Source organism: Micromonospora chaiyaphumensis, assembly GCF_900091435.1.
In the GTDB taxonomy this organism is placed as follows: domain Bacteria; phylum Actinomycetota; class Actinomycetes; order Mycobacteriales; family Micromonosporaceae; genus Micromonospora; species Micromonospora chaiyaphumensis.
Genome location: NZ_FMCS01000001.1, coordinates 885,607 through 940,718, shown reverse-complemented (window position 1 = coordinate 940,718; position 55,112 = coordinate 885,607). Strand labels below are relative to the sequence as shown.

The following is a 55,112-nucleotide window of genomic DNA, read 5'->3' as shown; positions in this document are numbered from 1 at the left end:
GCGGGTGAGGACGCCGTCGTGCCAGCGCAGCTGGGGGTGCAGTTCGGCGAAGAGCCGGTCGAGACCACCCTCGGCGAGCCGGCGGCTCTGGAAGGCCACGTCGGCGTCGAGCAGGGCGCGGACGTTCGGCCACGCCGGCTGGATCACCTCGCGCCACACGTCCCGGACGATCCCGGTGAGCAGGCGCAGCGCGTCGGCCGGGTCGGCCAGCAGCCGTCGCCCCACGGTCGTGCGCGCCGCGCCCGGCGTGTCGCGCAGCGAGCGGGCGATCTCCTCGGCCACCCGGTCGAGCGGGGTCGCTTCGACGCGCGCCAGTTCCTCCTCGAACCGGGGGCGGGCCGTGGTGGGCGGCGGGGAGAGGAAATCCGGGCTGTAACCGCGCCGGGGTTGCAGCAGCGTGACGGGGCGCAGGTCCAGGGCGTCGAGGCGGTGCTTCATCGCCCGGAGGAAACCCTGGTGGTAGCCGGGGCTGTCCTCGGGCGTGGTCAGGCGGATGGCCTCGATCGTCTCGAGCACCGGCGACACCGCGAACCGGCAGCGCATCAGATCGGCCGGGCCGAACCGCAGGGTGATCGCCATCTTCCGCCTTCGGTTGGAGATTCGGCCCCCGCCGAATCACTGGCGGCACCCTACCCGCTCCGGCCACCATCGCCGGCATGACGACAACGCCGGACTGGGAACGGCGCAGCGCCGAGCTGTGGGCCACCATCGACGACTACGAGCCCGAGGAATTCCGCAAGCGCATCGACGCGCTCGCCGCCGAACTGCCCGACGGCGATCCGGTGGCCGCGTTCGAACGCGCCTGCGCCTTCGACTCCACCGGCCACTCCGACCGGGCCGTGCCGCTGTACCGCGCCGCGCTGGCCGGCGGCATCTCCGGCATCCGCCGCCGGCGCTCGGTGATCCAGCTGGCCAGCTCGGTGCGCAACGTGGGCCGGGCCGAGGAGTCGGTCGAGCTGCTGACGGCCGAGCGGCAGCAGCCCTCCGACGAACTGGACGACGCCGTCAGCGCCGCGCTGGCGCTGGCGCTGACCAGCGTGGGCCGGGAACGGGAGGCCGTCGCCGTCGCGGTCGCCGCCCTGGCCCCGCACCTGCCCCGCTACCAGCGGTCCATGGCCAACTACGCCCGACTGCTGGTCGAGCCCGAGGAGACGGAACGCTAGGAAATCCCGTCCAGCGGCCCGGTCGTGCCCGGCGAGGCTTTCTCGGCGGGCAGGGCCGGGCCGCGTGAGCGCGGCGGGGAAGGGTAAGGAGCCAGATCGTGACCGCTCCTTCAAAAGCCGCCCCGGCCCGAACGGCCCCGGCATCGTCGGCGCCCGCGTCGGAACACCGCGTGCTCGCGCGTTACCTGGTGGCCGCGGTCACCGCCCGGCTGGCGGACGAGGGCGCGCGGGTGGCGGTCGTGCTGGTCGCCCTGGAACGGACCGGACGGGCCGGTCTCGGTGGCCTGCTGATCGCGGCGTTGATGATCCCGCACGTGGTCGCGGCCCCGGTGGCCGGCGCCGCCGCGGACGGCGTACGGCACCGTAAGCCGCTCTACGCACTGGCCTTCGCGACGTACGCCCTGGCCCTGGCCGGCGCCGCGCAGCTGATCGGCCGGTTCACGGCGGCGGCAGCGGCGCTGCTGATCGTCGCGGGTTGCGTCGCTCCGCTGCTGCTGGGCGGCCTCAGCAGCCTGCTGTCCGAGCTCGCACCGGGCACCCTGCCCCGTGCCTTCGTCCTGGACTCCACCACCTACGGCGTCGCGGGGATCGCCGGACCCGCGGTGGCGGCCGTCGTCGCGGGCGCCGTCGGCGCGTCCTGGTCGCTCGTCGTGCTCGGGCTCTGCGTCCTGGCGGGCGCCCTCGCCTTCCTGACCCTTCCCCTTCCCGCCCGGGCGCGGGACCGCCGCCGGTCCCGGACGACCGCGCCGCTCGGCGGGGTGACCGTCCTGGTGCGGCGGCGCGGGCTCGGCGCGGTGACCGTCGCCTCCGGGCTCAGCCAGCTCGGGCTGGGCGCCCTGCCCGTCGCGGCCGCGTCGGTGGCCCTCCACACGCACCGGCCGGCCCTCACCGGCCTCGTCATGTCCGCCACCGCGGGCGGCGGTCTGACCGGGGCGCTGCTCTGCCTCCGGCTACGGGTGCTCCACCGGCACCCCGAGCGGGTCCTGCTGATCTGCACCGGCGCCATGGCGGCACCGCTGCTGCTGACCGCGGCGCTGCCCGGCAAATGGCCGCTCCTGCTGTTGTTCGCGCTGGCCGGCCTCATCGGCAGCCCCGTCATCGTCGCGCTCTTCGCCGTCCGGGACCGCGAGGCCCCGCCGGCGGTCCGGACCCAGGTGTTCACCCTCGGCGCGGGAATCAAGGTGACCGCGGCCGCCGCCGGCGCCGCCGTCGCCGGCCTGGCGACCTCCCACGGCCCCGCACCGCTGCTCGCCGCCATCGCCGCCTGCCAGCTCGCCGGGGCGGGCGCCGGCGCTCTCCTGCTGCCGGCCGGACGGCGACCGGGTGCCGTCGGCGACGGCTGACCGCAGCCACCGGCCGCCGTCCACATGGACGGCGGCCGGTGCGATCGGCGTCATCGCCTCGGCAGCAGTTGGATGACCGCGGCCAGCGCCAGTTCCAGCGCGATGAGCGCGACGAGTCCGGCCCGGAACCCGCCGGTCAGGTCGGCGGCCTGGTAGAAGACGATGCCGATCAGGGCCACGCCGACCGCGTTGCCGGTCTGGTTGACCGTCGACAGCACGCCGGCGGCGGCGCCGGTGTGCCGCGGGCTGACCCGGGACAGCACGGTGGTGGTGAGCGGCGCGAGCGCGATGCCCATGCCGATGCCGTCCACGGCGAGCCCCGGCACCAGCCAGCCGGTCCCGTGCCCGGCCGCCGCCCACATGCCGTACAGGCCCACCACCATGATCAGTGCGCCGACGGTGACCACCTGCCGGCCGAGCCGGGCGGCGATCCGGTGGGCGTACGTCGAGGTGGCCAGGTAGCCGGCGCCGATCGCGGTGAACACGACCCCCGACTCCAGCGCCGACAGGCCCCGCTCCACCTGCAGGTAGAGGGCCAGGATGAGGAAGAAGGACGCCTGCCCCATCCAGAACACCTGGGTCGCCACCAGCCCCACCGAGAAGGCCCGCTCGCGGAACAGCGCCAGGTGCACCATGGGCTGGGCGCTGCGCCGCTGGGTCGCCACGAACAGCGCGAACAGCGGCGCCGAGGCGGCCAGGCTCAGCCACGTCCACAGCGGCCAGCCCTGCTCGCGCCCCTCCACCAGCGGCAGCACCAGGGCCACCAGCGCCGCGCTGACCAGCACGGCGCCGGGCAGGTCGAGCCGGGTCGCCGGCTGGCGGGACTCGGGCACCCGGCGGAGCAGGGCCAGCGCGACCACCCCGACCGGCAGGTTGATGAGGAAGCACAGCCGCCAGTCCAGGCCCCACAGGTCGGCCCGGATGAGCAGGCCGCCGATCAACTGGCCGAAGACGGCGCCCAGGCCCATCGTGAGGCCGTACCGGGCGAACGCCTTCGGCTGCTCGGCCGGCGCGACGCTCGTCCGCACGATGGCCAGCACCTGCGGCATGAGCAGCGCCGCCGCGAGCCCCTGCAGCACCCGGGCGCCGACCAGGACGCCCGCGGTGGGCGCCAGCCCGCAGAGCACCGAGGCGGTGGTGAACAGCGCGAGGCCGAGCCCGAAGATCCGCCGGCGGCCGTACCGGTCACCCAGCCGGCCGCCGGTGACCAGGCCGGCGGCCACCGCGAGGACGTAACCGGCGACCACCCACTCCAGCGCGGCCGGACCGGCGTGCAGGTCGCGCTGCATCACCGGCAGTGCCACGTTGACGATGAACGCGTCGATCGCCGTCATGAACGTGGCGGTCAGCAGCACCGGCAGGAAGCTGACGGACGGGGCGGCCGGGGTGGTGACCGCCGCCGGCCGCACGGCCAGGACGGTCATGCCGGCACCCGGTCCAGGAAGCCGTGCACGGTGGCGATCCGGCCGTCGGTGACGACCGCGACGTCGAAGCCGACGACGATCGGCTCGGCCCCGCGCGGGCCGAGGTGCCAGGTGAACCGGGCCAGGTCGTGGTGCGCGTCGACCGGGCCCGCGAGGCGGAACTCCAGCCCGCCGAACTGCTGCTGCACGCCGGCGATCAGCGCGTCGATCTGGTCGCGGCCCGCGACGGCCGCCAGCGGGTCGGTGTACGTCCCGTCGGCGGTCCAGACCTCGTCGATGAGGGCCCGGCGGGCGGCGGGGTCGGTGGTGTTCCAGGCGGCGAGGTACTTCTCGATCAGTTCCATGGCCACGACGCTAGGGATGATCGAGCGCACCGGAATCGGTAGCGCTTAGGTATCGCGTACCTGTGTAGGGTGCGGGAATGTTGCACGGCCGCGCCGCAGAGCAGGACCGGATCACGGCCCTGGTGGCGCGGGCCCGGGCGGGGGAGAGCGCCGCGCTGGTGCTGCGCGGCGGCCCGGGCATCGGCAAGACCGCGCTGCTGGACTGGGCCGCCGGGCTGACGTCGCCGGCCGGCGGGCCGCCGCGGGTGCTGCGGGCCAGCGCGGCCGAGTTCGAGGCCGAGCTGCCGTTCGCCGGGCTGAGCCAGCTCGTGCGGCCCGCGCTCGACCGCCTCGACCGGCTGCCCGGCCCGCAGCGGCAGGTGCTCGCCGCCGCGTTCGGGCTCGGTGGCGGCGCTCCCGCCGACCGGCTGCTGGTGGGGCTCGCGGTGCTGTCGCTCCTGGCGGACCTCGCCGAGGACGGCCCCCTGCTCTGCCTCGTCGACGACGCGCACTGGCTGGACACGGTCTCCGCCGAGGCGCTGCTCTTCGCCGCCCGCCGGCTGCACGCCGAGGGCGTGGTGATGATCTTCGCGGCCCGGGACGGGAGCTTCCCCGCCCCGGGCCTGCCGGAGCTGACCGTGGGCGCGCTCGCGCCGGCCGACGCCGTCCGGCTGCTCGACCCGCGGCTGGCTCCCGAGGTACGGATGCGGGTGCTGGCCGAGGCGCAGGGCAACCCGCTCGCGCTGATCGAGCTGCCCGGAGTCCTCGACGCCGGCGAGGCCGGCGGCCCGCTGCCACTGACCGACCGGTTGCTGGCGGCGTTCCACGGTCAGGTCGACCGGCTGCCCGCCGGCACCCGGGCGCTGCTGCGCGTCGCCGCCGTCGAGGACACCGGCGACCTGGACGTGCTGCTGCGCGCCGCCGCGCCCCTCGGCGGCGGTCCGGCCGACCTGCGCCCGGCGGAGGAGGCCCGGCTCGTCGAGGTCACCGGACGGCGGCTGCGGTTCCGCCACCCGCTGGTCCGCGCCGCGGTGCACGCGGCCGCACCGTACCCGGAGCGGCTCGCCGTCCACCGGGCGCTCGCGGACGTGCTCACGACGCCCGAGACCGCCGACCGGCGGGCCTGGCACCTCGCCGCGGCCACCGCCGGGCCGGACGAGGCGGTGGCCGCCGCGCTGGAACGCACCGCCGAGCAGGCGCGCGGCCGCAGCGGCTACGGCGCGGCGCTCGCCGCGTACGAGCGCGCCGCCGAGCTGAGCGGGGACGCGGCCGCGACGGCACGCCGGCTGCTGCTCGCGGCGGAGAGCGGCCTCCAGTCGGGGCACCTCGGCGACGCGGTCCGGCTCGCCGAGCGGGCGGCCGGCCTGGTGGACGAGCCGACCTTCCACGCCCGCGTCGCCTGGGTCGAGGGGCACGCCTGGTTCTGGCAGGGCGGCCACCAGACCGCGTACGACCTCATGACCCGGGGCGCGACGCTCGACCCGGACCAGCGGGACGCCCTGCTGGTGGCGGCGTTCCACCCGGCCTGGTACCTCGGTGAGCCGCACCTGGGCGACTGCCTCGACCAGCTCGCCACGCTCGACCATCCGGTGGCCCGGTACCAGGTGGCCGCCGTCCGGGGCCGCCCGCTGCCGCTGGCCGCGACCGCCGCCGAGGTGGGCGGCGAACCCCGCGACCGGCTGCAGCTCTGCGGCCTCGGCTTCGTCGCGGGGCAGGACACCGAGACGTACGAGCTGGCGAGCGCCCTGGTCGCCCGCTGCCGGGCCGACGGCATCCTCGGGCTGCTGCCCACCCTGCTGTTCTTCCTCGCCGAGGCGGAGTTCTTCCACGGCCGGCACCGGGACGCCACTATCAGCCTGGACGAGGCGGTCCGCGTGGCCCGCGACGGCGGCCAGCCGCTCTGGGTCAGCCAGTTGCGTGCCGTCCAGGCGGTGCTGGCCGCGGTGGCCGGCGACGAGACGCGCTGCCAGGACCTGGTGGCCTCGGCGCTGGACGGCGCCGCGGCGGGCGCCGAGGCCGGCGGTCGGGCGTGGACGCTGTGGGCGCTGGGCCTGCTCGACCTGGGCCAGGGCCGGGCCGAGTCCGCCGTGACCCGCCTCGCCGCGCTGCAGGAGAACCCGTACGCCCACCAGGTGTGCGCGTACCGGAGCGTGCCCGACCTGGTCGAGGCGGCCGTCCGGGCCGGCGTGCCCGAGCGGGCCGAGGCGGCGTACGCCCGCTTCCGGGCCTGGGCGGAGCGGGTGGACCAGCCGTGGGCGACGTCCCTTGCGCACCGGTGCCGGGCGCTGCTCACCGGCGACGAGCAGGATCACCTGCTCGCCCTGAAGGCCGGTGGCCGCCCGTTCGAGCAGGCGCGCACCGAGCTGCTGTACGGGGAGTGGCTGCGCCGCGCCCGGCGCAGGACCGAGGCGCGCAGCCTGCTGCACCGCGCCCTCCAGACGTTCGACCAGCTGGAAGCGGCGCCGTGGGCGGCGCGGGCCCGCGGCGAGCTGGAGGCGACCGGGCTGCGCGCACCGCAGCCCGCCGCGTCGGCCGCCGCCGACCTCACCCCGCAGGAGCTGCAGATCGCCCGGCTCGCCGGCACCGGGCTCTCCAACCGGGACATCGCCGCGCAGCTCTTCCTCAGCCCCAAGACGGTCGCCTACCACCTGTACAAGGCCTACCCGAAGCTCGGCGTCACCGGCCGCGCCGAACTGGGCGCCCTCGACCTCTGAGCGGCGGCGGTCAGCCGGCGGCGGAGACCAGGTCGCGGGTCACGGCGGCGATGTCCCGGGCGCCGGAGAGCGCCATGGTGAGGTCGAGTTCGGCCACCACGTTGCGGATGACGTCCTCCACGCCGCGCTGTCCCGCGAGCGCCAGCCCGTACAGGTGCGGCCGGCCCAGCAGCGCGGCGTCGGCCCCCGGGGCGAGCGCCACGAAGACGTCCCGCCCCGGTGCGGATGCCGCTGCCGAGCAGCAGCGTCGGCTCCGGGCCGATGGCGTCGCGGATCGCGACCAGGGCGTCGAGGGAGGCGATCGCGTTGTCGACCTGCCGGCCGCCGTGGTTGGAACACCACGATCGCGTCCACACCGAGGTCGAGCTTCGTGGCCGGCCGGGCCACCCGGTCGGCGACGATCGCGCCGAAGCGCGGATCCGAGGTGTACTGGGCGATGCCGACGCCGCGGGTGAACGGCAGGGACCCGAGATTGAGGTCCTGCGGCCGCCAGCCGAGCACGGTGGTGCCCAGGGTGACCACGAGGCCGCCCGCCCCGATCGATTCGGCGCCTCCAGCGACGTACGCCCAGGCGATCCGGCTGCTGGCCCGGCGTGCCCGCCGCTCCAGCTCGGCGAAGTCGGCCACCGGGTCAATGGCATCACTGTGGTTGCAGATGGCATCACGGTGATGCCATACTGGCGTCATGGAACTTCGCCCCTACGTCGACGCCATCCGGCACCAGCTCGCGGTCGCCGCCGCCGCGGGCGGGGACGACGCCCGGGAGGTCGCCGAGCGACTCACCGCACCGCTGGAGTCCGCGATCCGGCTCGCCCTGCTGGACGCGCTGTCCGAGGCGGCCACCGAGATCACTCGCGACCTCGCGCCCGGTTCGGTCGACCTGCGCCTGCGGAACCGGGAGCCCAGCTTCGTCGTGACGCCACCGCCGACCGAGGAGTGGGCCGACGAGGCGGCGCCGGCGCCTCCGCCGGCTCCGCTGCCGCCGCCACCCGCCGACGGTGAGGACGAGGCGACCGTGCGGATCAGCCTGCGGCTGCCCGAGCACCTCAAGACGCGCGTCGAGCAGGCGGCCGGCCGCGCCGGCGTCTCGATCAACACCTGGCTCATCCGGGCCGCGGCCGCCGCCGTTGACGCCGACAGCCGGCACCACCGGGCCGACACCCCGCGCCTTGCCGGTCCCGCCACCGGCGGTCAGCGCTTCACCGGCTGGGCGCGCTGACCGCGCCGGCCCCACCGACCACCCGAAAGGGGAGCACCATGCCATCCTTCGACACCCCCGCACCGATCTCGGCGTCGGTCGACCTCGTCGCCGGCGAGGTACGGATGACCGCCGGCCCGCGCACCGACACCGTCGTGCAGGTGCGGCCCGCCGACGAATCCGACGAGCGCGACGTCCGCGCCGCCGCGCAGACCCGGGTGGAGTACGCCTCCGGCCGCCTCGTGGTCCGCGGGCCCCGGCAACCCGGCTTCGGCGTCTTCGGCCGTACCGGCTCCGTCGAGGTGACCATCGACCTGCCGGCGGCCTCCGGGGTGGACGCCAAGCTGGGCGTCGGGGCCGTCAGCTGCTCCGGCCCGCTGGCCGACTGCCGGCTCAAGACCGGGGCCGGCGACCTCCAGGTCGAGGACGCCGACAAGCTCAGCCTCCACACCGGCTTCGGTGCGGCCATCGCCGAGACCGTGGCGGGCGACGCCGAGGTCACCACCGGCTCCGGCAAGCTCAGCGTCCGCGCCGTCGGCGGGCACGCCGTCCTCAAGAACAGCAACGGTGACACGTGGATCGGCGAGACCGGCGGCGACCTGCGGGTCCGCTCGGCGAACGGCAGCGTGGTCGCCGAGCACGCCGCGGCCTCGGTCACGGCGAACACCGCCAACGGCGACATCCGCGTGGGTGAGCTGGTCCGCGGCTCGGCGACGTTGCGCACGGCGGCCGGGCGGATCGAGGTCGGCATCCGGCGCGGCACCGCCGCCCTGCTCGACCTGCACACCAGCTTCGGCAAGGTCCGCAACGAGCTGGACGCCGCCACCGGCCCGGCCGACACCGACGAGAAGGCCGAGGTACGCGCCCGCACGGCGTTCGGCGACATCGTGATCCACCGCTCCTGACGCACGCCCTCGTTCCCCGGTCCGGCCCGGACGGCCGGACCGGCGATGGTTCGCGCCCTCATGTTCCGCAGCGCTCTCGACCAGTGGAGGAAGCAATGGCGGTAACCACCGCGACCCGGCCGGCCATCTCGGTGTCCGGCCTGCGCAAGACCTTCGGGGACACGGTCGTCCTCGACGGCATCGATCTCATGGTGACCGAGGGCACCGTCTTCTCGCTGCTCGGGCCGAACGGCGCGGGCAAGACCACCATGGTGCGGATCCTGTCCACCCTCCTGCCCGCCGACGCCGGATCGATCCGCGTCGCCGGCCACGACCTGGCCGCCGAGCCCGACGGGGTGCGGGCGGCGATCGGCGTGACCGGTCAGTTCTCGGCGGTGGACAACCTCCTCACCGGCGAGGAGAACCTCCGGCTGATGGCCGACCTGCACCACCTGGGTCGCGCCGAGGGCCGGCGCCGCATCGCCGGGCTGACCGACCGCTTCGACCTCGGTGAGCTGGCCCGCAAGCCCGTCTCGGTCTACTCGGGCGGGATGCGCCGCCGTCTCGATCTTGCCATGACCCTGGTCGGCGAGCCACGGCTGATCTTCCTCGACGAGCCCACCACCGGCCTCGATCCCCGCAGCCGGCACGCCATGTGGCAGATCATCCGCGGTCTCGTCGCCGAGGGCGTCACCGTGTTCCTGACCACCCAGTACCTCGACGAGGCCGATCAGCTCGCCGACCGCATCGCCGTGCTCGACCACGGCCGCATCGTCGTCGAGGGCACCCCCGACGAGCTGAAGCGGAGCATCCCCGGCGGGCACATCCGGCTGCGGTTCCCCGACCTCACCGCGCTGCACGCGGCCGCCCGCCTCGTCGCCACCGGCCAGCCCGACGACGACGCCCTCATTCTGCAGGTCCCCAGCGACGGCGACGTCCGCTCACTGCGGACCCTGCTCGACCGGCTCGACGACGCCCACGTCGAGGTCGACCACCTCTCGATCCACACGCCCGACCTGGACGACGTCTTCTTCGCCTTCACCGGCACGCCCGCATCCACTGCCGCAGACCACGCCACGACCGGGGGACACCGATGACCAGCCTCGCCTACGCCGTGACCGACTCGGCGACCATGCTCCGCCGGCAGATCCGCCACATCCAGCGGTACCCGTCGCTGACCGCGATGCTGATCGGCATGCCCGTCGTCCTCCTGCTGCTGTTCGTCTACGTCTTCGGCGAGACGCTCGGCGCCGGCCTCCCCGGGGGAGGCGGGGACCGCGGCGCCTACCTCAACTACCTGCTGCCGGGCATCCTGCTGTTCAGCGTGACCGGCGCCGCCCAGGGAACCGCCATCTCCGTGGCGATGGACATGACCGAGGGCATCGTCGACCGCTTCCGCACCATGGCCATCTCCCGGGCCGCCGTGCTGACCGGGCACGTCCTCGGCAGTCTCGTGCAGACCCTGCTCTGCATCGCCGTGGTGCTCGGCATCGCCCTGGCCATCGGCTTCCGCCCCACCGCCACCCCGATCGAGTGGCTCGCCACCGCCGGCGTGCTCGCCGCGATCGCGTTCGCGCTCATCTGGCTGTCGGTCGCGCTCGGCCTCGTCAGCGACAGCGTCGAGACCGCCAGCAACCTGCCCATGTTCCTGACCCTCCTGCCGTTCCTGGGCAGCGCCTTCGTGCCCACCGACACCATGCCGGTCGGCCTGCGCTGGTTCGCCGACTACCAGCCGTTCACGCCGGTGATCGAGACGATGCGCGGGCTGCTGCTCGGCACGGGCATCGGCAGCAGCGCGATCCTGGCGCTGTCCTGGTGCGCGGTGATCTCGCTGCTGTCCTACCTGTGGGCCCGGCGCTCGTTCCGCAGGCGGGCCGCCCGCTGACCGGGCCGGGGCCGGCGTTTCACTCTCCGTGAAGGGGGCACTGCACCGTCATGGCGACGCGGCGTGGACCGTACCTGGACGACACCCTCGGGTTGGCGCTGGGCGGCTACGCCTGGCTGCCCGCGCTGTGGCGCCACGGCGGCGGCCGGGCGGTGCGTACCCGGGTGATGGGCCAGCCGGCGGTCGCGCTGCGCGGGCCCGACGCGGTGCGGTTCTTCTACGACGAGCGGCACGTGCGACGGCACGCAGCCATCCCGGAACCGGTGCGGGGGACGCTGTTCGGTAACCGTGCCGTCCACACGCTCGACGGCGCCGACCACCGGCACCGCAAGGCCATGTTCCGGTCCGTGCTCACCGGCGCGCGCCGGGTCGCCGCCCTGGTCGACCAGGTGGGGGCGGCCTGGCGCGAGGCGGTCGCGGCGGCCGGCGACGGGCGGCGGATCGTGCTGTTCGACGAGGCGAGCCGGGTGATCACCAGGGGGGTCTGTGCCTGGGCCGGGATCCCGTTGGCCGCGGCCGACGTGGGGCCCCTGGCCCGTGACCTGGTCGCCCTGGTCGACGGGTTCGCCACCCCCGGCCCGCGGCACTGGCGGGCACGGCGCGCCCGCGGGCGGCGGGAGCGGTGGCTCGCGGGCCTGATCGAGCAGGTCCGGGCGGGGACGGTGACCGCCACGCCGGGTTCGGCGCTGGACGTGGTGGCCGCCTACCGCCGCCGCGACGGGCACCTGATGGACGCCCGGCTCGCCGCCGTGGAACTGCTCAACATCATCCGCCCCACCGTCGCGGTGTCCTGGTTCGTGGCGTTCGCGGCACACGCGCTGCACCTCTGGCCCGAGCAGCGCGACCGGCTGCGCGCCGGCGGCGCCGGCTACGCAGTCGCGTTCGCCCACGAGGTACGCCGTTTCTACCCGTTCGTGCCGTTCGTGGGTGGCCGGGCGGCCATCGACCTGACCTGGCAGGGCCAGCACGTTCGCGCCGGATCACTCGTCCTGCTCGACATCTACGGCCAGAACCACGACGCGGGGCTGTGGCCCGACCCGTACCGGTTCGACCCCGGGCGGTTCGTCGGGCGTGCTCCCGACCCCTACGAGCTGATCCCGCAGGGCGGGGCCGACGCGAGCACCGGGCACCGCTGTCCCGGCGAGGACGTCACGGTGGCCCTGCTGGCGGCCTTCGCCGGCTGGCTGGCGCGCCTGGACTACACGGTCCCGGAGCAGGACCTGACGATCTCGCTGCACCGCATCCCGGCGCTTCCCCGCAGCCGGGTGGTCCTGACCGGCGTGCACCTGACGGGCCGGCACCCGGCCGCCGAGCGCGCCGTTCCCCGCGCGGTCTAGGGCGGGGGCTCGCTCAGGAGCGCCGGCCGCGCGTGCGCAGCGCGTCCTCCGACTGGAAGTCGATGTCCGCGTCGTCCGGGAACGACCGGCCCGACGGCGCCGGGTCCGGGGGCGCGCCGGGCCCCGCCATCGGGGTACGGGTCGGCTCGACCGATCCCAACCCGTGCCGGCCCGCGCGGCCCGACGGCCCGGCGGGCGCGCCGGCGCGGCGCTCACCGCGGCGTCCCTCGGGTACGGCGGTCTCCTCGCTGCCCTCGTCCATCGGATCGTGCTCGCCCGCTCCCCAGGGCGGGTCCGCGTCGAAGCCGTCCCGGGTGACCCACGGGTTCGCCGCCTCCGGCTGCTGCTCGTCGCCCCGCCCGCTGCTGCCCGTCATCGCGCACCTCGCTGGTCTCGTCCGCCGGTACCCGGGCCGATTGCCCACGCCGGCCGACGTCATTCCTCGGGGCGCGCAGCGCGTCCCGGGCCCGGGACGCAGCGAACTCCTCCGTGGGGCGTCAGCCGCTGGCAGTGGTGACGGGACCGTCGTCGGCGCCGCCGCGCAGGCGTCCGGCGGCCGCGCCGAGGGCCGCGCCGCCGGCCCCGCCCGTGATCCAGAAGACGATCATGCCGACGACGAACTCCGGACGCAGCACGTCGAGGACCGCCGCCTGCCAGGTCGGCGGCACGGCGTCACCCGTGCTCAGGTAACCGGCGTGCTGGTGGGCCCAGACCGCGGCCTCGGGAATGCCGACGGCGAGCACCGCCAGCAGGGCGGCGAGCCCGGCCAGGCCGCCGGCGCGCAGCCCGGCGCCGAAGGACCGGGTACGCCGGGCCGCGGCCAGCGCGACCGCGAACAGCAGAACGCTCGGGACGGCCGTCCAGAAGCCGAGCACACCACCCCGGTCGTGCGCGAGTGACCAGCGCGAGGCGGCGAACGAGCCACCCGCCACGACGACCGCCACCCCGGCGGCGCGCACCCACGCGCCGGGCGGCCGTCCGGACCGCAGCACGGCCCACGCCCCGCCGAGGGCGAACGCGCGGCGCTCGGGCGGCGGGTCGATGGCGGCGAGCTCGGCTCGCAGGGCGGCACCCCATGCCGACCGGTTCCCGGTCAGGTCGGCGGTGGCCAGGTCGAGCACCAGCTGCCAGACGTCGCGTACGCCCTGCCGGCCACCCGCGGCCCCGGTGCGGGCGCCGAGCGCGGCGCCGAGGACCGGCCAGGGGAGGGCCCAGATCAGCGCGGCGAGGAAGAACTCGAACGGCGCGAGCAGGTCGCCGTCGGCGAGGTTCGGGACGACGGGGAACCGCTCCGGCTCCGCCAGGTAGCCGGCGCGCAGCGGCAGGTGCGCGGCCGCGGTGCCGGCGGCCACGGCCACGAGGGCCAGCAGCCCGGCGACGGTCCCGGCCCCGAACCCGCGGGCCCGGGAGACGGCGGCCGCGCCCAGGCCGGCGAGCGCGGCGCACCCGACCGCCGCGAGCAGCCCGAGCACGATGGTCAGCAGCACCGGGTCGAAGTCCCAGTGGACACCGTGCGGGACCGTGGCGAGGTACCCGCGCTCCAGGCCGGCGGTGAGCACGGCGGTGCCGGCGGCGACCGCGATCAGCGCGGGCCACACGGGGCGTCCGAGGCCGGCCCGCCATGCGGCGCGGGCGCGGGCGGCGAGCGTGCGGACACCGCCCCGGGAGGTGCGCAGGCGGACGGCGAGCACCACGATCGCGAGCAGGGGTGCCGGTGCGAACACCACCAGGAAGAAGAGGAGGTCGAGCATCGGAAGCCTCCGAACGGCTCGGGCGGGCCGGGTTCGAGCGGTCGCGGTCAGGTGGTGGTGGGTGCGAGCCGGGCTGCGCGCGGGGCGGGCGCGGCGGCACGCGCCGACGCGGCGACGCTGCGCGCGAGTTCGGCGCCCGCGGTGGTGAGCCGGTACAGGTGCCGGGCCGGCCGCCCGCGCGGCGGGTCGACCTCCCAGGAGGTCTCCACCTGCCCGCGCTCGGTGAGGCGGATGAGGATCGGGTAGACGGTGCCGGCCTTCAGGCCGAGGGCGCGGCACAGGTCGTAGCCGTGGCTCCAGTCCGCGCCCGCCTCGGCGAGGGCGGTGAGCACGGCCGCGGTCTGCGGTGAGGGACGTCGTGCACGTGCCATGACGCCAATATCTACCTAGATAGAGTTATGCGCAAGAGGGCTTCAGGACGACGCCGGGGGAGTGGTGCTGCGGAAGGTGCGGCGGTAGGTCTCCGGCGGCACGCCGACGGTGCGGTGGAAGTGCCGGCGCAGCGTCGTGGCGGTGCCCATGCCCGCCGCGCGCGCGACGGCGTCGATGCTCCGGTCGCTGTTCTCCAGCAGTTCCTGGGCCCGGCGGATCCGCTGCGTCGACAGCCACTGCAGCGGGGTGGTGCCGGTCGCCGCCGCGAAGTGCCGGGCCAGGTTGCGCGAGCTCATGTTCGCCTGGCGGGCCAGGTCCTCCACGGTCAGCGGCCGGTCCAGTCGTTCCATCGCCCAGGGCAGCAGGTCGCCGAGGGGGTGGTCGTCGCGGGCCGGCACCGGGGTGGTGACGAACTGGGCCTGTCCGCCGGCGCGGTGCGGGGGTACGACCAGGCGGCGGGCGACGGCGTTGGCGACCGTCGAGCCGTGGTCGCGGCGGATCAGGTGCAGGCACAGGTCGACCGCGGCGGCCTTTCCGGCGGAGGCGAGCACGGTGCCGTTGTCCACGTAGAGCACGTCCGGGTCGACCCTCACCCGGGGGTAGCGGGCGGCCAGCACCTCGGTGTGGGCCCAGTGGGTGGTGGCGCACAGCCCGTCGAGCACGCCGGCGGCGGCCAGCACGAAGGCGCCCGTGCAGAACGAGACCAGCCGGGCGCCCGCCTCGTGGGCCGCGCGCACGGCGTCGAGCAGGTCGGTGGGCAGGTCCGCGTCGATGTCCGCCACGGCCGGGACGATCACGGTGTCGGCGCTTGCGAGCCGTTCCAGCCCTGCGTCGGGTTCCATCCGGAACCGGCCGATCCCGACCGGGCCCGCTCCGCAGACCACGAGGTCGTACCACGGGTCGGCCAGGCCGGAGGGGTCGTGGGCGAAGACCTCGCACGCCATGGCGAGCTCGAAGTGCAGCATCCCGTCGGTGGCGGCGAGGGCGATCGTGGCCATGTCCGAAACTGTACGGGGCATGTCGTTCCCGACACTGGCCCGGCTCCGGCCGCTGCCGGAGGATCTTCTCAGTCGATCTTTACGGCAGAGGAGCAGCAGATGAGTTCGGGTCAGACCGTGGCGGTGTTCGGCGCGTACGGGCACACCGGGCGGTTCGTGGTACGCGAGTTGCGCGACCGCGGGTTCGTCCCGCTCCTCGTCGGTCGCGACGCGGGGCGGCTTTCGGCGCTGGCCTCGTCGCATCCGGGCCTGGAGCACCGGGTGGCGTCGGCCGACGATCGGGCCGCGCTCGACCGGGCGTTGACGGGGGCGGACGCGGTCGTCAACTGTGCCGGCCCGTTCGCCTCGACCGCGGCCCCCGTGATCGAGGCCGCCCTGCGCGCCGGGATCCCGTACGTGGACGTGGCCGCGGAGATCGAGGCCAACGTCGACACGTTCACACACTTCGCCGACCGGGCGCGGGCCGCGGGCGTTCCGGTGGTCCCGGCGATGGCGTTCTTCGGCGGGCTCGGTGACCTGCTGGTCACGACGGCCATGGGTGACTGGACGGCGGCCGACGAGGCGCACGTCGCGTACGGGCTGAGCAGCTGGCACCCCACGGCCGGGACCCTCGCCTCGGGCACGGTCTCCCGCGACCGGCGCGACGGCCGGCGGGTCCGCTACACCGGTGGCCGGCTGGAGTACCACCTCGACGAGGGCGACCTGCCGACCCTGGAGTGGGACTTTCCCGCTCCGCTGGGACGCCGGAGCGTCCTCGGCGGGTTCACGATGGCCGACGTCGTGACCGTGCCCAGCCACCTGGCCATCCCCGAGGTGCGCACGTACATGACCACGGGCGCGGCCCGGGACCTGGCCGGGCCGGACACGCCCGCGCCGGCCGCGGTCGACGACCTCGGCCGGTCCGCGCAGACGTTCACCGTCGACGTCGTCGTGCGCTCCGGCGACACGCGCCGGCGCGTCGTCGCCAGCGGCCGGGACATCTACGCCGTCAGCGCACCGCTGGCGGTCGAGGCGGTCGACCGCATCCTCGACGGCCGGACGCGGGCGACCGGGGTCGCCTCGGCCGGGGCGATCTTCGACGCGCCCGACTTCCTGCGCGCGCTGTCCGCGCACCTCTCGCTGGGAGAGGGAGTTCAGTCCCGCGGGTGAATCGCCGGAAAACTTGATTCATTCCAAAAGACTGGGCTATGTTCGTCGCATGACGTCCGACTTCGAGACCCAGCTCCGTGCGGTCTCGTTGCGCGTGACGCGACCCCGGTTGGCGGTGCTCGCCGCGCTGCGCGACCACCCGCACGTGGACACCGACACGGTGATCGCCCTGGTACGGGCGAATCATCCCACAGTGTCCCACCAGACGGTGTATGACGTGCTGCGTGCGCTCACCGACGCCGGTCTGGTGCGGCGCATCCAGCCCGCGGGTGCGACCGCCCGGTACGAGTCGCGGGTGGGGGACAACCACCACCACGTCGTGTGCCGCTCCTGCGGCACGATCGCCGACGTCGACTGCGCAGTGGGCGACGCTCCCTGTCTCACCGCCTCCGACGACCAGGGGTTCGTGGTCGACGAGGCGGAGGTCGTCTACTGGGGCACCTGCCCCGGCTGCGCGACCGCACGCACCTCCCAGTGATCCGTCAGTCCCGGAAGGAAGTAGATGAGCGACACCCAGGGCCAGACTCCCTCCAGCGCGCAGGGCGTGGACAAGAAGGAGGCGGCCGGCTGCCCGGTCGCGCACGACTCCGTGACCGCGCACGGCAGCGAGAGCGAGAACCCGGCCATCGACTCGCCGACCCCGAAGACCGGGGGTCGTCCGCGCACCAACCGGGACTGGTGGCCCAACCAGCTCGACCTGTCGGTGCTGCACGCCCAGTCGCCGAAGGGCAACCCGCTGGGCGCTGACTTCAGCTACGCCGCGGAGTTCGCCAAGCTCGACGTCGAGGCCCTCAAGCAGGACATCATCCAGGTCCTCACCACGTCGCAGGACTGGTGGCCGGCCGACTTCGGCCACTACGGCGGCCTGATGATCCGGATGAGCTGGCACGCGGCGGGCACCTACCGGATCCAGGACGGTCGCGGCGGCGCCGGCGACGGTGGTCAGCGGTTCGCCCCGCTCAACAGCTGGCCGGACAACGCCAACCTCGACAAGGCCCGCCGGCTGCTGTGGCCGGTCAAGCAGAAGTACGGCCAGAAGATCTCGTGGGCCGACCTGCTCGTGCTCGCCGGCAACGTGGCCCTGGAGTCGATGGGCTTCAAGACCTTCGGATTCGGCTTCGGCCGCGAGGACGTCTGGGAGCCCGAGGAGATCTTCTGGGGCCCGGAGGACACCTGGCTCGGCGACGAGCGCTACGCCTCCGAGAAGGAGATGGTGGCGGGCGTCGGCGCGACCGAGATGGGTCTCATCTACGTCAACCCGGAGGGCCCCCGCGGCAACGCGGACCCGGCCGCCGCGGCGCACTTCATCCGCGAGACCTTCGCCCGGATGGCGATGAACGACGAGGAGACGGTCGCCCTCATCGCCGGCGGCCACACCTTCGGCAAGACCCACGGCGCCGGCGTCGCCGACGACCACGTGGGCCCCGAGCCCGAGGGCGCGCCGCTGGAGGCGCAGGGCCTGGGCTGGCTGAGCACCCACGGCAGCGGCAAGGGCGCGGACACGATCACCAGCGGTCTCGAGGTGACGTGGACCGACCGGCCGACGCAGTGGAGCAACCGCTTCTTCGAGATCCTCTTCGGCTTCGAGTGGGAGCTCACCACGAGCCCCGGCGGCGCGAAGCAGTGGGTCGCCAAGGACGCCCCGGAGATCATCCCGGACCCGTTCGACCCGTCGAAGAAGTACAAGCCGACGATGCTCACGACCGACCTGTCGCTGCGCGTCGACCCGGCGTACGAGAAGATCTCCCGCCGGTTCCTGGAGAACCCGGACGAGTTCGCGCTGGCGTTCGCCAAGGCCTGGTACAAGCTGCTGCACCGCGACATGGGTCCGGTCAGCCGCTTCCTCGGCCCGTGGGTCCCGGAGACCCAGCTCTGGCAGGACCCGGTGCCGGCCGTCGACCACGAGCTCGTGGGCGAGACCGACATCGCGGCCCTGAAGGCGAAGATCCTGGAGTCCGGCCTCACCACCGCCCAGCTGGTCTCCACCGCCTGGGCCTCCGCCGCGAGCTTCCGGTCCACCGACAAGCGCGGCGGCGCCAACGGCGCCCGGATCCGCCTCGAGCCGCAGCGCAGCTGGGAGGTCAACCAGCCCGAGCAGCTCGCGACGGTCCTGTCGACCCTCGAGGGCATCCAGCGGGAGTTCAACGCCGGCGGCGGCGCGAAGATCTCGCTCGCGGACCTGATCGTGCTGGCCGGGTCGGCCGCCGTCGAGAGGGCGGCGCGCGACGCGGGCGTCGAGGTGACGGTGCCGTTCCACCCGGGGCGCACCGACGCCAGCCAGGAGCAGACCGACGTCGAGTCCTTCCGGGTCCTGGAGCCGCGCGCCGACGGGTTCCGCAACTACCTGCGTCCGGGTGAGAAGACCCAGCCGGAGGTGCTGCTCGTCGACCGTGCCTACATGCTCGACCTGACGGCGCCGGAGATGACCGTCCTCATCGGCGGCCTGCGCTCCCTCGGGGCCAACGTCGGCGGCACGCGGCACGGCGTGCTCACCGACCGGCCCGGCGTGCTCACCAACGACTTCTTCGCCAACCTGCTCTCCCCGGGCACCCGGTGGAAGGCGTCGGAGTCCGAGGAGCACGTGTACGAGATCCGGGACGTGGCCACCGATGAGGTGAAGTGGACCGCCACGGCGGTCGACCTCATCTTCGGGTCCAACTCCCAGCTGCGGGCCCTCGCGGAGGTCTACGCCAGCGCGGACGCGCGTGAGAAGTTCGTGGCGGACTTCGTCGCCGCCTGGACCAAGGTCATGGAGCTCGACCGCTTCGACCTCGCCTGATCCGACGCCCACCGACGAGCCCCGGTCGACCGCCAGCGGTCGGCCGGGGCTCGTCCCCCGTTCGTCGTCTCGCGGTGCGTTCACGCGGTGCGCAGTGCCGTCGCCGGGGAGAGCCGGGCGGCGCGCAGAGCCGGGTAGACACCCGCCAGTCCTCCGATGAGGACGGCGGCGCCGAGCCCGGCGCCGACCGCGGCGGCCGGCACGAGCGGCGGCCAGCCGCGCAGGGTCGCCATCGCGTACGTGACCGTGGCGCCCAGCAGGATCCCCGCCGCGCCGCCGCCCGCGCCCAGCAGCAGCGACTCGACCAGGAACTGCGCCGCGACGTGCCGCCGGGTGGCCCCCAGCGCCCGGCGCAGGCCGATCTCGCCGCGCCGCTCCAGGACCGAGATCACCAGCACGTTGGCGATGCCGATGCCGCCCACCAGCAGGGCCACCGCGCCCAGGCCGAGCAGCAGGACGGTGGTGCCGTCGGTGACCGCGAGCCGGGCGGTGAGGGCCTCCGAGGGCCGGCTCACGGCGACCTCCTCGGGGTGGGCGGGGTTGCTTGCCCGCCCCAGCAGGCCGGCCACCTCGTCGGTGCGCTCGGTCTGCGCCCGCACGAAGATCCGGGTCGGGTTGCCCGCGTACCCGAACTGCGCGGCCGCCACCGGCGCGCCGATCAGCGCCGACGCATCCAGTTCGGGCGCGAGTTCGACCGGCGCCATGATGCCCACCACGGTGTACCAGCGGTCGCCGAGATAGACCTTCGGATGGTCGGAGACGCCGCTGATGCCCAGCACCGTGGCGGCGTAGTGGCCGAGCACCACCGCCGGATAACGGGCCAGCGCCGCGTCGAGGAAGCGGCCGTCCACCAGGGTCGCGTCCAGCGTGGCGAGCAGCGTCGGGTCGGTGACCCGCACGGACAGCCCGCCGGTCCGGCCGGACGGAATCCGGTCGTTGCGGTAGATCCGTTCCTCGAGCGTCGCGGTCGCGGCCGAGCTGAGCACCCCGTCGGTACGCGCCACCGCCGCTCCCGCGGTCACCGGCAGCTCGGCCTCGCCCCCGCGGATGGTCTTGCCGTTGGCCACCGTGAGCAGGTTGGTGCCGACCCGGTCGATGCGGGCCAGCACGTCGGCCTGGCTGGACCGGGTCACGCCGAGCACGGCCACCATGGCCGCGATCCCGATCGCCACCCCGAGGATGGACAGCGCCGCACGGCCCGGCCGTGACCGCAGGCCCACGGTGCTCACCGGCAGCAGGTCGGCGACACGCAGGCGGGACCTCACGACACACCCCCGCTGTCGTGCACCACCAGGCCGTCCCGCAACTGGATGCGGCGCCGCATCGCCGCGGCGACCCGCTCGTCATGGGTGATCACCACGATGGTGACGCCGTCGTCGTTGAGCTCGCGCAGCAGGTCGACGATCCCGGCGCCGGTGACGGAGTCGAGGTTGCCGGTCGGCTCGTCGGCGAGCACCACGGCGGGCCGGCCCACCAGCGCGCGGGCGATCGCCACCCGCTGCCGTTCGCCGCCGGACAGGTGAGCGGCGGGGGAGTGGGCACGGTGGGCCAGGCCGACCCGCTCGCACGCGGCGTGCGCGGCCCGGCGGCGCTCCGCGGCCGGCACCCCGCGGTAGAGCAGCCCGGCAGCCACGTTGTCGGCCGCGCTGAGCCGCTCCAGCAGGAAGAACTGCTGGAAGACGACGCCGAGCAGGTGTGCCCGCACGCCGGAGAGCTGCCGGTCGCGCAGCTTCTCGACCGGGTGGCCGGCGATGCGGACCGAGCCACCGGACGGGCGGTCCAGGCCGGCGGCGAGGTTGAGCAGGGTGGTCTTGCCGGAACCGGACGGGCCTGCCACGGCGACCAGCTCGCCGCTGTGCACGGCGAGGGTGACGTCGCGCAACGACTCGACCGGCGGGGTGCCGGGATAGACCTTGCGGGCGTCGATCAATTCCAGGACGGCGGTCATGTCGCCGGCACCTCCACGGTCTGGCCGTCGGTGAGGCCGTGCACGATCTCCACCTGGCCGGTGCTCTCGTCGAAGCTGCCCGGGTCCACCGGTACGACGCCCTCGCCGGCCAGGCGGACCTGGTAACCGCCACCCGGCCGCGCCAGCAGCGCGGCGATCGGGACCAGCAGGACATCGCGGCGGGTACCGGTCGTGATGGTGACGCTCACCGGTGCCTGGTCCAGTCCGGAGCCGCCGGGCACGCGGACCGCGATGGTGAGCGGGACCGTCGCCTGGTCCGGATTCTCCGGCTGCTGCGGGCCGTTGTCCTGGTCGCCGGAGGGTGCCGTCGCGACCCCGCCGACGGTGGTGACCCGACCGTGGATCGGGTCGGCGTCCGGCAGGCTGACCTCGACCTGGTCGCCGACGTGGACGGTGCTGCGCTGCGCGGTGTCCAGTTGGGCGGTCACCGCCCGCGTCGTCGACGTTCCGGTGAGCACCGTCGTCCCGGGCCCGACGGTCCCGCCGACCCGGACCTGCGGCTGGGTGACGCGCAGCGGGTCGGGCAGGAAGACGACCTCGCCCTGGGTGAGCCGTCCGGTGCGGCGGTACGACGGCCGCCCCCAGGACGCCTCCCAGCGCCGGATCGCCGTGGCCGTGGCGGCGCTGAAGTGTCGGTCCACGGTGATCCGGTGGTGCGGGTCGAAGCCCATGGCGACCAGGTTGGTCTCGAGTTGGCGCACGTCGGGGCCGTCGCTCATCCCGTACCGGAGGTCGCGGTAGGCGGGGACCCGCCCCAGCAGGAGGCGGACCGGCGTGTCGGCCACCCGGTAGAGGATGCCGCCGCGGCCGATCGTGTCGCCCGGGTCCGGCGCCGCGGTCAGCACGCCCGGCGCACCCCGATGGTCCACGGCGTAGGAGCCGGCGTACCCGAGGACGCCACCGACCTCGACGCGCTCGGTGAGCGTGCCCTTGGTGACCTTGGTGGTTCCGACGGTCACCGACGCGGTGGGTGTGTCGTGGGTGTTCGGCTCGGGACGGGCGGCGTAGGCCACGCCGGCGGCGAGCGGCGTGGCCACCGCGACCGCGAGCACGGCGCCGGTCCGGCGCCGGCGGCTCACTTCTTGCCTCCGCCGCCGCCGTTCTTGATGCGGATGTCCCCGTCCCAGATGTTCCGGCAGGCCTGCTCCGCGGTGTTCTTCTTCTGTGCCGGGATTCCGTTCTCCAGCGGCGTTCCACTGAAGTCGAATTCGCCGGCGGCGTTCGGATCCGGGAACTCGGGGAGGCCGTGCTCGCGCATGCACTTGGCGTAGTCGGCGAGCTTGCGCAGGTCGTCGGCCGAGAACTTCTCCTTAGGGCGGAAGGCGTTCGGGGGGTAACGGTCCTCGATCGACTTACATGCATCGATGGCCTGTGGATGTCTGCTGAGGTCTCTCTTCCAGTCGTACCCGCCGCTGGGCGGGAACTCGAGGTATCCCCCCTGGGAGAGCTGCGCGTCCGGCATCCGGGTCAGGCCGTGTGCGCGGATGCACTGGACCCACTCCTGGCCGAGGGCGAGGAGTTGCTGCCGGCTCACCGAGGCGGAGGCCGACGGGCTCGCCCCGGAGGCGGCGCCGCCGGGATCGCATCCCGCGGCGCCGGCCCCGACCGCGAGCAGCGCGGCGAGGAACACTGTGGACGTTGTTCTGGTCATGGCTTCACGGTGGCCGCCGGAGCGGGCGAAGTCGTCGGACCGGAGTCGGTCCTCCGACGGCCGCCGGTACCGCGGACGTAGCACCTGAGTCGGACGCCGCCGGCGCCCTCGCTCCCTACCATGGGAAGGGTGCCCCGGTTCGTGCCGCGCCACCTCCTGACCGACGCCGCCCTCGCGCTGGTGCTGGTCGTGCTCACCGTGGGGCCCGGGCTGGTGATGGGATTCCTGGCCAGGACGAACCCGGTCGCCGCGAAGGGGTACGCGGAGAAGATGGCCCTCCCGGCGGACCGCTCCTGGTGGGTGTTCGCCGCACTGATCGTTCTCGGGCTGCTCGTCCGGCAACACCATCCCCCGCTGGCACTGGTCCTCACCGGCGCCGGAACGCTCGGCCACCTGTTCACCGACGCCAAGCTCCAGCTGCTCGACCTGGCCCTTCCGCTGGTGCTGTACACGGTGGCCACGGTGGCCCGGAACCGGCGGGTCTCGCTCGCGGTGCTGGCGCTGGCCATGCTCCTCGTGTACGCGGCCATGGCAGGCGGGCGGGTCTATGTCGAACAGCAGGAGTTCGCCGGCAAGGGGAGGGTGCGGGAGCAGGTCGAGCGGGGGTCGGTCGAGAAGGTGGCCACGGTGGCGCCGGCACCGCCTCCGGTGTTCTCGGTCGACCGGCTGGTCACCGTGGGCCAGGCGGTCACGGAACTGTGGCTGCTGCTGGTCGCGGGGTTCGCGGTCGGCGACGCGATGCGCAGCCGGCGCGCGCACCTGGCCGCCGTCGAGCAGCGTACCGCCGATCTGGCCCGGGAGGAGCGGCAACGGGCCGCCCTGGCGGTCGCGGCCGAGCGCGCCCGGATCACCCGCGAGTTGCACGACGTGGTGGCGCACGGGATCTCGGTGATGGTGGTGCAGGCGCAGGGCGCGTCGGCCGCGCTGGACCGGCATCCGGACCGCGCCGCCACCGCGTTGCAGCACGTGATCACCACCGGGCGCGCCTCGCTGGCCGAGATGCGCCGGCTGCTCGCCGTCGGGGGCACGCCCCCCGACGAGGACGCGCGCCTCACCCCGTTGCCGGGTCTCGGTGCGCTGCCCGCGCTGATCGACCAGTTGCGGTCCACCGGAATGCGGATCGAACTGCACGTCGACGGGGTGCCGGCGGCGGTGCCCGCATCGGTCGACCTGTCCGCGTACCGGATCGCGCAGGAGGCCCTGACGAACACGCTGAAGCACGCGGGCCCGGGCGCCGGCGCCGTGCTGCGGCTGGCCTTCGAGCCCGGACGGCTCCGCGTGGAGGTGGCCGACGACGGCACGGGCCCGGCGGACGGGGCGGACGGGCGCGGCAACGGGTTGCGCGGCATCGCCGAGCGCGTCGCCATGCTGGCGGGTGAACTGGAGACCGGCCGGACCGAGGGCGGCGGGTTCCGGCTGTGTGCGGCGCTGCCGCTGCCGGCGCGCGACATCACGCCGGCGCAGCCATGACGGTACGGGTGGTGCTGGTCGACGATCAGACGCTGGTGCGTACCGGGTTCCGGCTCGTGCTGGAGGAGACCGGCGACATCGAGGTGGTCGGGGAGGCCGCCGACGGGTCACAGGCCCTGGACGTGGTAACCCGTAGCCGGCCGGACGTGGTCCTGATGGACGTGCGGATGCCGGGACTGGACGGCATCGAGGCGACCCGCCGCATCCGCCTCGGCCCGCACGCGGCGCGGGTCATCATCCTGACCACCTTCGACCTGGACGAATACGTGCTGGCCGGGCTTCGGGCCGGAGCCAGCGGCTTCCTGCTCAAGGACGCGCTCGCCGCCGATCTGATCTCCGCCGTCCGGGTGGTGGCCGCCGGCGAGGCGGTGGCCGCCCCGAGCGTCACCCGCCGCCTCTTCGCCCACTACCTCGGCAGGACCCCACCCCGGCCGGACGCGGACGCACGGCTGGCGGCGCTGACCGAGCGCGAGCGCGAGGTGCTGACCCTGGTGGCGCGAGGGCTGTCGAACGCGGAGATCGCGGCGGCGCTCTTCGTCTCCGAGAGCACGGTGAAGACACACCTCGGCCGGATCCTGGCGAAGCTGGGTCTGCGGGACCGGGTGCAGGCGGTCATCCTCGGCTACGAGTGCGGCCTGGTCGACATCGGCACCGACCGGTAGCGGAGGGGCGGCCATCCTCGCTGAAGGCGGGGAGCCCGGCCGCGAGCTGCGCCGGCAGGTCGGCCGGTTACCGTTGCCGCTGTGCAGGGGGAGGCGGGCGAGGCGATCGGTTTCTCGGTGCTCGGCCCGATCCGGGTCGTCCGCGCCGGTGCCGAGCTCCGCCTGGGCGCCCGCCAGCAGCGCCTGGTGCTCGCCCTGCTGCTGGCCCGGGCCGGGCAGCCGGTCTCCCTCGCCGAGCTGGTCGACCTGCTCTGGGACGAGGAGGCCCCGGTCAGCGCCGCGAACGTCGTGCACCGGCACGTCGGGATGCTCCGGCGGCTGCTCGAACCCGGCCTGCCCACCCGGTCGGTGGGCCGGCACCTCTTCCGGGAGCTGTCGGGCTACCGGCTACGCGCCGACGAGGAGTCCCTCGACCTGCTGAGGTTCCGGTCGCTGAGCCGGCGGGCGGCCGCGAGCCTGCAGGACGGCGACCCGGAGGCGGCGCTGCGGCACGCCCTCGACGGGCTGCGGCTGTGGCGTGGCCGGTGCGCCGCCGGTCTGGAACCGGCCTCCCTCCGGCATCCCGCGTTCCTCGCCGTGGAGGACGAACGCGCCCAGGCCGTGCGCGAGGCCGCCGACGCCGCCGAGCAATGCGGGCGGATGGGCGCGGTGCTGGGGCCGCTGCGGCAGGCGGCCGAGCAGCACCCGCTCGACGAATTACTGCAGAGCCGCCTGCTGCTGGCGCTGGCCGCCGACGGCCGCCAGGCGGAAGCCGTCGAGATGTACCGGGTGGTGCGCCGCCGGCTCGCCGAGGAGCTGGGCGTCGACCCCGGCGAGGAGCTGCGGGAGGCGTACGACCGGCTGCTGCATCAGCGCACCCGGCCGCCGCGTACCGGATCGCCGGCGCCCCTGCCGCGACCCGCGCAGCTACCGCCGGACCTGCCCTTCTTCGCCGGGCGGGGCGACCTCGTCGCGGACGCCCGCGCGGCGGTCGCGCGGCCGGACGGGCCGGCGGTGCTCGCGATCGACGGCATGCCCGGGGTCGGCAAGACCGCCCTCGCCATCCACCTCGCCCACGGGTTCGCGGCCGACTACCCGGACGGGCAGCTCTACGTCGACCTGCGCGGATATGACGGGCGGGAGCCGGCCATGAGCCCGGCCGAGGCGCTGCGCGGCTTCCTCGGTTCGCTCGGGGTGCCGCAGCAGGGCATTCCCGCCGAGCTGCACGCCCAGGCGGGCCTGTACCGCAGCAGCCTGGCCGGCCGGCGCATGCTGATCGTGCTCGACAACTGCCGGGACGCCGAGCAGATCCGGCACCTGCTGCCGGGCAGCCCCGGCTGTCTGGTGATCGTCACGAGCCGCAGCCGACTCAGCGGCCTGCTGACCACGGCCGGAGCCCATCCGTTGCCGGTGGGCCTGCCGAGCGTCGAGGAGGCCCGCGCGGCGCTGTCGCGCCCGCTCGGCGCCGGCCGTGTCGCGGCGGACCCGGCCGCGATCGACGCCATCATCGCCGCCTGTGGGCGGCTGCCCCTCGCGCTGGCCGTGGTGGCCGCCCGCGCGGCGAGCCTGCCGAGGACGCCACCGGCGCAGATCGCCGCGGAGCTGGCCGCGACACCCGGGAGCCTGGACGGCTTCGACGGCGACGACCCGCAGAGCGGTGTGCGCGCCGTCTTCTCCTGGTCCTACCGGGCGCTCTCGGCCCCGGCCGCAGGGCTCTTCCGGCTGCTGCCGGTCCATCCCGGCCCCGACCTCTCGGTCGCCGGCGCGGCGGGCCTGGCCGGCGTCCCGCTGCGGACCGCGCGGGCGCTGCTCGGCGAGCTGAGCCGCGCGCACCTGGTCAGCGAGGACCCGCCCGGCCGCTACCGCACCCACGACCTGCTGCTGTCCTACGCCACCGAACTCGGCGAGGAGCACGACGGCCCGGCCGAGCGCGCCGCCGCGGAGCTGCGCTGCCTGCGGTTCTACCGGGCCACCGGCTACCAGGCGCACCGCCGACTGCTGACCTCCGAAGGCCACCCGCTGATCGACCCGGGGCCGGGCGAGACGCCGCTGCGCTTCGCCGGCCACGACGACGCCATGCGCTGGTTCACCGCCGAGCGGCAGGTCCTCATCGCGCTGGTCGGCCGGGCCGCACGGCAGGGCCGGCACACCGACGCCTGGCAGCTCGCCCTGGGCATGCAGCACTTCTTCGACCGCAGCGGCCGGTGGGCCGACTGGACGACGACCGGCGAGGTGGCCCTGGAGGCCGCCCGCGCGGGCGGCGACCTGATCGGGCAGGCCCGGATGCACCGCAGCCTGGCCGGCGCGGCCTACTTCCGGCACGAGCACGAGATCGCACTCGCGCATCTGGACCGGGCACTCGCGCTGCTCGCCCGGCTCGGCCTGTCCGGCGAGCTGACCCGGGCCACGATCAACCGGGCGATGATCCTGAGCGCCCAGGGGCGGCACGAGGAGGTCGTCCGGACGGTCTCCGCGACGCTGGGCCCCTGGACCGCCGGGGACGACAAGCTGCTCGCGGACGCCCTGGTGATCATGGCGGCGAGCAACGCCGAGCTGGGCCGGGACGACGAGGCCGTGCGCTGCGCCGAGCAGGCGATGGCGCTGTCGCGCCGGGCGCGGTACCGGCTGGGCGTCGCCGAGGCGTGGGAGGCGCTCGGGAAGGCGTACGCCGCCCGCCGGGAGGTCGGCAGGGCGATCGACTGCTGGCGCGAGGCGGCCGCCGCCTACCAGGACGCCGCGGCCGCCGCGCCGGCCGCGGAGGTGCTGGCGCTGCTCGGCGACGCCCTCGCCGCCGAGGGCGACCAGGAGGCCGCGGTACGCGCGTGGCGGGAGGGGACGGCACTGATCCCGTACGCGCACACCCCGACCGGCCGGCGGCTGGCCGGACTGCTCGCGGCGGCCACGCCGCGTCGGTGACCGATCGCGGTCGGCGACGGCACTCGATTCGCACTCGCGCGTCAGTCCGTTGACACCCGCCGTCCCTAGGCTCCTGCCTCATTCACCGTTGTTGCTGCGGATGGGGGCGATCGTGCTGCGGGCACCCGACGGATCACCGGCCGGCCGGGCCGAGCGCATGACCGCCCTGCACGCGGACCACGCCCGTGCCGTGCTGCGTCTTCTGCTCCTGCTGACCCGCGACGAGCGGCAGACCGCCGAGGATCTGCTCCAGGAGACGATGCTGCGGGCCTGGCGGCACCTGGACGCGGTGCCGGACGAGCCCGACGCCGCCCGCCGGTGGCTCCTCACCGTCGCCCGGCGGCTCGTCATCGACGGGGTCCGGCGGCGGCGCGGCCGCCCGGCCGAGGTCCACCTCGTCGACATGACCTGGATCCCCGCCCGCGACGACACGACCGGCACCGCGCTGGCGTCGCACTCCGTCCGGCGCGCGCTCCGCCGGCTCAGCCCGGCGCAGCGCAGCCTGCTCTCCGAGGTCTTCCTCATCGGGCGCTCCCCGGAGGAGGTCGCGGGCCGGCTGGGCGTGCCGATCGGTACGGTGAAGTCCCGGACCCACCATGCCCTGCGCGCCCTGCGCACCGGTCTCACGGCGGCCTGAGCAGGCACCACCTGGGCCTGGCCGGCGCCGCGAGGGCTGCGCTGGCGCCGGTGGCCCCGAACGCGGCGCCGGTGGGCGCCGCGTCCGGGCCGATCCTCAGTACCGGTAGGCGCGGATCACGGTCTGCTTGACCGTGTTGCCGCTGGTGTCCGCGGCGGCGGCCCGCAGCGAGACGAAGCCGGAGCCGGCCGGGTTGCGCACCCAGGCGACCGCCTTCTCGCCGTGCCGCTGCACGGTCAGCCGCTGCCACGTCCGGCCGTCGTCGAAGGACGCCTCGACGGTCAGGCTCCGGGTCCGGCCCGGCGCCGCCCCGACCTGCCGGTCGAGCGAGACCGGGATGGCGAACAGCCGGCCGGCCGGCGCCCGGTTGTCGATGTCGAGCTCCGGGCTGTACCGGATCGCCGTCATCGGCAGCTTCACCAGTTCGCCGTCGGGCACGTGCGCGGACCGGAAGGTCCACTCGGCGTCGACCACGGTGGACAGGGTGAACTCCGGGTCGCTGCGGAAGGTCGCGGCCAGCCGGTAGTCACCCTTCTCGGCGGGCACGTCCCACACCCACGGGGTCTGGTTCGCGTCGCCGATCTTGACCCCGTTGCGGTAGAGGTCCACCTGCACGCTGCCACCGCGAACATGGCGGAAGCCCATGTGCCCCGTGCCGTCACCGTGCAGCGGCCCCGGGCCGCCCAGCGTGTCGCCCCAGTAGCGGGTGGCGAACTGCTGGCCGAAGTTCGGCTCCGGGAAGACCGGCCCGGCCACCCCGTTGGCCCACCTCACGTCGTACGTGCGCCCGGGGCGGAAGCTGGTCCACGGCGACTCGTAGTACGTGTAGCGCAGCTGGGACGAGGTCGACTGCCACACCGCCTGCTTGTCCTGGTTGTAGTACTCCGTGACGGTGCTCGGCACGTCGTAGGTGAAGCTCGGCGGGATGTTGCGCTCGTCCCGGTAGACCGGCGAGTTGCCGGGCGCGTGCGCGACCGCGGTCCGCGCCACCGGCACGCCGGCCACGTCCGCGCTGATCCGGGACCGGACCGTGGCGAAGTCGCCGGCGCGCAGCCTGCGGGTCAGCCCGGTCATCATCTTCTGCGGCTCGTAGAGGTAGACCCGGTAGGCGTACGGGCTGTTGTGCAGGGTGCCGTCCTCGGCGACCTGGCCCCACATCCCGTTGACGTAGGACACGAAGCCGGGCGTCCTGCCGGCCCCGATCTGCGCGGTCCGCAGGTGGTCGAAGGGGAGGCCCATCAGCACGCCGAACGGGTCGTTGCTGCCCCAGATCTGCGGCTGCTCGGTCCGGATCGTCCAGCCGAACTCCTGGTGGACCGCGGTGGCCTCGGTGTTCGGCACCGACACCACGACGGGCTTCGCCAGGCGGGCGTCCATGGTCAGCGCCTGGTCGGTGGCCAGGTCGAGGCTCGGGCGCATCAGCGACGTGACCTGCGGGAGGAACGGGTCGCCGGTCAACAGGTAGGTCTGCACCAGGTAGCGGCCGGCGCGGACCTGGTAGGTGGTGGTCGCGGGGTTGTCGAAGACCGTGGTGGTCTGCCGGTCCAGGTCGGTCAGGAGCGTCACCCAGCCCTGGTCCGGGGTGGGCGCACCGCCGTCCGGCCCGAGGAGCTTGAGGCTCAGCCGGTGCCGGGCGACGTCGAGCGCCACCGGGGTCTGCACCTGCGCGCCGCCGCCCGTGGCGGTCACCTCACCGCCGACGTAGCGGTCGGGCAGGCCGGCGCCGGACTGCACGGTGACCGTCACGCTGGCCGTGCCGCCCGCCGGGACCGTCACCGAGTCGGCGCTGAGGCTGAACAGGCCCGCCGGCGCCGGGGCGCCGTCGGCGTCCTTCGCGTCGAGGGAGACCGCCAGGGTGAGGGCGGAGGGGCCGCTGTTCGCGTACGTGATCGTCTGCTGCTGTGCCGTGGTGGTCCGCCCGAAGGCGACGCTGACCGGGCTCGCCGTGACGGTCTGCCGGGTCGCCCGGGCGACGTCGAGGAAACCGGCGCCCTGCTCGTAGACACCGATTGTGGCGTTCGGCTTCGCGGCCGCCATCAGCGTGGCCTTGATCCGCTCCGGCGTCCAGTCCGGGTGCTGCTGGGTCAGGATCGCCGCCGCGCCGGCCACGTGCGGAGTCGCCATCGAGGTGCCGTTGAGGCTGGTGTACTGCGGGTTCTCGGCATTCGGCCACAGGTCGGAGGTCGAGCTGCGGGCGGCGACGATGCCGACGCCGGGAGCGGTGACGTCCGGCTTGATGCCGGCGTCGCCCGCGCGCGGGCCCCGGCTCGAGAAATCGGCCAGCTCGCCCGTCTTGGTCACGGCGCCCACGGTCAGCGCCTCGCTCACGCCGCCGGGCGAGTTCACCGTGGACTCGCCGCCCTCACCGCTGTTGCCGGCGGCGACGACGAAGAGCACGCCGTAGCGGTGGGTGAGGTCGGCCAGGGCCGCCTCGATGGGGTCGGTCTCCGGGCTGTCCGGGCCGCCGAGGCTCATGTTGGCGACCTTGACGCCCTGCTGCGCCGCCCAGGTCATGCCGGCCAGGATCGCCGACTCCGGGCAGCCCTCCGCCACGCAGACCTTGGCGCTGTAGAGGGTCGCGCCGGGTGCCATGCCCGTGAAGCGGCCCTGCGACGCGGCCCCGCTGCCGAGGATGGTGGAGGCGACGTGGGTGCCGTGCCCGACCCGGTCGAGGGCGTCCGGGTCGGCGGTGAAGTTCTCCGCGGCGGCGACGTGGCCGGCCAGGTCGGGGTGGGTCTGGTCGACGCCGGTGTCGATCAGGCCGACCTTCACCCCCGTCCCGGTCCAGCCGGCCTTCCAGGCCTCCGGCGCGCCGGTGAGCGGGACGCTGACGTCGAGGGTGGGGTGGCGCAGCCCGTCGAGCCAGACCTTGTCGAACCCGGCCCGCAGGCGCCGCTCGGTGCCGCTCGTGGACGTGAGGCTGTTCCAGAAGGAGACGGCGTCCGCGCGGCTCTCCGCGACGGCGCTGGCCCCGCCGAGCTGCCGGGTGGTCCGGGCCCCCGCGAGGCCGGCGGGGGCGGCGCCGCTGTGCTGGACGATGAGCGGCAACGTGGCCCGGGTGTCGTCGTAGCCGAAGTCGACCAGCATCGAGACGTCGAAGAGCCGCTGGTCGAGCTTGCCCCGGTTGAGCAGGCCGACGGCGTCGGCGGGGATGACCCGCACGTCGTCGCCGGCGCTGTGGGTGATGAACGGGATCCGTTCCCGTCCCTTGCCCGGCACGACGTTCACGGCCGTCTGGCCGTTCACGGTGCCGACCTGGACGGTGTCGCCGGTGAGCAGGGTGACTGTCCGGGCTTGGGACGCGACCGGGGGTGTGGTCGTCGGCGTCGCGGCTCGGGGCTGCGCGGACGCCGGTGAACTGCCCGGAGCCGCCGCCGAGACGCCCAGCACCAGCAGTGCCAGCGCCGATAACGTGCGAACTGAACGCATGATTCTCCCTGGATGAACGCGAGGGGTATCCAGGGGCTACGGACGTGGCCGGCAGAGGAAAGTTCACTCGTTGTGACCTGGGTCACAAAGCCTGGGTCAGGCGTGGGGGATCAGCACGCTGAGGCAGGTGACGCAGCCCTCGAGCTTCTCGTACTCGTCGATGTCGACGACGACCGGTGTGAAGCCGAGGGCCGCCACGAGCGCCGCGGTGCGCGGCGCCGACGCGGCCATCAGCACGAGGTCGTCCCCGAGTGGTACGACATGGCAGCCGGCCTCCTCGTCGACCGCGTGGATCGGCTGCCGCAGCGCGGTCGCGTCGAGCAGGTCGGGCAGCGCCAGGAGGGTGCCGTCGGGCAGCGCGGTCACGGCCGACTTGAGGTGCAGCACGTTCCGCAGCGGGACGGGGACCACCGTGCGGCCGCGGGTCGCCAGGTGGGCGCCCAGCTGGGCGATGCCCGCGTCGTTCGTGCGGCCCCCTCGGCCCACGTAGACCGTGGTGCCGATCTGCAGCACGTCGCCACCGTCCAGCGTGCCGGGCGCCTCGATCCGTACGACCTCCAGGCCGGCCTCCCGGACCGCCTTCTCGGCGCCGGGGACCTCCGGGCGGCGTTCCGGCGCACCGGGCCGGGTCAGGACCGCCAGGCCGGCGCAGACCACCACGGTGTCCTCGATGAACACGGCGTCGGGGCACTGGTCGGCGGGGTCGACCTCGCGCACCTGCCAGCCGGCGCCGGCGAGCGCGGCCCGGTAGGCCTCGTGCTGGCGCCGGGCTCGCGCGACGTCCACGTCGGTGCGCTCGATGTGGGTCACCAGCCCTTCGGCCAGCCGGTCGCCGGGTCGCCGGACCAGGGCGGTGCCTCGCGTCATGCCAGCAGTCTGCCCGCTCCGCCCCGCCCACGTCCACGCTCGACGGCGTCGCGCGTCGTCCGCTTGAATGGGGCCATGCGGGTCCTGATCGTCGCCGCGCCGTTGCAGGGGCATCTGCTGCCGCTGGTCCCGCTCGGCCTCGCCTGGCGGGACGCCGGCCACGACGTGCTGGTCGCGACTGGCGGCGACGCGCTCGCGGTCGACCTCGGTGGCCTGCCGGCGCACGACGTCGCGCCGGGGTTCGCGTTCGGTCGCATCGCGGGCCGGGTGCTGTTGCGACATCCGTTGCTGGCCCGCCGGGAGCTGGCCGGGCGTGCGGGCGCCGCCGTCGTCGGTGAGCTGTTCGGCGCCGCCAACGCCACGTTCGTGGACGCCGTGGTGGCGCTGGCCCGGCGGGAGCGCCCCGACCTGATCGTCTACGAGCCGCTGGCCGTGGCCGGGGCCGTCGCCGCGGAACGGGTCGGGATTCCCGGCGTCCTGCAGGAGAACAACCTGTTCCCCGCCGCCGATCTCGTCGCGGCCGTGGCGGCGAGCGGGCCGATGCGGCGGCACCGGATCGGCGCTCCGGCGGCCACGATCACGGTGTCGCCGCCGAGCCTGACCGGGCCGAGACCCGGGCTGCCCATGCGGGCGGTGCCGCACTCGGGCGGGGGAGAGGTGCCGGACTGGCTCCTGCGGGCCGGGGAGCGCCCCCGGGTCGTCGTGAGCCGCAGCACCGTCGCCGGTCCGGGTGGCGGCGACCCGACGGCCGCGATCGTCGCGGCCGCGCCCACGGTGGACGCCGACATCGTGCTGGTCCGTCCGCCCGGCCGGCTGCCGCGGCTGCCGGCGAACGTCCGGACGGTCGGCCGCGTGCCGCTGGACCGGGTGCTCCCGCACGCGACGGCGTGCGTGCACCACGGCGGGGCGGGCAGCGTGCTGGGTGCGCTGGCGGCCGGCGTGCCACAGCTCGTCGTGCCCGGCCCGGGCGACCGGCGGCACAACGCCGAGGTGGTCGCGCGGCGCGGCGCCGGACTCGGGGTGGCCGCCCGGGCGATCACGCCGGACGTCCTGGCCCGGCTCGTCACCGACGCGGCGCTGGCGAGGGCGGCGCGCGAGGTACGCGACGAGATGGCCGCGATGCCGCCGCCCTCCGCCGTGGTGGCCGACCTGACCGCGCTCCTCCCCTGACGGCCGACGGTCCGTCAGTCGCAGGGCGTCACCAGCGGCTGGGTCTCGTCGACCAGATACGTCGAGAGCATCATGGTGGTGACGTCGGCGGTGATGTTCCGGGCGTTGTGGACGACTCCCGGCGGGATCAGGAACGGCTCCCCGGCGTGAATCGTCAGGGTGGGCCGGTCGTCGAACTCCATGGCGATCACACCGTGGATGAGGAAGCCCACCTCCTCACCGGGGTGCCGGTGCCGGCCCGACGCGAGTCCCACCGGAATCTCGAACAACGTCTGGACGATCAGCCGGCCGGGCACGGAGGCCGGGTGCCGCTGGAGTTCGGTGCGCCGGACGGTGGGCGGCTCCGCGACGCCTGGTTCGTGCGACATGCGCGTCTCCTGTCCGGTCGGCCCACGGTTCGCCACGGCCCGGCCGGCGTGGCGGCCGGGCCGTGGCGATACCCGCCACCGGTCGAGACATGCCCGGTGGGGCAGGTCAGCTGCCCGGGGTGAAAAGGGCGGCGTAGCGGTCGAGGTAGAGCGGCCATCCCTCGTCGTGGCCGACGCCGTCGCGGACGGACTGCCAGCCCGGCCCGTGCCGGTCGAGGTGCCGGTGCTCCAACTCCACCCGGGTGCGCTGCGGAGTCTCGGCGACGAAACGCACCTCGACCTCGCTGGTGTTGTCCGGGTCGGTCTCGACCTGCCACTGCGGGCTGATGTCCCAGCTGAACACCACCCGGTCCGGCGGTTCGTAGGCGAGCACGCGCGCCCAGCGGCACTCGCTGCCGTCGACGGCCCGGTCGTAGATGTGGCCGCCGACCTTGGGCTCGAACACGGTTTCGACGATCGGCGCGCCGAGCAGGTTGTGCTCCGGCGGCTTGATGTCGCCGAACCGCTCGGTGAACACGGTGAACGCGCGTTCCAGCGGCGCCTCGACGACGATCTGCCGGCGGACCACTGCGGATGTTGCCTCGGTCATGGGGTCTCCTCGGTGGGTTGTTCGACGAGGTCCTGGTAGCCGGCCAGCGCGCGGTTCCAGAAGGTGTCCAGCTGGTCGCGCAGGGCGGCCACGCCGGCCGGGTTGAGCCGGTAGACCCGGCGGGTGCCGGCCGCGTGGTCGGTGACCAGCCCGGCCTCCTTGAGGACCTTGAGGTGCTGGGACACCGCGGGCCGGCTGATCGGCAGTTCGTCGGCGAGTTCGCCGACGGCACGGGGTCGCTCGGCCAGGCACGCGACGATGGTGCGCCGGGTGGGATCACCCAGGGCGTCCCAACCATCGCCCGTTTGGTAAGTAGCCACGAACGGTAAGCTACGGCTTACTGAGCCGCGCGTCAAGGAACGCGGTGCTGGTCCGCGGTGTCGTCCCCGTCCGGCCCGCTGAGCCAGCCGCGGATGCCGGCGAGCGCGGTGGGGCCGTAGTCTTCGTCAACGTCGTGGGCGAGGTCGGCGATGGTGACGGCCCCGAGGGCGGCGCGCCAGGCGGCGTCGGCGCTGGCCATCGCGCGGGCCACGGGGCACGGTCGGGTGCAGGTCTCCCGCGGCGTGGCCAGGGGGCCGCGCTGGCGGATCTCGGTGCACACGAAGGCGGGCTGCGCGCCGTCGACGGCGGTGACGACGTCGAGGACGGTGATCAGTTCGGGCGACCGGGTCAGCACGTACCCACCGGCCTTGCCCTGCACGGAGGTCACGAGGCCGGCGCGGGAGAGCGCCTGCAGCTGTTTGGCCAGGTAGCTGCCGGAGACGTCGTGCAGCTCCGCGAGCCGGGCCGCCGGCACGGGCTCCGTCGCCGTGGTCAGCACCACGCAGCAGTGCAACGCCCACTCGACCCCGCCGGACAGCTTCATGGCACCCCCTCGTTGACTCGGACAAAGACTATCCGACTAGAGTCCCGGACAAGAGTTATCCGAGTTCGAGCGAGGCCTCGACGAAGCCGGCGTGCCGTGCGGCGCGTCGTGGAAGGGTGAGAACCATGAAGCTCACGGTCATCGGTGGCACCGGACTGATCGGCTCCCAGGTGGTCCAGAAGCTGACCGCCGCCGGGCACGAGGCCGTCCCCGCGGCGCCGTCGACCGGCGTCGACCTGCTCACGGGCGAGGGGCTGGACCGGGCGCTGGAGGGCGCCGAGGTCGTCGTCAACGTCGCGAACTCGCCGACCTTCGACGAGGCCTCGCTCGACTTCTTCCGCACCACCATGACCAACCTGCTGGCCGCCGGGGCGCGGGCCGGCGTCCGGCACCAGGTGGTCCTCTCGATCGTCGGTGTGGACCAGGTGCCGCAGCTCGACTACTACCGGGCCAAGACCCTGCAGGAGGAGCTGCTCCGGCAGGGCCCGACGGCGTACTCCATCGTGCGGGCCACGCAGTTCTTCGAGTTCGTCAACGCGATCATGTCCTGGACCTCCGACGACTCGACCGTCCGCCTGCCCGCCACCCCCGTCCAGCCGATGGCCGCCGCGGACGTCGTCGCCGCGGTCGTCGACGTGGCCACCGGCGCCCCGCTGAACGGCATCCGCAACGTCGCCGGCCCGGACGTCTTCACCCTCGACGACCTCGGGCGGATCACCCTGGCCGCGCAGGGCGACGACCGGAACGTCGTCGTCGACGACAAGGCCGGCATGTTCGCGGTCGTCGACGGCGACGTGCTCACCGGTGGCCCGGACGCACACCTGGCACCGACGCACTACCGGGAATGGCTGAAGGCCGCCCACTGACCCGGGCGGGTCAGTCGACGGCGCCCTGGTCCGGCGGCTCGCCGAGGCGCTCGACCAGCTCATGCACCGCCGCGATGAACGGCTGGTCGGACTCGGCGGGCCGGTGCCCCTGGATCGGCGGCGGGACGCTGTCGCCCGGTGGCGCCACCACGGCGACCGGGTCCCGCAGCCGGCGGTCCACCGTCGCTGCCGGATACCCGGTCGCGTCCGGCGCGGCGGGCGGGTGGTCGGCGAAGATCCAGCCGCCGACGGGATCCGTGTCGCGCCACAGGTTGAGCCACCGCCAGCCGACCCGGGCGCCGATCTCGTGCAGCGCCTCGTCGTCGACGTAGGCGGGGAAGAGCCGGGCGTAGAGGCGGCGCAGCGGCGACCCGTAGGTGAGCAGCGCGACCCGGCCGCTGACCTCGGGCGGCAACTGGAGCACCGTCGCGGCGGCCAGGACCGAGCCGTGGCTGTGCCCGGTGAGCAGGACCGCGTTGCCGCTTTCGACCAGGTAGCCGATCCGCCGGGCCAGCTCCGGCACGGCGCGTTCGGCGTAGCAGGGCGGCGCGAACGGGTGGGCGGCACGGGGCCAGAACGTGCCGAGGTCCCACAGGATGCCGACGTGGCGCCGGAACCCGGTGGTCCGGTAGGCGAAGACCGCGCCGAGCAGCAGGCCGACGATGATCGCCGCGATCACCCAGCTGCCGAACGAGATGACGAAGGTGACCAGGTCGGCCGGCACCCCCGCGAACCGCTCGAAGACGTCACCCGGCCACAGCTCCAGCAGGCCGATGGTGGTGGTGGCCGTGCCGATCCCGGCGAGGCCGGCGTAGATGACGGCCAGCGGTATCAGGTGCTCGGTGAACCGGGCCCGGGCTATCGCCTTCTGCACCTGCCGTAGCCGGGGCCCGGCTCCCGGCGGCGGATCCGGGTGGTCGCGTGCCACGACCGCCGCGGCGGCGGCCAACCGGCGTGGCCGGGAGATCAGGATCACCAGGCCCGCGAGGACCAGGGTGATCAGCGCCGCGCGGAGGAAGCCGAAGATCGCCCAGGTGTACGCCCGCGGCGGCCAGTCGGCCACGCCCACCGCGGTCGGCGCGTCGCGGTCCAGGAAGTCCGCGACCCGGTAGACCAGCTCGGCGGAGTAGGCCACCGCCAGGCTGATGGCGGCGGCCGCGATCGCCAGCGCCCCCAGCCCGAGCAGGGGCGCGGCGCCCGTCCGCCGGTTCCGGCGCGGGAACAGCAGCACCGCCCCCAGGGCGGCCAGCAGGGTCGTCTGGATGACGAACAGCCCGGTGAGGATCGCGTCGTAGCCGGGCAGGCCGCCGGCCTCGCGCCACGACGCCGGGCCGGTCAGGACGTGGCCCGTGACCACGACGGTCAGGACCACGGCGGTCGTCCGCAGCGTGCGGGCGACCCGGTCGAGTCGCCGGTCCGCGGCGGACCGGTCGATCAGCGGGGGAGTGCAGAGCAGGACCGCGCAGGCGACCAGGACCGCCCCGGTGACGACCGCCAGCGCGATGGTGCCGGGCGAGGCGCCGGGTGCGGCCCGGGCGGCGAGCAGCGTGACGTCCAGCGTCGCGAACGCCGCCGCGACGTGGATCGAGCGCAAGCGGCCCACCAGCGGTTCCGCGTCCCACCGGCCGACGGCGCCGAGCGGGCAGCCGGAGGCTGTCGGCCCGGGGGCGCGGAACGCCTCGAACACCCGCCCCGGGCGCGTGCTGGCGCGCCAGAGCAGGCCGAGGGCGGCGGCCGGCACCAGCGCCAGCACCGCCAGCCGCAGCCCGACCGGCCGCCCGCCCAGCCAGGACAACCAGCCCCGCCCGGCCAGGCAGCGCGGCGAGGTCAGGCACTTCCACGCGATCAGGTCGAGCGCGACGCTGGCGGCGGCGAGCACGTACAGCGCGGTGAGCGTGAGCGCCAGCAACCGGCACAGGGACCGGACGGTCGCCTCGGAGCCCCGGTTCGCCGGGCGCATCCAGATCGCCACGTTGACCAGCATGAACGGCAGCAGGAACACCAGCGACACGGTCCGGGCCATGGTCCCGGCGGGCAGGTCGGCCCAGCGGTACGCCTCCAGCGTCACCCGCCCGGTCCGGCCGGTGCCCGAGGCCGGGCGGCGGGGCCGGTAGAAGCCGCCGCTGCGGTCGCCCGCGACCTGCTCGGTCCGTGGCAGGTCCAGGACCTCGCCGGCGCTCGCCCGGGAGGCCCCGTGCACCCGCAGTTCCACCACGTCCTGGGACGGCACCGGCCCGTCCCGCGCTGCTGCCTCCGACATGGGCCCCCCGAGTCGTAGCCTGGGGTTCCAGACCGGGGCGTACCCGGCCGAGGAGGGCCCCGCCGCTCGGGCGGTCTACCCCGCCCGGCCGGGTCCAACCTCGGACACCGGGACCGGTCGGCCCTCACCCGCCGGAGCGGGTCCGGCGGTCCGCCTCCCGATCGACAGCAGCAGACCGGCGGCGGTCAGGGCGACTCCGGCACCGGCGGCGTACCCCGGAAGGCCGGTGGGAATGCCCAGGTAGACCGTGATGCCGAGGATGCGGGACAGCCCCCAGGGCAGCAGCGCCAGCTGGTCGTTCCACACGGTCAGGGCGCGCTCCAGGCCGATCACCGCGACGAGGCCGGCCAGCACGCCGAGCGGAACGCCCGCGGCGGTCAGGGTCAGCCCGACGGCGCGGCGCCGTCGCATGCCGTAGCGGTCGCGGAGGACCACGGCGGTGGCCACGAACAGCCAGCCGAACGCGGCGAAGGCCACCGTGAGGTAGGCCCCGCGCAAGGTCGGCGCGGTCCAGAACGCGAACCAGTAGCGCCCGGGACCGCGCCCGGCGAGCGCCGCCAGGAGCAGCACGCTGCGCAGCAGTGCGACGCCGCCGACCACGGCCCACAGGTGGAACGGGTCCCGCCGGCCGACGGCGAGGCGGACGACGAGGGCGAACAGCGCCCACCCGCCGAGGGTGACCAGCAGGTGGGCGGGGGCGGCGAACCAGGTGAACACGAGCCGGCTCGCCACCAGGACCACGGCCGGGACCAGCCAGACGAGCAGCCGGTCCGCCCGGGACGCGGGCGCCGGCAGCGCGGCCATCCGCCACGGCCGGAGCGCGCCCAGCAGCAGCCCGCGCGCGGCGGCGCCACCGAACCCCCGCCCGCGCAGGCCGAGCAGCACCACCACCAGGATCAGGGCGAGCAGCACGCGGGCCGCCCAGGCCATGGCCGGATCCCGGTCCGCACGCTCCGCACCGAGGTCGGCCGCCGTGAAGCGGTACGCGGGCAGGTCCAGGTCGCCGCCGTAGCGCTGCCGGTGGGCGTCCCGCGCGTCCCGGTACGCCGTCGCCGCCGCCCGCCAGCCGTCGTAGGCGGCCGGGGATCCGGTGTCCAGCCACTGCGCGTGCCGCAGCACCATGGTCCGGTAGGCGGCCAGCGTCTCGAACAGGTTCACCTGGTAGTCGAGCGTGGCGGTGAACCGCTCGCGCAGCGCGGCGTCCCGCCACGTCGTCCGGTCGGTGGCGGCCACCAGGTCACGCATGCGCCGGGCCAGCGCGACGGCCTGCCCGCCCTCCTCGATCGCCGCGTCGACCCGGCCGCCGGTCACCGCGTAGATGCTGTCCAGCGCGGCGGAGTCGCCGGTCGGGATGTCCCACTCGAAGATCCACATCATCGGCGGCGGTTCCAGCCCGAGCGCCCGCACCGACCGGTCGGCGTACGGCCCGATGTAGAGGCCCCGGGTGACCGCCGCCCGGGACAGCGCCATGGCCTGCCCGATCGCGGCGACGGTGTCCGGGTCGGCGGAGAACGTGCGGTACGCCCAGTCCGCCGTGACCTGCGCCGGATCGGTGTCCGGGTCCCAGGCCAGCCGCGCGACGGCGTACGTGTTGAGGTCGTACAGCTGCCAGAAGCCGGTGCGCAGGTAGAGCGACATCGGCCCGGCGCGGAGCGGGCCGCCGTCCTGGGTCCAGTTCCACACGCCCTCGACCCTCGGGTTGGCGGCGAGGAACGCGCGCAGCGCCTCGCGGTGCAGCGGGCCGAGGTCGTTGGGCAGCGAGCCGAACGCCTCGAACTCGCGCCGGGCCTGGAACTCGACGATGCGGCGGTGCGCACCGGCCAGCAGCGTGGTGTTCAGCGGCAGGTGGCTGTAGAAGTCCCCGAGGGTGTACTTGGTGGACACGATGAGGTGCGGGTCGTCGAACCCGCCGAGCACCCGCGCGTAGGACTCCGGGTTGGTGTGCAGGTCGCCGACGGCGCCCACGCCGACCGTCCAGGTCCGGAAGACGACCTCCCGGCCGGCCCGCCCCGCGGTGTCCAGCAGCGCCCGCAGCATCGCGCGCACGGACGCCGCCGTGGTGACCGCGAGCTTCGACGAGTAGTCCCAGCCGTCGGCGGCGTACACCGCGCCGCCCTCCCCGACGCGGACCATGAGCCCGTCGACGAAGGGCAAGCTCTCGAACAGCTCGGCCAGCCCGGCCTGGTAGACGGTCCAGAGCCGGGGATCGGCCACGTCGAGCCCGCCGACGGTCCGCGTGAGGTACGCCTCCAGCGGCGGCGACACCGCCAGCATGTCGGTGAGCAGGAAGACCTTCACGCCCATCTCCTCGGCGTACCCGAAGACCGGCCCGAACGCCGCGACCATGGCCCGCGCGCGGTCGACGTGGGTGTCCCCGGGCGGGTAGACCGCGTGCCCGTCGCCGACCCTCGCGAAGGTGACGTACTCGAGGAAGCCGGGCACGACGACGGCGTTGTAGCCCTGGGCCACCGAGTGGTCGACGAACTGCCGGAACTGCGCCCCGATGCGGGCCGCCGCGCCGGCGTCGACCCATGGCGCCCGGGGCAGCAGGGCCGGCCCCACCACGTCGGTGTTCAGGTTGTAGTCGTCGCCCGCGGCGAAGGCGGCCGGGTCCGGCTCGCGGCCCACCGAGCCCGCGTCGGTGAGCCGCAGGCCGAGCCGGGGCGTGATCAGCCGTCCCGCCTCGGCGGCGGGCAGTGCCTCGGCGCCGGAGCGGATCCGGTCGGCGAGCCGGTACAGCCCGGCGGCGACGCCCGCGAGGTCGCTCCCGTCGACGGCCAGTTCGGTCCCGCGGACGCCGAGCCGGTAGGACTCCGGCGCGGCGCCCGGCGTGGCGCGCACGGCCGCCCGCAGGGTGGTCACCGCGGCGAGGTCCGGTGCGGCCCGGCTCGCCGGGGTCGTGGCGGCGGCCGGCCCGGCCGCGGTGACGACCGGGCGGCGCAGGCCGCGCGCGGCGAGCGCGTCGGCGACCGCGGCCCCGGCCTTGCGGGTGCGCGGCTCGTCGGGCACCACCACGGACGCCAGCGGCGGCGGCGGTGCGGCGGCCCGCCGCGGCGCGGCGGCGGCGTCCTCGTGCGGCACGGCCGCGGGGGCGTGGCGTATCCCGAGCGCGCCGTCCACGCCCCACGCCACGCCCGCGCCGAGCAGGACCAGGACGATCGCGGCGGCGAGCAGCGGCAGCGGCTTCCGACCCGCAGTGACGTGAATCACGCTCGCATCCTAGGGTGTCCGCGCGACGGGGACACCCCTAGTGCAACCGATGGTTGCGCCAAGGCGGTCGCCGGGGTAGCGTCATGCGCAACCAATCGTTGCAGGAGGTTGTCATGGAATTCGGGACCATCGAGCGCGAGATCTTCGTCGAGGCATCGCCCGAGATCGTCTTCGACGTGGTGAGCAGCCCCGACCACCTCCGGGAGTGGTGGCCGGACGACGCCCGCTACGACCCGACGCCCGGGTCGGTGGGCGAGATCGTCTTCGGCGACCGCGACGCCGGCGGGACCGTCGTGCCGTTCACCGTCGTCGACGCCCGGCCGCCGCGGATGTTCTCGTTCCGGTGGACGCACCCGGCCGGCGAGGCGGCGGCGGTGGGCAACTCGCTGCTGGTCACCTTCGACCTGACCCCGTCGGGCAGCGGCACCCTGCTCCGGATGACCGAGACCGGCTTCCGGGAGATGGGCTGGGAGCTGGCCGTGCTGGAGCAGCAGTACCGGGAGCACGTCAGCGGCTGGGACTTCTTCCTGCCGCGGCTGGTGGCGTACGCCCCGACGCTGCCGGTGCGCGCGTGAGCACCGGGCTGGTGGAGCAGGTCGACGACGACCTCTGGTCCGCCATCGGGGACCCGACCCGGCGCCGGATGCTCGACCTCCTGCTCGTCGACGGTGACGGCACCGCGACCACGCTCAGCCAGCGGATGCCGGTCACCCGGCAGGCGGTGGCCAAGCACCTCGGCGTGCTCGACCGGGTCGGCCTGGTCCGGGCCACGCCGGCCGGCCGCGAGAAGCGCTACCGGGTGGACGACGCGCAGCTCGCCCGGGCGGTGGCCCAACTGTCGTCGGTCGGGTCGGCGTGGGACGCCCGGCTGCGGCGGATCAAGCGGATCGCCGAGTCGATCCAGCGCACCCAGACGGACTGACCGGAGGAAGTGGGAGTCGAGATGGTGGACATTCTGCACCGGGTCGGGGTCGTGACCCCGACGCCGGACAAGGTGTACGACGCGCTGACCACGGTCGAGGGACTCGCCGGTTGGTGGACCGACGACACGAAGGGGAGTGGCGAGGTCGGCGGCGTCCTCGAGTTCCGGTTCCCGCCCGGCGGCTTCGACATGGAGGTCGTCGAGCTGCGGCCCGCCGAGCGCGTGGCCTGGCGGGTGGTCGACGGCCCCGAGGAGTGGATCGGGACCACGGTCGACTGGCACCTCCGCCAGGACGGCGACTACACGATCGTGCTGTTCGCGCACCGGGGCTGGCGGGAGCCGGTCGAGTTCATGCACCACTGCAGCACCAAATGGGGCTCGTACCTGATGAGCCTGAAGTCGCTGGTGGAGACCGGCGAGGGCGCACCGTCCCCGCGGGACGTGCAGATCAGCGACTGTCACTGACGCGGATCACGACCTCCCCGTGACCGCCCAGGCGTGACTCCTGCCGTCGGTGACGCCGTTCGAAACCATGCCAACCGGGTACACGCCGGCCGCGCCCGCTGTCGCCGGGCCGACGGACGGAAGGAACGGGGCAATGACCAGAATCGGCATCATCATCGGCAGCACGCGTCCCGGGCGGAACGGGGAGACCGTGGCCCGCTGGGTTCACGAGATCGCCTCGCGGCGCGACGACGCCCACTACGAACTCGTCGACATCAAGGACTTCAACCTCCCGCACCTCGACGAGATGGCGCCGCCGTCGCTCGGCCAGTACACCCAGCCCCACACCCTGCGGTGGGCCGAGAAGATCGCCTCGTTCGACGGCTACGTCTTCGTCACGCCGGAGTACAACCACTCCACCTCCGGCGCGCTGAAGAACGCGATCGACTTCCTCTACGCCGAGTGGAACAACAAGGCGGCCGGGTTCGTCAGCTACGGCAGCGTCGGCGGCACCCGGGCCGTGGAGCACCTGCGCCTGGTGGTCGCCGAGCTGCAGATGGCGGACGTACGGGCCCAGGTGGCGCTCTCCCTCTTCACCGACTTCGAGAACTTCAGCGTCTTCAAGCCGGGCGATCACCAGGTGGGCGCCGTGAACACGATGCTCGACCAGTTGGCCGCGTGGAGCGGTGCCCTGGCGACCCTGCGCTCGGGCACGACGATGGCCACCCCGCAGTCCGGCGCGTAGCGGCGTCCCATGGGCAAGCTGGTCGTGACGGAGTTCGTGACGCTGGACGGGGTGGCACAGGCGCCGGGGGAGCCCGACGAGGACCGCGCCGGCGGCTTCACCCACGGTGGGTGGCAGGCGCCGTTGGTGGACCACGGGACCGGCGAGGCCATGTTCGCGCAGGCCAGGAGCATGGACGCGCTGCTGCTGGGCCGCCGGACCTACGAGATCTTCGCGCGCTACTGGCCGACGGCGCCCGCGGAGATCCCCTTCACCGGCCTGCTCAACGCGGTGCCCAAGTACGTCGCGAGCCGCACGCTGACCGAGCCGCTCGGCTGGGAGAACTCGATGCTGCTCGGCGGGGACCTCGCCGAGGAGATCGCCGGTCTGACGGACCGGCACGACGCGCTCCACGTGATCGGCAGCCTGGACCTGGTGCAGTCGTTGCTGCGCCTGCGTCTCGTGGACCGGCTGCACCTGTGGCTCCACCCGCTGACGCTCGGCAGCGGCAAGCGCCTGTTCGGGGACGGCACCATGCCGGCCGCGTTCCGGCTCACCGAGTCGGTGGGCCATCCCAACGGCACCCTGCAACTGACGTACGAGGCGGCGGGACGGCCCACCTACGGCAACCTCGCCACCTAGGCGACCGTGCCGAGGGGCGCGGGCGTCAATCCAGGCAGAACTCGTTGCCCTCCGGGTCGGTCATCGTGATCCAGCCGGCGCTCAGCGGGGGTTCCGGCTCGTACCGGCGCACCCGCTTCGCGCCGAGCGCGACGAGCCGGTCGCACTCGGCCTCCAGCGCCGCCATCCGCTCCTCGCCCTGCAGTCCGGGCGCCACCCGGACGTCGAGGTGCACCCGGTTCTTGGCGGCCTTGTCCTCCGGCACCTGCTGGAAGAACAGCCGCGCGCCGTGCCCGTCCGGGTCCTCGACGGCCGACCGCGTGTTGCGCTGCTCCTCCGGCACGCCGATCCGGGCCAGGAAGTCGTCCCAGGCGGCCAGGGGGTCGGCGCCCGCGGGCAGATCGACTCCGGGCGGGCCGGGGTGGACGTAGCCGAGCACGTCGCGCCAGAAGGACGACAGCGCCCGCGGGTCGTGGGCGTCGAAGGTGACCTGGAAGTGGCGGCTCATCGCGTTGCTCCGTTTCGTCGGTGCGTCTCTCGCCTACTCTGGCACCCCTGGCGGACAGGATCGGTCCGCTATTGCGGGGAGGATGCGGGACATGGGCATGCCGACCGGCGCGGAGCGGGGCACGACCGAGCGGGTTCTCACCCTGCTCGGGCTGCTCCAGCAGCGCCAGGTCTGGACCGGCCCCGAGCTGGCCGACCGGCTCGGCGTCACGCCGCGCACCATCCGGCGTGACGTCGAGCGGCTGCGTACCCTCGGCTACCCGGTGCACGCCGGCCAGGGTGTCGGGGGCGGCTACCGGCTCGGCCCGGGGCGGGCCCTGCCGCCGCTGCTGCTCGACGACGAGGAGGCGATCGCCACCGCGGTCTCGCTGCTCGCCGGCGCCGGTGGCGCGGTCGCCGGGGCGGCCGACGCCGCGCTCCGGGCGCTGGCCAAGCTCGACCGGGTCCTGCCCACCCGCCTGCGGCACGACGTGCGCGCGCTCGCCGGCTCGGTGGAGTCCTTCGGCGGCGGCCGCCCGCCGGTCGACCCCGAGGCGCTCATGACCCTGGCCCGAGCCTGCCGGGACGAGGTCGAGGCCGGCTTCGACTACCCGTCCGGGAGCGGGGCACGACGGCGGCGGGTCGAGCCCTACCGCCTGGTCGCCTCCGACCGCCGCTGGTACCTCCTCGCCTACGACCTCGACCGCGACGACTGGCGCAGCTTCCGCGTCGACCGGATGACCGACGTGTCCGCCCGGACCTGGCGCTTCCGCCCGCGCCCGGCGCCGGACGCGGCGACCCACGTGCAGGAGGGGGTGGCGAGCCGGGTCTACCCGCACCGGGCACGCTTCCTCGTGCACGCGCCCGCCGACACGGTGCGCGTGCAGATCCCGGCGTCGGCGGCCGTGGTCCGGTCGCGCGACGGCGAGCGCTGCGAGGTCGTGAGTGGCGCCGGCAGCCTCGACTTCGTGCTCGTGCACGTGCTGCTGCTGGGCCACGACTTCGAGGTGCTCGACCCGCCGGAGCTGCGGGGGCGCTGTCGCGCGCTGGCGGAGCGACTGCTGGCGGCCGGTGCCACGACCGCGCCGGCACCCGGCCCGGCGCAGCCGTGAGCCGGCCCGCCGGCGGACGTGTCGTGGCCCGCGTGGTCAACCGGTCGGCGGGCCGGGGCCGAGGTCGCGCAGCCGGTCGGCCAGCTCGCGGACGGCCTCGTTGTGCCGCGGATCCGTCGCGCCCGGCAGGTGCCGGACGATCGGCGGCGGGACGGTGTCACTGGGCGGCGCGACCAGGCCCCTGGGGTCCCGCAGCCGCCAGTCCACCGACCCCGCGGGGCCATCGGCCGGGGGTGGCCCGCCCGGCCGGTTCGGGGAGAAGACCCAGCCCCCGATCGCGTCGGTGTCGCGCCACAGGTTGATCCACCGCCAGCCGACCCGCTCGCCGATCTCGTGCAGCACGTCGGCGTTGACGTAGGCGGGGAACCAGCGGGCGTACAGCCGGGACAGCGGGGAACCGGACGTCAGCAGCGCCACCCGCGCGCAGACCTCCGGTGGCAGTTGCAGCACCGTCGCGGCGAGCAGGATCGAGCCGTGACTGTGCCCGGCGAGCAGCACGGTCTGCCCCTGCCCGGTGAGGTAGCTGATCCGGCGGCTGAGTTCGGGCACCGCCCGCTCGGCGTAACAGGGTGGCGCGAACGGGTGCGCCGCCCGGGGCCAGAAGGTGCCCAGGTCCCACAGCACCCCGACGTAGCGGCGGAACTCGGGGGTGCGGTAGGCGAACAGGCCACCCAGGACCAGGCCCACGATCGCCGCGGCGATCACGTAGCTGCCCAGGCCGATCCCGAAGTTCACCAGGTCGGCCGGGATCGGCGCCCAGCGGTCGATCACGTCACCGGGATACCACCGCGCCAGCCCCAGGGTGCTCGTGGCCAGCCCGAGCCCGGCGAGAGCGGCGTAGGTGAGGACCAGCGGGGTCATCCGCTCGGTGAACCGGGCCCGCGCGATGACCTTCTCGACCTCACGCAGCCGCCCGGCGGCCTCGACCGGCGCGTCGGGGTGGTCGCGGGTCACGATGTCCGCGGCGGCACGCCGGCGGGCGGGCCCGGACGCCAGCGCCGTGACGACACCGGCCACCGCGGCGACCGTCACCCCCACGAAGAAAGCGAAGATCGCCCACTTGTACGCCAGCGGCGGGCTGGTGGCCAACCGCGCGGAGGTGGGCGCGCCGCGGTCCAGCAGGTCCGCCACCCGGTAGACCAGCTCGGCGGAGTACGCCACCCCGGCCCCGGCGGCGACGGCCATGATGACCGGGGTGCCGAGCGCCCGCAGGCGCGGACCGCCCGGCACCCGGGGGCGCGCCCACAGCACGGCCGCCCCGAGGACGACCAGGAGGACCGTCTGCGTGGCGAAGAGGAGGGTGACGATCTCCCCGTACCAGGGCAGCCCCGTCCCGGCGGCCCAGGGGCCGGGCTCGGCCACCACGACGACCACGACGGCGGCGGTGAGCAGGCACGCCGCGGTCCGCAGGCGGCGCAGGTTCCGATCCACGCGCGGGGCCGGCGTGGCGCGGTCCAGCAGCGGGTGGACGCAGACCAGCACCACGCACGCGGCCAGCACCGCCGCGGTCAGCACCAGCAGCGCGGTGGTCGCGACGGAGGCTCGACCCCCGGCGGAGCGCGCGGCGAGCAGGGCGGCGTCCAGCGTGGCGAAGGCCGCGGCGACGTGGATCGCCCGCAGCCGGGAGACCAGCGGCGCCGTGTCCCACTGGCTGACCGCCGTGAGCTGGTGCTGGCCGGATGTCGTGGCGGGACCGCGGAACGACGCGTAGGTCCAGCCCGGCCGGCTGCTCAGCCGCCAGACCAGCGCCACCGCCGCGACCGGGACCAGGGCGAGCACCGCCAGCCGCAGACCCGGCGGCCGTTCGCCGAGCCAGGAGAGCCAGTTCCGGCCGGTCAGGCACCGCGGCGAGCCCATGCACTTCCAGGCGATCAGGTCCAGCGTCACCCCGGCCACCGCGATCACGTACACCGCCGTGAGCGTCAGCGCGAGCAGCCGGCAGAGCGCCTTCACGGTCGCGGCGGCCAGACCGGCGCCGGACGGGTGCATCCAGATCGCCAGGTTGCCGAGCATGAACGGCAGCAGGAACACCAGGGAGAGCGTGCGGACCGCCCGGCCGGAGGGGAGATCCCGCCACCGGTACGCCTCCAGCAGCACCCCGCCCGACCCGGTCGTGTCCGGGTAGCCGGTCCGCGGCCGGTAGAAGCCGCCGCTGGAGTCACCGGCCACCTGGTACACGTTCGGCCGGTCCAGCACGTGCTCGGGGCCGGCGCCCGAGACGCCGTGCACCCGCAGCTCCACGACCTCGACCGGCCGTTCGTCCGAGCTTCCCGGCGTGTCCGACATCGATCTCCCGTGGCAGTGACCGGCGCCGGGCGCCGACGCGGCCGTGCCCGGGCGCTGCCGTCTACCCGTTCCGCGCCGGATCAAGGCCGCCGGCCAGTAACGTGGCGGGCGAGAGTCCCGGTTGGCCAGGGAGGCCGCGATGAGCGCGACGGACGCCGCGAGCGGAAACATGGACCTGAAGCTCGAGGTGATCGTCCTCCCGGTGGCGGACGTCGACCGCGCCAAGGAGTTCTACGGACGGCGCCTCGGGTGGCGGCTCGACCAGACGCCGCCCGGCATCGTCCAGCTCACGCCGCCGGGCTCCGGGTGCTCGATCCAGTTCGGTCCCACCCTGACCGTCGCCGCCCCCGGGTCGGCCAAGGCGTACCTGATCGTCGCGGACATCGAGGCGGCCCGGCGCGCGGTGATCGACGCCGGTGTCGAGGTGACCGAGATCTTCCATCCCGGCCCGGCCGGCCCGGTCAGCGGCCCGGATCCGGAGCGCCGCAGCTACCTCTCGCGCGCCTCGTTCAAGGATCCGGACGGGAACGAGTGGCTGCTCCAGGAGATCACCACCCGGCTGCCCGGGCGGATCACGAGCGGCACCACCTCGTACACCTCCGCCGCCGACCTGGCCGGCGCGCTCCGCCGCGCCGCCGAGGCGCACGGGGAGCACGAGAAGCGCACCGGCGCGACGGACCCGAACTGGCCCGACTGGTACGCGGCGTTCATGGCGAGCGAGCAGACCGGCGAGGAACCGCCGAGCTGACCGTTCCTGATCAGCCCACGGCGGTCGGGGAGGGCGGGGCACTGCCGCCCTGCGGCGCCTCGGCGGTCATCAGCCGGATGATCTCGGCCCGGTCGGTGGCGGACGGCAGCCCCCAGCCGGGGCGGTACCCGTACACCTGGTCCAGCGGCGTGGAGGCGGTGCGTCCGTCGAGGACCTCCACCGCGCCGGTGTCGATGAGCCCGGGATGCTCGACGCCGCAGGCCTCGGCGACCTTCACGAGGTCGCGCCGCAGCGTCCGGACGTAGTTCGCGGCCCGCACCGACTTGCGGGCCGGGTCGAGGCCCCGGGCCAGCCACGGGTTCTGGGTCGCGACGCCGGTGGGGCAGGTGTCGGTGTGGCACTTCTGCGCCTGGATGCAGCCGATCGCCAGCATGGCCTCCCGGCCGACGTTGACCATGTCGACGCCGAGCGCGAAGGCCACCACGGCGTTGTCCGGCAACCCGAGCTTGCCGCCGCCGACGAAGACCACCTGCTCGTGCAGGTCCCGTTCGGCGAAGATCCGGTAGACCCGCGAGAAGCCCTGCTGGAAGGGCAGCGACACCGAGTCGGTGAAGATCAGCGGCGCGGCACCCGTGCCGCCCTCGCCGCCGTCGACGGTCACGAAGTCCACGCCGCGGCCGGTGTCGCGCATGAGCGTGGTCAGCTCCTCCCAGAAGCCCAGGTCGCCGACGGCGGACTTGATGCCGACCGGCAGGCCGGTCTCGGCGGCGAGCAGCTCCACCCAGTCCAGCAGGCTGTCGCAGTCGGAGAACTCGGCGTGCCGCGACGGGCTGACGCAGTCCCGCCCCGCGGGGATGCCACGGGTGGCGGCGATCTCGGCGGACACCTTCGGGGCCGGCAGCAGCCCGCCGAGGCTCGGCTTCGCGCCCTGGCTGAGCTTGACCTCCAGCGCCCGGACCGGCGCGCCGGCCACCAGGTCCTTGAGCCGGGCGAGGTCGAACCGGCCGCGCTCGTCGCGGCAGCCGAAGTAGGCGGTGCCGATCTGGAAGACCAGGTCACCCCCGTTGCGGTGGTACGGCGACAGCCCGCCCTCACCGGTGTTCTGCAGGCAGCCGGCCAGGGCGGCGCCCCGGTTGAGCGCCTCGACGGCGTTGCCCGACAGCGAGCCGAAGCTCATGCCGGAGATGTTGACCACCGACTCCGGGCGGAAGGCGCGGGCCCGGCCCCGGGCGCCGCCGAGCACCTTCGCGCAGGGGAGGGTCACGTCGTGGGCGGCGCCGGGGGAGGACGGTGGCACGGCCCGGCCGAAGGTGCGGTGCTTGATGATCGGGTAGCCGGGGGTGTACTCGATGTCGTTGTCCGTGCCGAACCCGAAGTAGTTGTTCTCCTGCTTGGCCGACGCGTACACCCAGCGCCGCTGGTCGCGGGTGAACGGCCGCTCCTCGTTGTTGCCGGCCACGATGTACTGGCGCAGCTCAGGCCCGATCGACTCCAGCAGGTAGCGGGCGCGGCCGAGCACGGGGAAGTTGCGCAGCAGCGCGTGGTCGCGTTGCAGCAGGTCGCGCGCGGCGAGGGCCGCGACGGCGGCGACGGCGGCGGGTACGGCTCTACGGGCCCAGCTCATGCCGCCACTCTTTCCGGGATGGCCGCCGGCCAAACGGCCTGGCGGGGGAGCGCGGCCCCGGCTTGCCAATTTTCTTCAGCCGAACGATAGGCAGTGAAGGGTATCGACATAGACGCTCGTGACGGTATAGCGTCCGCGCCAACGTTCCTCGACCGGTCGCTGAAGGAGTGCCATGCCCACGCCACGAACCGTCTCCCTGCGGCGCCGAGGACTGCTCGGCATCCCCGCCCTGGTGACCGCCGCGCTGGCCGTCACCACCCGACCCGCCGCCGCGAGCGCCGCCCCGAGCGCCGCGCCCGCCGCGCCGAAGGCCGAGTGCCTGGCCGACCTGCTCGGGGAGTCCTGATGGCGACCATCCCGTGGCTCGTGGACGTGCTGCGGGGGGCCGGGGTGCAGGTCGTCGTCGAGGGCGACTGGCTCAACCGGATGCGGCCCGGTTCGTTCGACCCCATCGGGGTGCTGTGGCACCACACGGCGTCCACCTCCAGCGCCACGAACCCGCACCCGGCGCTCAACATCTGCATCAACGGCCGGCCCGACCTGGCCGGCCCGCTCTGCCAGGCGCTCGTCGACTACCACGGTGTGTTCCACGTGATCTCGGCCGGACGGTGCAACCACGCCGGCACCAGCGGCGGCAGCGGACCGATCCCGGCCGGTGACGGCAACACCATGCTGATCGGCTGGGAGATCGACTACAACGGGGTCAACCAGGAGATGACGGCGGCCCAGTACGACGCCTCGGTGGCCGCCACGGCGGCCGTCCTCACCCGGCTGGGCCGGGACGCCAGCTACGCCCGCGGGCACCGGGAGACCAGCACCACCGGCAAGATCGACCCGTCCTTCATCGACCTGAACGTGATGCGCGCCGACGTCGCCGCGCGGATCGGCACGGCGGGCTGGTCCTCGATCGTGGACAACGCCACCGCCGGGCGCTTCACCGCCAGCACCAGCTGGGGTGTCTCGTCCTACTCCGGGCAGCGCTACGGCGCCGACTACCGCTACGCGGACCCGGTGGCGGCCAGCGACCCGGCCTGGTACCGGTTCGACGTCCCGGCCGCCGGAAACTACCGCGTGGACGCCTGGTGGCCGGCCAACGCCGGCTACAACGGCGCCACGCCGTACATCGTGGCCACCACGACCGGCAACCGGACCGTGTACGTCGACCAGCGGGCGACCGGCGGCCAGTGGCGTACCCTCGGCACCTTCGCCCTGCCGGCGGGGGACGCCAACCGGGTGGCGGTGAGCCGGTGGAGCACGGCGGGCGGCCTCGTCATCGCCGACGCCGTGCGGCTCACCCGGGTCTGACCCGTCGAGTGCGCAACCCTCGGCCGGGGCTGCCGGGCCGGGGGTTCAGCGCGGCACGGGCCGGCCCATCTCGGCCAGGATGCCGGTGCCCTGGCCCAGCTCGATCAGGTACCCGTCGGGGTCGCGCAGGTAGCACCGGATCTCCACGCCGTGGTCCTTCGGCTCGGTCAGGAACTCGCCGCCGCGGGAACGCCACAGCTCGTAGACGGCCCGCACGTCGGTGACCCGGATGTTGAGCGCCCCGCTCAGCGTGTCCGGGTCGGCCGGCGCTCGCGCCGTCACGGTCGGCTTGTCGTCGGTCGGGCCGCCCTCGTCGTTGAGCACGAGGTAGCTGTTGTGCAGGCGGAGCACGGCGGGCCGCCGGTCGCGCACCACCGTGGCGCCCAGCACGTCACGGTAGAAGTCCCGCGAGCGGTCCACGTCCCGCACGATCAGCAGGTGGGTGACGACCAGGCCGTGCTCGGGCTGGAAGTAGTCGGGTGCCTCATCCGTCACGACGTCCCTCCCTCGGCCCGCCGGTTACCCGGGAGCCGGCGGGCCACACCCCGCCGGCTCCGGGGTTCACCGCCGTTCGCGGGCCGATGGTATGAATGCAGCGTGGCGTCGTCGCAGAACGTAGACCTCATGGGCAACGTCCGCGCTCTGGTCGAGGACGCGCTGCCGGCCCGCCTGCCGGGAGCCCGCGTCGCGGCGGACCGCGACGAGATCGTCGTCGCCGTCCCCGGTGGCCGGGCCCGGGTGTCCCTCGTGCCGCTCCTGCGCGCCTGCCGGGACCAGCCCCGGCAGGCGTGGCCCGAGCTGGTGGCCGACTGGGTCGTGGCGATCCGCAGGGAGCTGCCGGACAGCGTCTCCGCCGACCTCGGGCCGGCCGATCTCGCGCAGCTCCGGCTCCGCCTCACCCCGGCGACCGCGGCCACGGACGCCGACGACTACCTGGCCGTGCCGTACGGCGGGCAGTTCACCGCGACGGTGGTGGTGAACCGGCCCGACCGGTTGGACCTGCTGACCCTCGCCCAGGCCGCCCGCCTCGGTCGCGAGCCCGCGGAGCTGGTGCGCATCGCCGTGCGGCAGACCGTGGAGCACGAACTGACCACTCTCGACGTGCGCGACCACGAGCTCCCCGGCGGTGGTTCGGTGCGCCTGCTCGCCGCCGACGGGAACCCGTTCGTGACGACGGCCCTCATGTCGGTCGGGCGGTTCCTGCCCGAGGGCGCCGAGCACGGCGCGCTGGTGGCGGCTCCGCAGTACAGCGCGGTGCTGCTGCACCGGGTGGACCACCGGGTGCAGGACGCCGCGGTGGCCCTGCACCGGCTGGCCGCGTCGATGGTCAAGGCCGCCACCGACCCCTGTTCCGAGCAGGTCTTCTGGTGGCACGAGGGCGAGTTCCACCCGGTCCGGGTCGTGCCGGGGGAGGCCGGCGGGGCCGTGCAGGTGCGGCTGCCCGAGGCGCTGGCGCCGGTCGTGGCCCGGCTCGACCGGCCTACGGGGTGAGCGCCCGGTCGAGCTTCCGGGCGGCCAGCGCCTGATCCCGTTGCCCGGTCAGGAAGCGGAGGGCGGCGTCCCGCTCACCGTCCTGCCAGGCCCGCACGAGCCCCTCGTAGAACGCGGCCTGCTCGCTCAGTTGCCGGGCGCCCGTGCCGGAGGTCTCGGCGGCCCGGTCGCGGCACAGCTCGGCGAGCGCGGTCGCCGGCTCGACGGGGGACGCCGTGCCGTTGACCACCCGCCAACCGGGCAGTTGGTGCCAGTGCGTGCGGCGCCGCCGCGGATCCTGGGCGTAGTCCCGCTCGGCCACGTCGGCGAGCCGCTCGGCCGGCCAGCCGTCGATCTTCTCCAGGCCGGCGTCCCGCACGAACCGCCGCGCCCGGTCCAGCGCCTCGTCGGCGGACAGGTCGACCGTCGGCGGGCCGGACCGGACCTCGTCCATGCGGACGCCGTACGTCATGATCCAGCTGGTGAAGGGCGCCACGAGCGGCTGCACCCCGGCGGCGACCCAGCCCACCGGCCGGGTGGGCGACCCGGACCATCCGATCCACGCCAGCGCCCAGCCCAGCGGCTCGCGGGCCAGCACCGTGTCCAGGCCATCGCCCCGCAGCGACCACTCGCCGGGCAGGTCGGGGCGCAGGTCGGTGAGGATCTGCCGCCACCGCCGGGCCGTGTCACCAGAGGACATACGCACCTTTCACGGATCGGTGGCCGGGCCGGGTCATTCTACGCTCAGCGGGCGCTGCGTCGGCCGTAGCTCCTCCGGGGGCTCGGGCAGGCCCAGCACCCGCTGCACCTTGTTGGCCCAGCTCGGCTCGATGCCGGTCTTCAGGCCGGTCTTCAGGTCGTAGGCGTGCGCGACCTCCCAGTCCAGCTCGTCGGTCGCCGCGTCCTTGTACTGCCGCTCCAGGATGACGTCCGGCCGGAAGTCCTGGTCCTTCACCTTCGGCGTCTCCACGCCCTGGGCGTCGTAGCCGACCTCGGTGCGCAGCCGGAAGCCCGTCTCCGGGTCCAGCATGGAGGTCGACTCGCTGTCGATCGCGTTGGCCAGCCCACGATGTGCCTCGGTGCCCATCGCCGTACGCTCCACGATGAGGTCGGCCACGTCCTCGGGATAGCCCTTCTCGATGAGCTTCTCCCGCTGCCGCTGGTAGCCCTCCTGCTGGAGG

53 protein-coding genes and 1 pseudogene (2 of these 54 only partly in view) are annotated in these 55,112 nt (G+C 74.6%); 27 read left to right on the top strand and 27 right to left on the bottom strand.

Annotated features, from left to right (window positions below):
• Positions 1-579, bottom strand: the 5' portion of a protein-coding gene (locus tag GA0070214_RS04465; RefSeq protein ID WP_091259242.1) for an ArsR/SmtB family transcription factor. It extends 438 nt beyond the left edge of the window; the window shows 579 of its 1,017 coding nt (coding positions 1-579); it begins with the start codon at positions 577-579; its stop codon lies beyond the left edge, outside the window.
• A gap of 77 nt (positions 580-656) precedes the next feature.
• On the opposite strand from GA0070214_RS04465, the gene GA0070214_RS04460 reads away from it, so the two are divergent.
• Both GA0070214_RS04460 and GA0070214_RS04455 read left to right on the top strand, forming a co-directional pair.
• Positions 657-1,163, top strand: coding sequence for a tetratricopeptide repeat protein (locus tag GA0070214_RS04460; RefSeq protein ID WP_091259240.1), 507 nt, complete (start codon positions 657-659; stop codon positions 1,161-1,163).
• 170 nt (positions 1,164-1,333) lie between these two features.
• Entirely contained in the window at positions 1,334-2,506 is a 1,173-nt protein-coding gene (locus GA0070214_RS04455) for an MFS transporter (RefSeq protein ID WP_091259238.1), read from the top strand.
• A gap of 50 nt (positions 2,507-2,556) precedes the next feature.
• Here GA0070214_RS04455 and GA0070214_RS04450 read toward each other — a convergent pair whose 3' ends face one another.
• Positions 2,557-3,930, bottom strand: a complete 1,374-nt coding sequence (locus GA0070214_RS04450; protein WP_208602632.1) for an MFS transporter — start codon at positions 3,928-3,930, stop codon at positions 2,557-2,559.
• Positions 3,927-4,274 carry a nuclear transport factor 2 family protein gene (locus tag GA0070214_RS04445; protein ID WP_091259236.1) on the bottom strand — a complete coding sequence of 116 codons (348 nt, stop codon included), beginning with the start codon at positions 4,272-4,274 and terminating at the stop codon, positions 3,927-3,929. Before GA0070214_RS04445 ends, GA0070214_RS04450 begins: the two co-directional genes overlap by 4 nt.
• A 77-nt stretch (positions 4,275-4,351) precedes the next feature.
• Here GA0070214_RS04445 and GA0070214_RS04440 point away from each other — a divergent pair, with 77 nt between their 5' ends.
• Positions 4,352-6,967 carry a helix-turn-helix transcriptional regulator gene (locus GA0070214_RS04440; protein ID WP_091259234.1) on the top strand — a complete coding sequence of 872 codons (2,616 nt, stop codon included), beginning with the start codon at positions 4,352-4,354 and terminating at the stop codon, positions 6,965-6,967.
• Between the two features lie 10 nt (positions 6,968-6,977).
• On the opposite strand, the gene GA0070214_RS32745 is transcribed toward GA0070214_RS04440, so the two are convergent.
• Both GA0070214_RS32745 and GA0070214_RS32740 read right to left on the bottom strand, forming a co-directional pair.
• Positions 6,978-7,169 (bottom strand): alpha-hydroxy-acid oxidizing protein, encoded by a 192-nt coding sequence (locus tag GA0070214_RS32745; RefSeq protein WP_279615639.1) that lies wholly within the window; start codon positions 7,167-7,169, stop codon positions 6,978-6,980.
• A 73-nt stretch (positions 7,170-7,242) separates the two neighbouring features.
• Positions 7,243-7,608: pseudogene (locus GA0070214_RS32740) on the bottom strand (hypothetical protein); the annotation flags it as partial.
• A 44-nt stretch (positions 7,609-7,652) separates the two neighbouring features.
• On the opposite strand from GA0070214_RS32740, the gene GA0070214_RS04430 reads away from it, so the two are divergent.
• The 5 genes from GA0070214_RS04430 (at position 7,653) to GA0070214_RS04410 (ending at position 12,271) form a co-directional block, all read left to right on the top strand.
• Complete coding sequence (locus GA0070214_RS04430) at positions 7,653-8,186, top strand: hypothetical protein (protein WP_091259232.1); 534 nt, start codon at positions 7,653-7,655, stop codon at positions 8,184-8,186.
• Between the two features lie 38 nt (positions 8,187-8,224).
• Positions 8,225-9,070 (top strand): DUF4097 family beta strand repeat-containing protein, encoded by an 846-nt coding sequence (locus tag GA0070214_RS04425; RefSeq protein ID WP_091259230.1) that lies wholly within the window; start codon positions 8,225-8,227, stop codon positions 9,068-9,070.
• Between the two features lie 95 nt (positions 9,071-9,165).
• The gene (locus GA0070214_RS04420) at positions 9,166-10,146 is read left to right on the top strand and encodes an ATP-binding cassette domain-containing protein (protein WP_091259229.1); all 981 of its coding nucleotides are present in this window, start codon (positions 9,166-9,168) and stop codon (positions 10,144-10,146) included.
• Positions 10,143-10,934 carry an ABC transporter permease gene (locus GA0070214_RS04415; protein WP_091259228.1) on the top strand — a complete coding sequence of 264 codons (792 nt, stop codon included), beginning with the start codon at positions 10,143-10,145 and terminating at the stop codon, positions 10,932-10,934. Before GA0070214_RS04420 ends, GA0070214_RS04415 begins: the two co-directional genes overlap by 4 nt.
• A 50-nt stretch (positions 10,935-10,984) precedes the next feature.
• Complete coding sequence (locus GA0070214_RS04410; RefSeq protein WP_091259226.1) at positions 10,985-12,271, top strand: cytochrome P450; 1,287 nt, start codon at positions 10,985-10,987, stop codon at positions 12,269-12,271.
• Between the two features lie 13 nt (positions 12,272-12,284).
• Here the strand turns inward: GA0070214_RS04410 and GA0070214_RS04405 are convergent, their stop codons facing one another.
• The 4 genes from GA0070214_RS04405 to GA0070214_RS04390 form a co-directional block, all read right to left on the bottom strand.
• A complete protein-coding gene (locus GA0070214_RS04405) occupies positions 12,285-12,647 on the bottom strand; it encodes a hypothetical protein (protein ID WP_091259224.1) in 363 nt (120 codons plus the stop codon).
• Between the two features lie 121 nt (positions 12,648-12,768).
• Positions 12,769-14,022: a hypothetical protein gene (locus GA0070214_RS04400; protein ID WP_091259223.1), complete on the bottom strand. Its 1,254-nt coding sequence runs from the start codon at positions 14,020-14,022 to the stop codon at positions 12,769-12,771.
• Between the two features lie 47 nt (positions 14,023-14,069).
• Positions 14,070-14,393, bottom strand: coding sequence for a PadR family transcriptional regulator (locus tag GA0070214_RS04395; RefSeq protein ID WP_091259222.1), 324 nt, complete (start codon positions 14,391-14,393; stop codon positions 14,070-14,072).
• Between the two features lie 42 nt (positions 14,394-14,435).
• Positions 14,436-15,392, bottom strand: a complete 957-nt coding sequence (locus tag GA0070214_RS04390; RefSeq protein WP_091259219.1) for a helix-turn-helix domain-containing protein — start codon at positions 15,390-15,392, stop codon at positions 14,436-14,438.
• Between the two features lie 99 nt (positions 15,393-15,491).
• On the opposite strand from GA0070214_RS04390, the gene GA0070214_RS04385 reads away from it, so the two are divergent.
• The 3 genes from GA0070214_RS04385 to katG are packed head-to-tail and all read left to right on the top strand — an operon-like array spanning position 15,492 to position 19,320.
• A complete protein-coding gene (locus GA0070214_RS04385; RefSeq protein WP_091259217.1) occupies positions 15,492-16,541 on the top strand; it encodes a saccharopine dehydrogenase family protein in 1,050 nt (349 codons plus the stop codon).
• A gap of 49 nt (positions 16,542-16,590) precedes the next feature.
• Complete coding sequence (locus tag GA0070214_RS04380; RefSeq protein WP_091259216.1) at positions 16,591-17,019, top strand: Fur family transcriptional regulator; 429 nt, start codon at positions 16,591-16,593, stop codon at positions 17,017-17,019.
• Positions 17,020-17,043: 24 nt separating this feature from the next.
• Positions 17,044-19,320: a catalase/peroxidase HPI gene (katG, locus tag GA0070214_RS04375; protein WP_091259213.1), complete on the top strand. Its 2,277-nt coding sequence runs from the start codon at positions 17,044-17,046 to the stop codon at positions 19,318-19,320.
• An 80-nt stretch (positions 19,321-19,400) separates the two neighbouring features.
• On the opposite strand, the gene GA0070214_RS04370 is transcribed toward katG, so the two are convergent.
• Genes GA0070214_RS04370 through GA0070214_RS04355 form a run of 4 tightly spaced genes read right to left on the bottom strand, consistent with a single transcriptional unit; the run spans position 19,401 to position 22,940 of the window.
• Complete coding sequence (locus GA0070214_RS04370; RefSeq protein WP_091259211.1) at positions 19,401-20,585, bottom strand: ABC transporter permease; 1,185 nt, start codon at positions 20,583-20,585, stop codon at positions 19,401-19,403.
• On the bottom strand, positions 20,582-21,268 hold the full coding sequence (locus tag GA0070214_RS04365; protein WP_091259209.1) for an ABC transporter ATP-binding protein: 687 nt from the start codon (positions 21,266-21,268) through the stop codon (positions 20,582-20,584). Before GA0070214_RS04365 ends, GA0070214_RS04370 begins: the two co-directional genes overlap by 4 nt.
• Positions 21,265-22,368 (bottom strand): hypothetical protein, encoded by a 1,104-nt coding sequence (locus tag GA0070214_RS04360; protein ID WP_091259207.1) that lies wholly within the window; start codon positions 22,366-22,368, stop codon positions 21,265-21,267. The genes GA0070214_RS04365 and GA0070214_RS04360 overlap by 4 nt, the downstream gene beginning before the upstream one ends.
• Positions 22,365-22,940 carry a hypothetical protein gene (locus GA0070214_RS04355; RefSeq protein WP_139141744.1) on the bottom strand — a complete coding sequence of 192 codons (576 nt, stop codon included), beginning with the start codon at positions 22,938-22,940 and terminating at the stop codon, positions 22,365-22,367. Before GA0070214_RS04355 ends, GA0070214_RS04360 begins: the two co-directional genes overlap by 4 nt.
• 129 nt (positions 22,941-23,069) lie before the next feature.
• Here GA0070214_RS04355 and GA0070214_RS04350 point away from each other — a divergent pair, with 129 nt between their 5' ends.
• The 4 genes from GA0070214_RS04350 to GA0070214_RS04335 all read left to right on the top strand — a co-directional run bounded on the left by GA0070214_RS04350 (position 23,070) and on the right by GA0070214_RS04335 (position 28,604).
• Positions 23,070-24,410 carry a sensor histidine kinase gene (locus GA0070214_RS04350; protein WP_167364190.1) on the top strand — a complete coding sequence of 447 codons (1,341 nt, stop codon included), beginning with the start codon at positions 23,070-23,072 and terminating at the stop codon, positions 24,408-24,410.
• Positions 24,407-25,072 (top strand): response regulator, encoded by a 666-nt coding sequence (locus tag GA0070214_RS04345; RefSeq protein WP_091259202.1) that lies wholly within the window; start codon positions 24,407-24,409, stop codon positions 25,070-25,072. Before GA0070214_RS04350 ends, GA0070214_RS04345 begins: the two co-directional genes overlap by 4 nt.
• An 81-nt stretch (positions 25,073-25,153) precedes the next feature.
• Entirely contained in the window at positions 25,154-27,967 is a 2,814-nt protein-coding gene (locus GA0070214_RS04340; RefSeq protein ID WP_091259201.1) for an AfsR/SARP family transcriptional regulator, read from the top strand.
• Between the two features lie 100 nt (positions 27,968-28,067).
• Positions 28,068-28,604, top strand: coding sequence for a sigma-70 family RNA polymerase sigma factor (locus tag GA0070214_RS04335; RefSeq protein WP_091259200.1), 537 nt, complete (start codon positions 28,068-28,070; stop codon positions 28,602-28,604).
• 96 nt (positions 28,605-28,700) lie between these two features.
• Here the strand turns inward: GA0070214_RS04335 and GA0070214_RS04330 are convergent, their stop codons facing one another.
• Both GA0070214_RS04330 and ddaH read right to left on the bottom strand, forming a co-directional pair.
• A complete protein-coding gene (locus GA0070214_RS04330) occupies positions 28,701-32,033 on the bottom strand; it encodes a S8 family peptidase (protein ID WP_091259199.1) in 3,333 nt (1,110 codons plus the stop codon).
• Between the two features lie 96 nt (positions 32,034-32,129).
• Positions 32,130-32,900: a dimethylargininase gene (gene ddaH, locus GA0070214_RS04325; protein ID WP_091259197.1), complete on the bottom strand. Its 771-nt coding sequence runs from the start codon at positions 32,898-32,900 to the stop codon at positions 32,130-32,132.
• 75 nt (positions 32,901-32,975) lie between these two features.
• Here ddaH and GA0070214_RS04320 point away from each other — a divergent pair, with 75 nt between their 5' ends.
• Complete coding sequence (locus GA0070214_RS04320) at positions 32,976-34,070, top strand: nucleotide disphospho-sugar-binding domain-containing protein (RefSeq protein ID WP_091259194.1); 1,095 nt, start codon at positions 32,976-32,978, stop codon at positions 34,068-34,070.
• Between the two features lie 14 nt (positions 34,071-34,084).
• On the opposite strand, the gene GA0070214_RS04315 is transcribed toward GA0070214_RS04320, so the two are convergent.
• From GA0070214_RS04315 to GA0070214_RS04300, 4 genes are all read right to left on the bottom strand, one after another.
• A complete protein-coding gene (locus tag GA0070214_RS04315) occupies positions 34,085-34,438 on the bottom strand; it encodes a cupin domain-containing protein (protein WP_091259192.1) in 354 nt (117 codons plus the stop codon).
• Between the two features lie 106 nt (positions 34,439-34,544).
• A complete protein-coding gene (locus tag GA0070214_RS04310) occupies positions 34,545-35,027 on the bottom strand; it encodes an SRPBCC family protein (protein WP_091259190.1) in 483 nt (160 codons plus the stop codon).
• Positions 35,024-35,347, bottom strand: a complete 324-nt coding sequence (locus GA0070214_RS04305; RefSeq protein ID WP_208602631.1) for an ArsR/SmtB family transcription factor — start codon at positions 35,345-35,347, stop codon at positions 35,024-35,026. The genes GA0070214_RS04310 and GA0070214_RS04305 overlap by 4 nt, the downstream gene beginning before the upstream one ends.
• A gap of 32 nt (positions 35,348-35,379) precedes the next feature.
• Entirely contained in the window at positions 35,380-35,892 is a 513-nt protein-coding gene (locus tag GA0070214_RS04300) for an RrF2 family transcriptional regulator (RefSeq protein ID WP_091259188.1), read from the bottom strand.
• Between the two features lie 125 nt (positions 35,893-36,017).
• Here GA0070214_RS04300 and GA0070214_RS04295 point away from each other — a divergent pair, with 125 nt between their 5' ends.
• Positions 36,018-36,758, top strand: coding sequence for an SDR family oxidoreductase (locus tag GA0070214_RS04295; protein ID WP_091259186.1), 741 nt, complete (start codon positions 36,018-36,020; stop codon positions 36,756-36,758).
• Positions 36,759-36,768: 10 nt separating this feature from the next.
• Here the strand turns inward: GA0070214_RS04295 and GA0070214_RS04290 are convergent, their stop codons facing one another.
• Both GA0070214_RS04290 and GA0070214_RS04285 read right to left on the bottom strand, forming a co-directional pair.
• Complete coding sequence (locus tag GA0070214_RS04290; protein ID WP_091259182.1) at positions 36,769-39,018, bottom strand: hypothetical protein; 2,250 nt, start codon at positions 39,016-39,018, stop codon at positions 36,769-36,771.
• Positions 39,019-39,093: 75 nt separating this feature from the next.
• A complete protein-coding gene (locus tag GA0070214_RS04285; RefSeq protein WP_139141743.1) occupies positions 39,094-42,228 on the bottom strand; it encodes a hypothetical protein in 3,135 nt (1,044 codons plus the stop codon).
• 113 nt (positions 42,229-42,341) lie between these two features.
• Here GA0070214_RS04285 and GA0070214_RS04280 point away from each other — a divergent pair, with 113 nt between their 5' ends.
• From GA0070214_RS04280 to GA0070214_RS04260, 5 genes are all read left to right on the top strand, one after another.
• Positions 42,342-42,803, top strand: a complete 462-nt coding sequence (locus tag GA0070214_RS04280) for an SRPBCC family protein (protein ID WP_091259180.1) — start codon at positions 42,342-42,344, stop codon at positions 42,801-42,803.
• Positions 42,800-43,150: an ArsR/SmtB family transcription factor gene (locus GA0070214_RS04275; RefSeq protein ID WP_091259178.1), complete on the top strand. Its 351-nt coding sequence runs from the start codon at positions 42,800-42,802 to the stop codon at positions 43,148-43,150. Before GA0070214_RS04280 ends, GA0070214_RS04275 begins: the two co-directional genes overlap by 4 nt.
• Positions 43,151-43,171: 21 nt before the next feature.
• Positions 43,172-43,615 carry an SRPBCC family protein gene (locus GA0070214_RS04270; RefSeq protein WP_091259176.1) on the top strand — a complete coding sequence of 148 codons (444 nt, stop codon included), beginning with the start codon at positions 43,172-43,174 and terminating at the stop codon, positions 43,613-43,615.
• A gap of 133 nt (positions 43,616-43,748) precedes the next feature.
• Positions 43,749-44,339, top strand: coding sequence for an NADPH-dependent FMN reductase (locus GA0070214_RS04265; RefSeq protein WP_091259174.1), 591 nt, complete (start codon positions 43,749-43,751; stop codon positions 44,337-44,339).
• A gap of 9 nt (positions 44,340-44,348) precedes the next feature.
• The gene (locus tag GA0070214_RS04260) at positions 44,349-44,960 is read left to right on the top strand and encodes a dihydrofolate reductase family protein (RefSeq protein WP_091259172.1); all 612 of its coding nucleotides are present in this window, start codon (positions 44,349-44,351) and stop codon (positions 44,958-44,960) included.
• 25 nt (positions 44,961-44,985) lie between these two features.
• Here the strand turns inward: GA0070214_RS04260 and GA0070214_RS04255 are convergent, their stop codons facing one another.
• Complete coding sequence (locus tag GA0070214_RS04255) at positions 44,986-45,447, bottom strand: VOC family protein (RefSeq protein WP_091259170.1); 462 nt, start codon at positions 45,445-45,447, stop codon at positions 44,986-44,988.
• Between the two features lie 91 nt (positions 45,448-45,538).
• Between GA0070214_RS04255 and GA0070214_RS04250 the strand changes: the two genes are divergently transcribed.
• On the top strand, positions 45,539-46,537 hold the full coding sequence (locus GA0070214_RS04250; protein WP_091259168.1) for a helix-turn-helix transcriptional regulator: 999 nt from the start codon (positions 45,539-45,541) through the stop codon (positions 46,535-46,537).
• Between the two features lie 36 nt (positions 46,538-46,573).
• Here the strand turns inward: GA0070214_RS04250 and GA0070214_RS04245 are convergent, their stop codons facing one another.
• The gene (locus GA0070214_RS04245; RefSeq protein WP_091259166.1) at positions 46,574-48,823 is read right to left on the bottom strand and encodes a hypothetical protein; all 2,250 of its coding nucleotides are present in this window, start codon (positions 48,821-48,823) and stop codon (positions 46,574-46,576) included.
• Positions 48,824-48,962: 139 nt separating this feature from the next.
• Here GA0070214_RS04245 and GA0070214_RS04240 point away from each other — a divergent pair, with 139 nt between their 5' ends.
• Positions 48,963-49,571, top strand: coding sequence for a VOC family protein (locus tag GA0070214_RS04240; RefSeq protein ID WP_091259164.1), 609 nt, complete (start codon positions 48,963-48,965; stop codon positions 49,569-49,571).
• 10 nt (positions 49,572-49,581) lie between these two features.
• Here the strand turns inward: GA0070214_RS04240 and GA0070214_RS04235 are convergent, their stop codons facing one another.
• Complete coding sequence (locus GA0070214_RS04235) at positions 49,582-51,156, bottom strand: FMN-binding glutamate synthase family protein (protein WP_091259162.1); 1,575 nt, start codon at positions 51,154-51,156, stop codon at positions 49,582-49,584.
• Positions 51,157-51,328: 172 nt separating this feature from the next.
• Here GA0070214_RS04235 and GA0070214_RS31720 point away from each other — a divergent pair, with 172 nt between their 5' ends.
• Together GA0070214_RS31720 and GA0070214_RS04230 are read left to right on the top strand one after the other, a co-directional pair.
• Positions 51,329-51,502 (top strand): hypothetical protein, encoded by a 174-nt coding sequence (locus tag GA0070214_RS31720; RefSeq protein WP_167364189.1) that lies wholly within the window; start codon positions 51,329-51,331, stop codon positions 51,500-51,502.
• The gene (locus GA0070214_RS04230; RefSeq protein ID WP_091259160.1) at positions 51,502-52,461 is read left to right on the top strand and encodes a golvesin C-terminal-like domain-containing protein; all 960 of its coding nucleotides are present in this window, start codon (positions 51,502-51,504) and stop codon (positions 52,459-52,461) included. Before GA0070214_RS31720 ends, GA0070214_RS04230 begins: the two co-directional genes overlap by 1 nt.
• Before the next feature lie 45 nt (positions 52,462-52,506).
• On the opposite strand, the gene GA0070214_RS04225 is transcribed toward GA0070214_RS04230, so the two are convergent.
• Complete coding sequence (locus tag GA0070214_RS04225; protein ID WP_091259158.1) at positions 52,507-52,956, bottom strand: VOC family protein; 450 nt, start codon at positions 52,954-52,956, stop codon at positions 52,507-52,509.
• Positions 52,957-53,058: 102 nt separating this feature from the next.
• Between GA0070214_RS04225 and GA0070214_RS32735 the strand changes: the two genes are divergently transcribed.
• A complete protein-coding gene (locus GA0070214_RS32735; protein ID WP_139141742.1) occupies positions 53,059-53,952 on the top strand; it encodes a hypothetical protein in 894 nt (297 codons plus the stop codon).
• Here the strand turns inward: GA0070214_RS32735 and GA0070214_RS31715 are convergent.
• Both GA0070214_RS31715 and GA0070214_RS04210 read right to left on the bottom strand, forming a co-directional pair.
• Positions 53,942-54,631 (bottom strand): hypothetical protein, encoded by a 690-nt coding sequence (locus GA0070214_RS31715; protein WP_091259155.1) that lies wholly within the window; start codon positions 54,629-54,631, stop codon positions 53,942-53,944. The two genes, GA0070214_RS32735 and GA0070214_RS31715, sit on opposite strands and share 11 nt — an antisense overlap.
• Before the next feature lie 33 nt (positions 54,632-54,664).
• Positions 54,665-55,112 carry the 3' portion of a hypothetical protein gene (locus GA0070214_RS04210; protein WP_091259152.1) on the bottom strand. It continues 392 nt past the right edge of the window, so 448 of the gene's 840 nt are visible here — the last part of the coding sequence; its start codon lies off the right edge, out of view; it ends in the stop codon at positions 54,665-54,667.

Coding starts and splice junctions, on each gene's coding strand:
- GA0070214_RS04460 (WP_091259240.1), top strand. CDS start 657: ATGACGACAACGCCGGACTGGGAACGGCGCAGCGCCGAGCTGTGGGCC.
- GA0070214_RS04450 (WP_208602632.1), bottom strand. CDS start 3,930: ATGACCGTCCTGGCCGTGCGGCCGGCGGCGGTCACCACCCCGGCCGCC.
- GA0070214_RS04445 (WP_091259236.1), bottom strand. CDS start 4,274: ATGGAACTGATCGAGAAGTACCTCGCCGCCTGGAACACCACCGACCCC.
- GA0070214_RS04440 (WP_091259234.1), top strand. CDS start 4,352: ATGTTGCACGGCCGCGCCGCAGAGCAGGACCGGATCACGGCCCTGGTG.
- GA0070214_RS04430 (WP_091259232.1), top strand. CDS start 7,653: ATGGAACTTCGCCCCTACGTCGACGCCATCCGGCACCAGCTCGCGGTC.
- GA0070214_RS04425 (WP_091259230.1), top strand. CDS start 8,225: ATGCCATCCTTCGACACCCCCGCACCGATCTCGGCGTCGGTCGACCTC.
- GA0070214_RS04420 (WP_091259229.1), top strand. CDS start 9,166: ATGGCGGTAACCACCGCGACCCGGCCGGCCATCTCGGTGTCCGGCCTG.
- GA0070214_RS04415 (WP_091259228.1), top strand. CDS start 10,143: ATGACCAGCCTCGCCTACGCCGTGACCGACTCGGCGACCATGCTCCGC.
- GA0070214_RS04410 (WP_091259226.1), top strand. CDS start 10,985: ATGGCGACGCGGCGTGGACCGTACCTGGACGACACCCTCGGGTTGGCG.
- GA0070214_RS04405 (WP_091259224.1), bottom strand. CDS start 12,647: ATGACGGGCAGCAGCGGGCGGGGCGACGAGCAGCAGCCGGAGGCGGCG.
- GA0070214_RS04400 (WP_091259223.1), bottom strand. CDS start 14,022: ATGCTCGACCTCCTCTTCTTCCTGGTGGTGTTCGCACCGGCACCCCTG.
- GA0070214_RS04395 (WP_091259222.1), bottom strand. CDS start 14,393: ATGGCACGTGCACGACGTCCCTCACCGCAGACCGCGGCCGTGCTCACC.
- GA0070214_RS04390 (WP_091259219.1), bottom strand. CDS start 15,392: ATGGCCACGATCGCCCTCGCCGCCACCGACGGGATGCTGCACTTCGAG.
- GA0070214_RS04385 (WP_091259217.1), top strand. CDS start 15,492: ATGAGTTCGGGTCAGACCGTGGCGGTGTTCGGCGCGTACGGGCACACC.
- GA0070214_RS04380 (WP_091259216.1), top strand. CDS start 16,591: ATGACGTCCGACTTCGAGACCCAGCTCCGTGCGGTCTCGTTGCGCGTG.
- katG (WP_091259213.1), top strand. CDS start 17,044: ATGAGCGACACCCAGGGCCAGACTCCCTCCAGCGCGCAGGGCGTGGAC.
- GA0070214_RS04365 (WP_091259209.1), bottom strand. CDS start 21,268: ATGACCGCCGTCCTGGAATTGATCGACGCCCGCAAGGTCTATCCCGGC.
- GA0070214_RS04355 (WP_139141744.1), bottom strand. CDS start 22,940: ATGACCAGAACAACGTCCACAGTGTTCCTCGCCGCGCTGCTCGCGGTC.
- GA0070214_RS04345 (WP_091259202.1), top strand. CDS start 24,407: ATGACGGTACGGGTGGTGCTGGTCGACGATCAGACGCTGGTGCGTACC.
- GA0070214_RS04335 (WP_091259200.1), top strand. CDS start 28,068: ATGGGGGCGATCGTGCTGCGGGCACCCGACGGATCACCGGCCGGCCGG.
- GA0070214_RS04330 (WP_091259199.1), bottom strand. CDS start 32,033: ATGCGTTCAGTTCGCACGTTATCGGCGCTGGCACTGCTGGTGCTGGGC.
- ddaH (WP_091259197.1), bottom strand. CDS start 32,900: ATGACGCGAGGCACCGCCCTGGTCCGGCGACCCGGCGACCGGCTGGCC.
- GA0070214_RS04320 (WP_091259194.1), top strand. CDS start 32,976: ATGCGGGTCCTGATCGTCGCCGCGCCGTTGCAGGGGCATCTGCTGCCG.
- GA0070214_RS04315 (WP_091259192.1), bottom strand. CDS start 34,438: ATGTCGCACGAACCAGGCGTCGCGGAGCCGCCCACCGTCCGGCGCACC.
- GA0070214_RS04310 (WP_091259190.1), bottom strand. CDS start 35,027: ATGACCGAGGCAACATCCGCAGTGGTCCGCCGGCAGATCGTCGTCGAG.
- GA0070214_RS04300 (WP_091259188.1), bottom strand. CDS start 35,892: ATGAAGCTGTCCGGCGGGGTCGAGTGGGCGTTGCACTGCTGCGTGGTG.
- GA0070214_RS04295 (WP_091259186.1), top strand. CDS start 36,018: ATGAAGCTCACGGTCATCGGTGGCACCGGACTGATCGGCTCCCAGGTG.
- GA0070214_RS04290 (WP_091259182.1), bottom strand. CDS start 39,018: ATGTCGGAGGCAGCAGCGCGGGACGGGCCGGTGCCGTCCCAGGACGTG.
- GA0070214_RS04280 (WP_091259180.1), top strand. CDS start 42,342: ATGGAATTCGGGACCATCGAGCGCGAGATCTTCGTCGAGGCATCGCCC.
- GA0070214_RS04270 (WP_091259176.1), top strand. CDS start 43,172: ATGGTGGACATTCTGCACCGGGTCGGGGTCGTGACCCCGACGCCGGAC.
- GA0070214_RS04265 (WP_091259174.1), top strand. CDS start 43,749: ATGACCAGAATCGGCATCATCATCGGCAGCACGCGTCCCGGGCGGAAC.
- GA0070214_RS04260 (WP_091259172.1), top strand. CDS start 44,349: ATGGGCAAGCTGGTCGTGACGGAGTTCGTGACGCTGGACGGGGTGGCA.
- GA0070214_RS04255 (WP_091259170.1), bottom strand. CDS start 45,447: ATGAGCCGCCACTTCCAGGTCACCTTCGACGCCCACGACCCGCGGGCG.
- GA0070214_RS04250 (WP_091259168.1), top strand. CDS start 45,539: ATGGGCATGCCGACCGGCGCGGAGCGGGGCACGACCGAGCGGGTTCTC.
- GA0070214_RS04245 (WP_091259166.1), bottom strand. CDS start 48,823: ATGTCGGACACGCCGGGAAGCTCGGACGAACGGCCGGTCGAGGTCGTG.
- GA0070214_RS04240 (WP_091259164.1), top strand. CDS start 48,963: ATGAGCGCGACGGACGCCGCGAGCGGAAACATGGACCTGAAGCTCGAG.
- GA0070214_RS04235 (WP_091259162.1), bottom strand. CDS start 51,156: ATGAGCTGGGCCCGTAGAGCCGTACCCGCCGCCGTCGCCGCCGTCGCG.
- GA0070214_RS31720 (WP_167364189.1), top strand. CDS start 51,329: ATGCCCACGCCACGAACCGTCTCCCTGCGGCGCCGAGGACTGCTCGGC.
- GA0070214_RS04230 (WP_091259160.1), top strand. CDS start 51,502: ATGGCGACCATCCCGTGGCTCGTGGACGTGCTGCGGGGGGCCGGGGTG.
- GA0070214_RS31715 (WP_091259155.1), bottom strand. CDS start 54,631: ATGTCCTCTGGTGACACGGCCCGGCGGTGGCGGCAGATCCTCACCGAC.